Source organism: Rhodanobacter ginsengiterrae (genome assembly GCF_050026815.1).
Taxonomy (GTDB): Bacteria; Pseudomonadota; Gammaproteobacteria; order Xanthomonadales; family Rhodanobacteraceae; genus Rhodanobacter; species Rhodanobacter ginsengiterrae.
Genome location: NZ_JALBWO010000044.1, coordinates 56,581 through 113,403, shown reverse-complemented (window position 1 = coordinate 113,403; position 56,823 = coordinate 56,581). Strand labels below are relative to the sequence as shown.

Annotated in this window: 51 protein-coding genes (2 of these 51 cut by a window edge); 32 read left to right on the top strand and 19 right to left on the bottom strand. The window is 65.5% G+C overall.

What is annotated here, in order from left to right:
• Positions 1-302: the 5' portion of an adenylate kinase gene (locus tag ACQGNJ_RS03805; protein ID WP_426687902.1), read on the bottom strand. Its footprint begins 283 nt before the window's first position; 302 of the gene's 585 nt are visible here — the first part of the coding sequence; its start codon is at positions 300-302; its stop codon lies beyond the left edge, outside the window.
• 193 nt (positions 303-495) lie between these two features.
• Between ACQGNJ_RS03805 and ACQGNJ_RS03800 the strand changes: the two genes are divergently transcribed.
• From ACQGNJ_RS03800 to ACQGNJ_RS03765, 8 genes are all read left to right on the top strand, one after another.
• Positions 496-1,773 (top strand): 6-phosphofructokinase, encoded by a 1,278-nt coding sequence (locus ACQGNJ_RS03800; RefSeq protein WP_426687901.1) that lies wholly within the window; start codon positions 496-498, stop codon positions 1,771-1,773.
• Between the two features lie 155 nt (positions 1,774-1,928).
• On the top strand, positions 1,929-2,342 hold the full coding sequence (locus tag ACQGNJ_RS03795; RefSeq protein WP_426687900.1) for an RcnB family protein: 414 nt from the start codon (positions 1,929-1,931) through the stop codon (positions 2,340-2,342).
• A 163-nt stretch (positions 2,343-2,505) separates the two neighbouring features.
• Positions 2,506-4,557, top strand: a complete 2,052-nt coding sequence (locus tag ACQGNJ_RS03790) for a sodium-translocating pyrophosphatase (RefSeq protein ID WP_426687899.1) — start codon at positions 2,506-2,508, stop codon at positions 4,555-4,557.
• A 213-nt stretch (positions 4,558-4,770) separates the two neighbouring features.
• Positions 4,771-5,313 (top strand): LemA family protein, encoded by a 543-nt coding sequence (locus ACQGNJ_RS03785; RefSeq protein WP_426687898.1) that lies wholly within the window; start codon positions 4,771-4,773, stop codon positions 5,311-5,313.
• Between the two features lie 29 nt (positions 5,314-5,342).
• Positions 5,343-5,534 (top strand): hypothetical protein, encoded by a 192-nt coding sequence (locus ACQGNJ_RS03780; protein WP_426687897.1) that lies wholly within the window; start codon positions 5,343-5,345, stop codon positions 5,532-5,534.
• A gap of 44 nt (positions 5,535-5,578) precedes the next feature.
• The gene (locus ACQGNJ_RS03775) at positions 5,579-7,672 is read left to right on the top strand and encodes a prolyl oligopeptidase family serine peptidase (RefSeq protein WP_426687923.1); all 2,094 of its coding nucleotides are present in this window, start codon (positions 5,579-5,581) and stop codon (positions 7,670-7,672) included.
• Between the two features lie 895 nt (positions 7,673-8,567).
• A complete protein-coding gene (locus ACQGNJ_RS03770; RefSeq protein WP_426687896.1) occupies positions 8,568-9,278 on the top strand; it encodes a helix-turn-helix domain-containing protein in 711 nt (236 codons plus the stop codon).
• A 179-nt stretch (positions 9,279-9,457) separates the two neighbouring features.
• Positions 9,458-12,565, top strand: coding sequence for a TonB-dependent receptor (locus tag ACQGNJ_RS03765; protein WP_426687895.1), 3,108 nt, complete (start codon positions 9,458-9,460; stop codon positions 12,563-12,565).
• Between the two features lie 110 nt (positions 12,566-12,675).
• Here ACQGNJ_RS03765 and ACQGNJ_RS03760 read toward each other — a convergent pair whose 3' ends face one another.
• Together ACQGNJ_RS03760 and ACQGNJ_RS03755 are read right to left on the bottom strand one after the other, a co-directional pair.
• On the bottom strand, positions 12,676-13,512 hold the full coding sequence (locus ACQGNJ_RS03760; protein ID WP_426687894.1) for a hypothetical protein: 837 nt from the start codon (positions 13,510-13,512) through the stop codon (positions 12,676-12,678).
• 292 nt (positions 13,513-13,804) lie between these two features.
• Positions 13,805-14,668 (bottom strand): DoxX family membrane protein, encoded by an 864-nt coding sequence (locus ACQGNJ_RS03755; RefSeq protein WP_426687893.1) that lies wholly within the window; start codon positions 14,666-14,668, stop codon positions 13,805-13,807.
• Positions 14,669-14,821: 153 nt separating this feature from the next.
• Here ACQGNJ_RS03755 and pdxR point away from each other — a divergent pair, with 153 nt between their 5' ends.
• The 3 genes from pdxR to ppa all read left to right on the top strand — a co-directional run bounded on the left by pdxR (position 14,822) and on the right by ppa (position 17,823).
• Complete coding sequence (gene pdxR / locus ACQGNJ_RS03750; RefSeq protein WP_426687892.1) at positions 14,822-16,294, top strand: MocR-like pyridoxine biosynthesis transcription factor PdxR; 1,473 nt, start codon at positions 14,822-14,824, stop codon at positions 16,292-16,294.
• Between the two features lie 41 nt (positions 16,295-16,335).
• On the top strand, positions 16,336-17,190 hold the full coding sequence (locus ACQGNJ_RS03745) for a 2OG-Fe(II) oxygenase (protein WP_426687891.1): 855 nt from the start codon (positions 16,336-16,338) through the stop codon (positions 17,188-17,190).
• 96 nt (positions 17,191-17,286) lie between these two features.
• Positions 17,287-17,823, top strand: a complete 537-nt coding sequence (gene ppa / locus ACQGNJ_RS03740; RefSeq protein ID WP_426687890.1) for an inorganic diphosphatase — start codon at positions 17,287-17,289, stop codon at positions 17,821-17,823.
• 73 nt (positions 17,824-17,896) lie between these two features.
• Here ppa and ACQGNJ_RS03735 read toward each other — a convergent pair whose 3' ends face one another.
• Both ACQGNJ_RS03735 and ACQGNJ_RS03730 read right to left on the bottom strand, forming a co-directional pair.
• Complete coding sequence (locus tag ACQGNJ_RS03735; protein ID WP_426687889.1) at positions 17,897-18,919, bottom strand: DUF2333 family protein; 1,023 nt, start codon at positions 18,917-18,919, stop codon at positions 17,897-17,899.
• A gap of 37 nt (positions 18,920-18,956) precedes the next feature.
• Positions 18,957-19,865, bottom strand: coding sequence for a LysR family transcriptional regulator (locus ACQGNJ_RS03730; RefSeq protein ID WP_426687888.1), 909 nt, complete (start codon positions 19,863-19,865; stop codon positions 18,957-18,959).
• Positions 19,866-19,964: 99 nt separating this feature from the next.
• Here ACQGNJ_RS03730 and ACQGNJ_RS03725 point away from each other — a divergent pair, with 99 nt between their 5' ends.
• Positions 19,965-21,185, top strand: coding sequence for an MFS transporter (locus ACQGNJ_RS03725; RefSeq protein WP_426687887.1), 1,221 nt, complete (start codon positions 19,965-19,967; stop codon positions 21,183-21,185).
• A gap of 63 nt (positions 21,186-21,248) precedes the next feature.
• The gene (locus ACQGNJ_RS03720; RefSeq protein WP_426687886.1) at positions 21,249-22,265 is read left to right on the top strand and encodes a zinc-binding alcohol dehydrogenase family protein; all 1,017 of its coding nucleotides are present in this window, start codon (positions 21,249-21,251) and stop codon (positions 22,263-22,265) included.
• A 54-nt stretch (positions 22,266-22,319) separates the two neighbouring features.
• Here the strand turns inward: ACQGNJ_RS03720 and ACQGNJ_RS03715 are convergent, their stop codons facing one another.
• Together ACQGNJ_RS03715 and ACQGNJ_RS03710 are read right to left on the bottom strand one after the other, a co-directional pair.
• Complete coding sequence (locus ACQGNJ_RS03715; RefSeq protein ID WP_426687885.1) at positions 22,320-22,940, bottom strand: ferritin-like domain-containing protein; 621 nt, start codon at positions 22,938-22,940, stop codon at positions 22,320-22,322.
• A gap of 76 nt (positions 22,941-23,016) precedes the next feature.
• Positions 23,017-23,697 (bottom strand): TetR/AcrR family transcriptional regulator, encoded by a 681-nt coding sequence (locus ACQGNJ_RS03710; protein WP_426687884.1) that lies wholly within the window; start codon positions 23,695-23,697, stop codon positions 23,017-23,019.
• Positions 23,698-23,960: 263 nt separating this feature from the next.
• Between ACQGNJ_RS03710 and ACQGNJ_RS03705 the strand changes: the two genes are divergently transcribed.
• Both ACQGNJ_RS03705 and ACQGNJ_RS03700 read left to right on the top strand, forming a co-directional pair.
• Complete coding sequence (locus ACQGNJ_RS03705; RefSeq protein ID WP_426687883.1) at positions 23,961-24,620, top strand: protein-L-isoaspartate O-methyltransferase family protein; 660 nt, start codon at positions 23,961-23,963, stop codon at positions 24,618-24,620.
• Between the two features lie 34 nt (positions 24,621-24,654).
• Positions 24,655-25,956 carry a TolC family outer membrane protein gene (locus tag ACQGNJ_RS03700; RefSeq protein ID WP_426687882.1) on the top strand — a complete coding sequence of 434 codons (1,302 nt, stop codon included), beginning with the start codon at positions 24,655-24,657 and terminating at the stop codon, positions 25,954-25,956.
• Between the two features lie 69 nt (positions 25,957-26,025).
• Here the strand turns inward: ACQGNJ_RS03700 and waaA are convergent, their stop codons facing one another.
• Positions 26,026-27,291: a lipid IV(A) 3-deoxy-D-manno-octulosonic acid transferase gene (gene waaA / locus ACQGNJ_RS03695; protein WP_426687881.1), complete on the bottom strand. Its 1,266-nt coding sequence runs from the start codon at positions 27,289-27,291 to the stop codon at positions 26,026-26,028.
• A 136-nt stretch (positions 27,292-27,427) separates the two neighbouring features.
• Between waaA and lpxL the strand changes: the two genes are divergently transcribed.
• Complete coding sequence (gene lpxL / locus ACQGNJ_RS03690) at positions 27,428-28,345, top strand: LpxL/LpxP family Kdo(2)-lipid IV(A) lauroyl/palmitoleoyl acyltransferase (protein WP_426687880.1); 918 nt, start codon at positions 27,428-27,430, stop codon at positions 28,343-28,345.
• Between the two features lie 66 nt (positions 28,346-28,411).
• Entirely contained in the window at positions 28,412-29,323 is a 912-nt protein-coding gene (locus ACQGNJ_RS03685; RefSeq protein ID WP_426687879.1) for a VirK/YbjX family protein, read from the top strand.
• Between the two features lie 16 nt (positions 29,324-29,339).
• On the opposite strand, the gene ACQGNJ_RS03680 is transcribed toward ACQGNJ_RS03685, so the two are convergent.
• The 4 genes from ACQGNJ_RS03680 to ACQGNJ_RS03665 all read right to left on the bottom strand — a co-directional run bounded on the left by ACQGNJ_RS03680 (position 29,340) and on the right by ACQGNJ_RS03665 (position 32,938).
• On the bottom strand, positions 29,340-30,119 hold the full coding sequence (locus tag ACQGNJ_RS03680; RefSeq protein ID WP_426687922.1) for a glycosyltransferase family 2 protein: 780 nt from the start codon (positions 30,117-30,119) through the stop codon (positions 29,340-29,342).
• Complete coding sequence (locus ACQGNJ_RS03675; protein WP_426687878.1) at positions 30,109-31,440, bottom strand: O-antigen ligase family protein; 1,332 nt, start codon at positions 31,438-31,440, stop codon at positions 30,109-30,111. Before ACQGNJ_RS03675 ends, ACQGNJ_RS03680 begins: the two co-directional genes overlap by 11 nt.
• An 82-nt stretch (positions 31,441-31,522) precedes the next feature.
• Positions 31,523-32,650 (bottom strand): glycosyltransferase, encoded by a 1,128-nt coding sequence (locus ACQGNJ_RS03670; protein ID WP_426687877.1) that lies wholly within the window; start codon positions 32,648-32,650, stop codon positions 31,523-31,525.
• Between the two features lie 78 nt (positions 32,651-32,728).
• Positions 32,729-32,938: a zinc-finger domain-containing protein gene (locus tag ACQGNJ_RS03665; RefSeq protein ID WP_426687876.1), complete on the bottom strand. Its 210-nt coding sequence runs from the start codon at positions 32,936-32,938 to the stop codon at positions 32,729-32,731.
• Between the two features lie 198 nt (positions 32,939-33,136).
• Here ACQGNJ_RS03665 and ACQGNJ_RS03660 point away from each other — a divergent pair, with 198 nt between their 5' ends.
• Complete coding sequence (locus ACQGNJ_RS03660; protein WP_426687875.1) at positions 33,137-34,402, top strand: Yip1 family protein; 1,266 nt, start codon at positions 33,137-33,139, stop codon at positions 34,400-34,402.
• 65 nt (positions 34,403-34,467) lie between these two features.
• Here ACQGNJ_RS03660 and ACQGNJ_RS03655 read toward each other — a convergent pair whose 3' ends face one another.
• On the bottom strand, positions 34,468-35,052 hold the full coding sequence (locus ACQGNJ_RS03655; protein ID WP_426687874.1) for a YceI family protein: 585 nt from the start codon (positions 35,050-35,052) through the stop codon (positions 34,468-34,470).
• A gap of 64 nt (positions 35,053-35,116) precedes the next feature.
• Positions 35,117-35,710: a malonic semialdehyde reductase gene (locus tag ACQGNJ_RS03650; protein WP_426687873.1), complete on the bottom strand. Its 594-nt coding sequence runs from the start codon at positions 35,708-35,710 to the stop codon at positions 35,117-35,119.
• 136 nt (positions 35,711-35,846) lie between these two features.
• On the opposite strand from ACQGNJ_RS03650, the gene ACQGNJ_RS03645 reads away from it, so the two are divergent.
• Positions 35,847-36,836, top strand: a complete 990-nt coding sequence (locus ACQGNJ_RS03645; protein ID WP_426687872.1) for a mitochondrial fission ELM1 family protein — start codon at positions 35,847-35,849, stop codon at positions 36,834-36,836.
• Positions 36,837-36,883: 47 nt separating this feature from the next.
• Here ACQGNJ_RS03645 and glnE read toward each other — a convergent pair whose 3' ends face one another.
• Positions 36,884-39,724, bottom strand: coding sequence for a bifunctional [glutamate--ammonia ligase]-adenylyl-L-tyrosine phosphorylase/[glutamate--ammonia-ligase] adenylyltransferase (gene glnE, locus ACQGNJ_RS03640; RefSeq protein ID WP_426687871.1), 2,841 nt, complete (start codon positions 39,722-39,724; stop codon positions 36,884-36,886).
• 169 nt (positions 39,725-39,893) lie between these two features.
• Here glnE and ACQGNJ_RS03635 point away from each other — a divergent pair, with 169 nt between their 5' ends.
• Complete coding sequence (locus ACQGNJ_RS03635; RefSeq protein WP_426687870.1) at positions 39,894-41,789, top strand: LTA synthase family protein; 1,896 nt, start codon at positions 39,894-39,896, stop codon at positions 41,787-41,789.
• 175 nt (positions 41,790-41,964) lie between these two features.
• Here the strand turns inward: ACQGNJ_RS03635 and groL are convergent, their stop codons facing one another.
• The gene (gene groL / locus ACQGNJ_RS03630) at positions 41,965-43,620 is read right to left on the bottom strand and encodes a chaperonin GroEL (RefSeq protein ID WP_426687869.1); all 1,656 of its coding nucleotides are present in this window, start codon (positions 43,618-43,620) and stop codon (positions 41,965-41,967) included.
• A 131-nt stretch (positions 43,621-43,751) separates the two neighbouring features.
• Complete coding sequence (locus tag ACQGNJ_RS03625) at positions 43,752-44,045, bottom strand: co-chaperone GroES (protein WP_281013506.1); 294 nt, start codon at positions 44,043-44,045, stop codon at positions 43,752-43,754.
• Between the two features lie 234 nt (positions 44,046-44,279).
• On the opposite strand from ACQGNJ_RS03625, the gene cutA reads away from it, so the two are divergent.
• The 11 genes from cutA (at position 44,280) to ACQGNJ_RS03570 (ending at position 55,003) form a co-directional block, all read left to right on the top strand.
• Positions 44,280-44,615, top strand: a complete 336-nt coding sequence (gene cutA, locus ACQGNJ_RS03620) for a divalent-cation tolerance protein CutA (RefSeq protein ID WP_426687868.1) — start codon at positions 44,280-44,282, stop codon at positions 44,613-44,615.
• Positions 44,616-44,721: 106 nt separating this feature from the next.
• Positions 44,722-46,917 carry a protein-disulfide reductase DsbD family protein gene (locus ACQGNJ_RS03615; protein ID WP_426687867.1) on the top strand — a complete coding sequence of 732 codons (2,196 nt, stop codon included), beginning with the start codon at positions 44,722-44,724 and terminating at the stop codon, positions 46,915-46,917.
• Complete coding sequence (locus tag ACQGNJ_RS03610; RefSeq protein WP_426687866.1) at positions 46,917-47,456, top strand: TlpA family protein disulfide reductase; 540 nt, start codon at positions 46,917-46,919, stop codon at positions 47,454-47,456. Before ACQGNJ_RS03615 ends, ACQGNJ_RS03610 begins: the two co-directional genes overlap by 1 nt.
• A gap of 157 nt (positions 47,457-47,613) precedes the next feature.
• The gene (gene aroQ / locus ACQGNJ_RS03605; protein WP_426687865.1) at positions 47,614-48,066 is read left to right on the top strand and encodes a type II 3-dehydroquinate dehydratase; all 453 of its coding nucleotides are present in this window, start codon (positions 47,614-47,616) and stop codon (positions 48,064-48,066) included.
• A gap of 68 nt (positions 48,067-48,134) precedes the next feature.
• On the top strand, positions 48,135-48,593 hold the full coding sequence (gene accB / locus ACQGNJ_RS03600; protein ID WP_426687864.1) for an acetyl-CoA carboxylase biotin carboxyl carrier protein: 459 nt from the start codon (positions 48,135-48,137) through the stop codon (positions 48,591-48,593).
• 122 nt (positions 48,594-48,715) lie between these two features.
• Positions 48,716-50,083: an acetyl-CoA carboxylase biotin carboxylase subunit gene (gene accC / locus ACQGNJ_RS03595; RefSeq protein WP_426687863.1), complete on the top strand. Its 1,368-nt coding sequence runs from the start codon at positions 48,716-48,718 to the stop codon at positions 50,081-50,083.
• A 155-nt stretch (positions 50,084-50,238) separates the two neighbouring features.
• Positions 50,239-51,138, top strand: a complete 900-nt coding sequence (prmA, locus tag ACQGNJ_RS03590) for a 50S ribosomal protein L11 methyltransferase (protein WP_426687862.1) — start codon at positions 50,239-50,241, stop codon at positions 51,136-51,138.
• A gap of 70 nt (positions 51,139-51,208) precedes the next feature.
• Positions 51,209-52,072 (top strand): zinc-ribbon and DUF3426 domain-containing protein, encoded by an 864-nt coding sequence (locus ACQGNJ_RS03585; protein WP_426687861.1) that lies wholly within the window; start codon positions 51,209-51,211, stop codon positions 52,070-52,072.
• Between the two features lie 158 nt (positions 52,073-52,230).
• Positions 52,231-52,554, top strand: a complete 324-nt coding sequence (locus ACQGNJ_RS03580; protein ID WP_426687860.1) for a helix-turn-helix domain-containing protein — start codon at positions 52,231-52,233, stop codon at positions 52,552-52,554.
• 72 nt (positions 52,555-52,626) lie between these two features.
• The gene (gene purH, locus ACQGNJ_RS03575; RefSeq protein ID WP_426687859.1) at positions 52,627-54,237 is read left to right on the top strand and encodes a bifunctional phosphoribosylaminoimidazolecarboxamide formyltransferase/IMP cyclohydrolase; all 1,611 of its coding nucleotides are present in this window, start codon (positions 52,627-52,629) and stop codon (positions 54,235-54,237) included.
• Positions 54,238-54,292: 55 nt separating this feature from the next.
• Entirely contained in the window at positions 54,293-55,003 is a 711-nt protein-coding gene (locus ACQGNJ_RS03570; RefSeq protein WP_426687858.1) for a glutathione S-transferase, read from the top strand.
• A gap of 7 nt (positions 55,004-55,010) precedes the next feature.
• Here ACQGNJ_RS03570 and ACQGNJ_RS03565 read toward each other — a convergent pair whose 3' ends face one another.
• Positions 55,011-55,442 carry an EamA family transporter gene (locus ACQGNJ_RS03565; RefSeq protein WP_426687857.1) on the bottom strand — a complete coding sequence of 144 codons (432 nt, stop codon included), beginning with the start codon at positions 55,440-55,442 and terminating at the stop codon, positions 55,011-55,013.
• A 74-nt stretch (positions 55,443-55,516) separates the two neighbouring features.
• On the bottom strand, positions 55,517-56,062 hold the full coding sequence (locus ACQGNJ_RS03560; RefSeq protein ID WP_426687856.1) for a DUF2782 domain-containing protein: 546 nt from the start codon (positions 56,060-56,062) through the stop codon (positions 55,517-55,519).
• A 92-nt stretch (positions 56,063-56,154) separates the two neighbouring features.
• On the opposite strand from ACQGNJ_RS03560, the gene polA reads away from it, so the two are divergent.
• On the top strand, positions 56,155-56,823 hold the 5' portion of the coding sequence (gene polA, locus ACQGNJ_RS03555) for a DNA polymerase I (protein ID WP_426687855.1). It continues 2,082 nt past the right edge of the window; only the first 669 of its 2,751 coding nucleotides appear in the window; its start codon is at positions 56,155-56,157; the stop codon falls past the right edge of the window.

The window sequence follows — 56,823 nt, the reverse complement described above, 5'->3', positions numbered from 1 at the left end:
GCCAGCAGGTGATCGAGCGCATCGGCCTGGGCCAGGTTGCGCGGGTAACCGTCGAGAATGAAACCGGCCTTCGCGTCGGCCTGGGCCAGCCGCTCTTCCAGCATGCCAAGCAGGATGTCGTCGGAAACCAGCTGGCCGGCGTCCATCACCGCCTTGGCCTTGAGCCCCATCGCGGTGCCCGCGGCCACCGCGGCGCGCAACATGTCGCCGGTCGAGATATGCGGTACGCCCAGCGCCGTCTTCAGTCGGGCTGCCTGCGTACCTTTGCCCGAACCGGGCGCACCAAGTAGGACGAGTCGCATAATGCTCCACAAGTTCGACGCACTGCCGCACACTGCCGCAGTCCGTCCGATATCCCGGATAGTGTGCGCCAAATTAGCCGCTGCACCCCATGCCGTCAAACGGCGGCAACCCGCTTGTGCGCACAAGTCACTGTCGCTCAAAACATTTGTCATCGACCATCCGCACCGCTCCACTGCCCGTATCGAGGAACCCATGAGCCCGAGTCGCCGTTCATCCGTCCCCACCGGCAATCTCCTGTACGCCCAGTCCGGCGGCGTCACCGCGGTGATCAACGCCACTGCCGCCGGCGTGATCGAAGCGGCCCGGCGCAAGGGCGTGCAGGTCTACGCCGCGCGCAACGGCATTCTCGGCGCGCTGCGCGAGGAGTTGATCGACACCTCGAAGGAAACCACCGCGGCGATCGCGGCGCTGCGCCACACGCCGGGCGGCGCGTTTGGCTCGTGCCGCTACAAGCTGAAGTCGCTGGAAGACAACCGCGCCGAATACGAGCGGTTGATCGAGGTGTTCCGCGCCCATGACATCCGCTGGTTCCTCTACAACGGTGGCAACGACTCCGCCGATACCGCGCTCAAGTTGTCGCAGATCGGCAAGACGCTCGGCTACGACATCCGCTGCATCGGCGTGCCGAAGACCGTCGACAACGATCTGGCGGTCACCGACTGCTGCCCCGGCTTCGGCTCGGTGGCGAAATACACCGCCATTTCCACGCTGGAGGCCAGCCTGGACGTGGCCTCGATGGCCGAGACCTCGACCAAGGTGTTCATTCTTGAGGTGATGGGTCGTCATGCCGGCTGGATCGCCGCCGCCGCCGGGCTGGCCGGCGAGGGCGCCGATGCGCCACCGCACATCATCCTGTTCCCGGAGAACACCTTCGACGAAGCGGCTTTCCTGGCGAAAGTGAAGGCCACGGTCGAGCGGGTCGGCTGGTGCACCGTGGTCGCCTCCGAAGGCGTGCGCAACACCGCCGGCCAATTCCTCGCCGAAGCGGGCACCCGCGATGCCTTCGGCCACGCGCAACTGGGTGGCGTGGCGCCGGTACTGGCCGCGCTGGTGAAGGAGCAGCTTGGCTACAAATACCATTGGGCGCTGCCGGACTACCTGCAGCGCTCGGCGCGCCATGCCGCGTCGAAAGTCGATGCCGAGCAGGCCTACGCCGTGGGCAAGGCCGCGGTGGAGTACGCACTGGCCGGGATGAACGCGGTGATGCCGGTGATCGTGCGCAGCGCCGACGCGCCTTATCGCTGGAAGATCGAAGCGGCTCCGCTGGCGAAGATCGCCAACCGCGAAAAGAAGATGCCGAAGCATTTCATCACTCGCGATGGCTTCGGCATCACCGCCGCGGCGCGGCGCTATCTGGCCCCGCTGATCCGTGGCGAGGCACAGCTGCCCTATGGCAAGGACGGGCTGCCGCGTTACGTGACATTGAAGAACGCTCTGGTGCCGAAGAAGCTGGCCACGTTCCAGCGCTGAATCCGCAGGACGATGACGGCTGTTGCGATGCTGAGCAGCAGCTGAAATCGCTCCCGCGGGATCGGGTTGCGTTCAGCCGCAACTTCCTACGATGCCCCTGCCCCGGTCGAAAGCCGCATTGTCGCGGCCACATGCCGAGGGAAGGAGCCCCGCAGATGAAAATCTTCGCCCGCCTGCTTGTCGCGGTTGCCCTGATCACCACCGGCAGTTTCGCCGTGGCCGGCCCAGCTCCCGGGGACCATGACCGGGGCCATGACCGTCATCATGAAAATCGGCGCCATGACGAGTGGCGCCAGGACCATCGTCGCCACGACAGCCGCCGCGACTACCGTCGCCACGATGACTGGCGCCATGTCCGCAGTCATGGCTACGCCGGCCCACGCTACTACGGCCACCCGCATCGCTGGGAGCGCGGCCATCGCTATTACGGCCCCACCTATGTCGTGCGCAACTACGACTACTACCGGCTGCGCCATCCGCCGCGCGGCTATCACTGGGTGCGCGCCAACAACGACTACCTGCTGGTCGCCGTCGCCACCGGCATCATCCTGGATATCGCGCTGCGTTAGCTCCGCGACGGGTTGAACGAAGCAAGGGCCACGTACCGCACGTGGCCCTTTTCTTTTCGGGGATGGCGCTGCGCCGCACAACAGCCTGCGCCGGATCGTCTGCCTATACTCCCCACTGACCGCCCGTTCCGGACGGCCACTTACAACCCATGGGGAGGCTCCGATGCTGCAGCAGTATGGCTGGTGGATCGTCGTTGCGTGTGCGGTGGTGGCGGTTTTGTATGGTGCGCTTTCGGCGCGCTGGATCCTGGCGCAATCGCCGGGCAACCAACGGATGCAGGAAATCGCCGCGGCGATCCAGGAAGGCGCCCGCGCCTATCTCAATCGCCAGTACACCACCATCGGCCTGGTCGGCGCGGTGCTGCTGCTGTTGATCGGTTTCTTTCTCAGCTGGCCGACCGCGATCGGATTCCTGCTCGGCGCGCTGCTGTCCGGCGCCGCCGGTTATATCGGCATGAACGTCTCGGTACAGGCGAACGTGCGCACCGCCGAGGCGGCCCGTGGCGGCCTCGGCAAGGCGATGGATGTCGCCTTCCGCGGCGGCGCGATCACCGGCATGCTGGTGGTCGGGCTGGCCCTGCTCGGCGTGGCCGGCTACTGGCTGCTGCTCAACCGCATGGGCATCACCGGTGAACCGGCGTTGCACGCGCTGGTCGGCTTCGCCTTCGGCAGCTCGCTGATCTCGATCTTCGCGCGCCTGGGCGGCGGCATCTTCACCAAGGGCGCCGACGTGGGCGCCGACCTGGTCGGCAAGGTCGAGGCCGGTATTCCCGAGGACGACCCGCGCAACCCGGCGGTAATCGCCGACAACGTGGGCGACAACGTGGGCGACTGCGCCGGCATGGCGGCCGACCTGTTCGAAACCTACGCAGTGACGGTGATCGCCACCATGCTGCTGGGCAGCCTGATGGTCAGCGAAGTGGGCGCCAATGCCGTGCTGTATCCACTGCTGCTGGGCGGGGTGTCGATCATCGCCTCGATCATCGGCACGCTGTTCGTCAAGGTCAAACAGGGCGGCTCGATCATGGGCGCGCTGTACAAGGGCGTGATCGTCTCGGCGATCCTCGCCGCCGCCGCGTTCTATCCGATCACCATGCAGTTGATGCCGGACTTCAGCCACGGCGCGACGAGCCTGTGGGGCTGCACCCTGATCGGTCTTGGCCTGACCGGTGCCATCGTGTGGATCACCGAGTACTACACCGGCACGCAATACAAGCCGGTGCAGCACATCGCGGCGGCTTCCACCACCGGCCACGGCACCAACATCATCGCCGGCCTCGGCGTGTCGATGAAGTCCACCGCCTGGCCGGTGCTCGCGGTATGCGCGGCGATCTGGAGTGCGTTTGCCCTGGGCGGCCTGTACGGCATCGCGATCGCGGCGACCGCGATGCTGTCGATGGCCGGCATGATCGTCGCGCTGGATGCCTACGGTCCGATCACCGACAACGCCGGCGGCATCGCCGAGATGGCCGATCTGCCGCCGGAAGTGCGCGGCGTCACCGACCCGCTCGATGCGGTCGGCAACACCACCAAGGCGGTGACCAAGGGTTACGCGATCGGCTCGGCGGCGCTGGCGGCGCTGGTGCTGTTCGCCGACTACACGCACAACCTCAGCCAGCACTTCGGCGGCTCCGTGGTGAGCTTCGACCTGTCGAACCACTACGTGATCATCGGCCTGCTGATCGGCGGCCTGATTCCGTACTTGTTCGGCGCGATGGCGATGGAGGCGGTAGGACGTGCCGCCGGCGCGGTGGTGGTCGAGGTGCGCCGCCAGTTCCGCGACATCCCGGGCATCATGGCCGGCACCGCCAAGCCGGAATACTCGCGCGCGGTGGACATGCTGACCAAGTCGGCGATCCGCGAAATGATCGTGCCGTCGCTGCTGCCGGTGCTGGTGCCGGTGCTGGTGATCTTCGGCTTCAAGTGGCTGGGCGGTCCCGAGGCGGGCGCGCAGGCACTGGGCGGCGTGTTGATCGGCACCATCGTCACCGGCCTGTTCGTGGCGATCTCGATGACCACCGGCGGTGGCGCGTGGGACAACGCGAAGAAGTACATCGAGGACGGCCATCACGGCGGCAAGGGTTCGGAAGCACACAAGGCCGCCGTCACCGGCGACACCGTGGGCGACCCGTACAAGGACACCGCCGGCCCGGCGGTGAACCCCCTGATCAAGATCATCAACATCGTCGCCCTGCTGCTGATTCCGCTGCTGTAACGGCGCGGTACGACACGGCTTCCGGCAGGGGACCGCGTCGAAGTTGACCGCTCACCATGGGCGGCGGCCCGGACCATCCGGACCGCCGCCTCTTTTTTTGCTCCGCCATCCGAACAGTGACAAGATGCGCCGGTACAGGGGAACCACCATCACGCCGAGAGTTCTCGCCCGCAGCGCTTGCGTTGCGCCTGCGCCGCCAGGGGTTTGCATACGATGATCGCCACTCTTGCCCTGCTGGCGCTGGCCATCAACGTCGGCTGGATGTTCAACCGGCTGGTGCGCGACCGCAACCAGGTGCACACCGCGTGGAGCGACGTGGACGTCCAGCTGCAGCGTCGCCACGACCTGGTACCCGTGCTGGCCGAATCCGTGCGCGGGTATGCCACCCACGAAGGCGATCTGCTGGCCCGGCTCGCCGCCGAGCGGAGCGCCGCCCGGACCAGTCATGGCGCGGCCTCGCGCGGCGCGGCTGAAACCGTGCTGGGCCAGGATGTGACTCGCCTGATTGCGCTGGGCGAGGCCTATCCCGAGCTCAAGGCGAGCAGCAACTTCCTGCAGCTGTCGCGCGAACTGGTCGATGTCGAAGACGCGATCCAGCACGCGCGGCGCTTCTACAACGGCTCGGTACGCCAGTTCAACACGCACCTGCAACGCTTTCCCGACCTGCTGGTCGCCCGCGCGCCGAAGTTCCAGACGGCCAAATTCTTTGCCGCCGACGACGATGCGCGGCCGCTGGTGGCGGTGGTGCTGAACTGACTCGTTGGCCTGCTGACCGGGAGCTATCCGTGCGCCTGTTCCACGCCTGCTGCCTGCTGACCCTGCTCGCCGCCTCGGTCACACCCGGTTCCCGTTCCGGCTCGGGCGAAGGTTCCAGCGGCGGGATGGTGGCGGTAGCTGGTAATTTCATCCGCGCCAGCTGTGCGACAGTCCTCGCATCACGCAACGACAAGTTCAACGACATGGGAGCGACACCATGAAATCACTCTGGTTGATGCTGGCGCTAGGCGTCACACTGACGGGCATGAATGACGCCATCGCCCAGCAAGACAAGCAAGCCGCCGGCTCGGCCGCGGACTCCAGCAGCAGCGACGATCCGTTCCTGTGGCTCGAGGACATCCACGGCGCCCGCGCGCTGGATTGGGTCAGGCAGCAGAACGCGGCGAGTGCGCGCCAGTTCGTCGACAACGACGAGTTCGCGCGCACCCGCGACGGCATTCTCGAGGTGCTCGATTCCGACGCGCGCATCCCCTACGTCAGCCGGATGGGCAACCACCTGTACAACTTCTGGCGCGACAAGACCCACCCGCGCGGTATCTGGCGGCGCACCACGCTGGCCGAATACCGCAAGGCCGCACCGGCGTGGGAAGTGCTGCTGGACATCGACGCGCTGAACAAGGCCGAGAACAAGCGCTGGGTGTTCAAGGGCGTGCAATGCATGAAACCCGCGTTCGAGCGCTGCCTGGTGTCGTTGTCACCGGACGGTGGCGACGCCATCGCGGTGCGCGAATTCGACATTCCGCACAAGCGCTTCGTGAAGAACGGATTCGAGCTGCCGGTGGCCAAGACGCAAATCGGCTGGATCGACCAGGACACGGTTTACGTCGGCACCGATTTCGGACCCGGCTCGATGACCGAATCGAGCTATCCGCGGATCGTCAAGCAATGGCATCGCGGCACACCGTTGGCCAAGGCCACCACCGTGTACGAAGGCAAGCCCACCGATCTTGCTGTCAGCGCGTACCACGACCGCACGCCGGGCTACGAGCGCGACTTCGTGTCCATCGCCAGGGACTTCTTCCACAGCGAAATGTACCAGCGCATCGGCGGCAGCCTGGCCCGCGTCGAAGTACCCGATGACGCCGAAGCCAGCGCCCATCTGGAATGGCTGCTGGTACGCACGCGCTCGCCATGGACGGTGGACGGCACGACCTACCCCGCCGGCGCGTTGCTGGCCACGCAGTTCGATCGCTTCATGGCCGGCAAGCGCGCATTCACCGTGTTGTTCCAGCCGGACGCGCACACCTCGCTCGACTCTTACGCGTGGACGCGGCATCACTTGATCCTCAACCTGCTGGACGACGTCAAGAGCCGGCTGGACGTGCTGACGCCGCCGTTGATGGCAACCCCCGACGGCGACTGGAAGCGCGAGGCGATGCCCGGCGCACCGGCAATGAGTTCGATCAGCGTGGTCGACACCGACCCCGATCACAGCGACGAATACTGGCTCGACGTCACCGGTTTCCTTGCCCCGTCATCGCTGCAACGCGGTGTGCTCGACAGCGCGCCGGCCGAGACGATCAAGCAGGCACCGGCGTTCTTCGATGCGGACAAGTTCAGCGTCAGCCAGCATTTCGTGCAGTCGAAGGATGGCACCCGTGTGCCCTACTTCGAGATCGCGCCGAAGGGTCTCGAGCTCGATGGTTCCAACCGCACCCTGCTGTATGGCTACGGCGGCTTCGAGATCTCGCTGCAACCGCAATACAGCGGCAGCGTCGGCCGCGCCTGGCTGGAACGCGGCGGCGTCTACGTGATCGCCAACATCCGCGGCGGCGGCGAATACGGCCCGCAATGGCACCAGGCCGCACTGAAGGCCAACCGCCCGCGCGCCTACGAGGACTTCGCCGCGGTGGCCGAAGACCTGATCAAGCGCAAGGTGACCTCGCCGAAGCATCTCGGTGCCGAAGGCGGCAGCAACGGCGGCCTGCTGATGGGCAACATGCTGACGATGTATCCGCAACTGTTCGGCGCGATCGCCTGCGAGGTGCCGCTGCTGGACATGAAGCGCTACATCCACCTGTCGGCGGGCGCCTCGTGGATGGCCGAGTACGGCAACCCCGATGGCGCCGACTGGAACTTCATCAAGACCTTCTCGCCGTACCAGAACGTGAAGAAGGACGGCCGTTACCCGCCGGTGCTGTTCTACACCGCCACCAGCGACGACCGCGTGGGTCCCGTGCAGGCACGCAAGATGGCCGCGAAGATGCAGGCGCAAGGCCACCCGAACGTGTGGTTCTACGAGAACCTCGAAGGTGGCCACGGTGCCGGCGCAGACAACCAGCAATCCGCGCACATGCATGCGATGGCGTACGACTTCCTGTGGGATCAGTTGAAGTAGGCGGACGCTGCCTGTCGTTCGTGTGTTGCGCTGCCTCGCCCGTGCGGCGGACAGCGCGCGCATCTCCTTCAGCCTTCGGGCGCTGACTTTTCAGTTCCAGCGCCGCCGACCCATGCCTTGGAACGCAGGCGATACCCGCTGGGATCAGTGCCCAAGTGATCCTGCGCATCCGCAGGATCCTGCGCGATTCATCGCGCACTTCAAGCCACCCGATCTGCACGGCCATCGGCACCCTCTGGACCTGCTGTCACAGACATTCCACTGCAGCCATCGCTCATTCGTGCCTGTGCCGGGACAACGACGAATTGATCCTGCCAGTTGGCCTTCTGGCGAACCAGCACGTGCCCGTGTTTCGCAGTAGACAGCCCGGGTTTCGCAACGATTTTCGAATCCGTGTTTCCAACCTTCCGGCATCACTCGCAAGGGGTGGCGCCGGCGAGCACAGGTGTCGTGGGCAGCGATCGAATCATCCGACCCTACCCGAAGCTCGCCGGACAGCAGGCTGACGCGGATTCGGGTCGATGACCCCGGAAATCATCCAGCCAGCCATCCAGCCATCCGGACAATCGTCGGCAAGGCGACAACGGGCACGCGACCAGGATTTGCCATGGCCGACGCACCTGGAGGCGGCTCAAGATCGAGTCCGACTGACGGCAGCCTTCTCGCGCGGTGCCGACGATCCACAATCTTCGCCGGAATACCCCACGGGATTTGGCTCTATCGGATTCGAGGGAATTGGTCATTGATCGGGTTAATGCGGACGCCTACTTTCACCCGGGATTTCTCTAACGAAACCTTGACGAATCGCCGCATTTCCCGGTCTCGCCTGAACACATCACTCACTTCCCCAGACCTCCGGCGAGGCTGCCCTTCCCTGCTCATGGAGTAGTCGTGCATGTCGACGATGGCGCCCCGCATCGAGACGCTGCAACCGTTACGTTTCGAACGTGACCGCCATGCCCCGGGTTTCCCCCCGGAGCGCCTGCCGGTTGACAAAGCCTTTCTCGAGCAGCCACCTGCCCAAGCAGTGCTGACGTCCACGCTGCGCCAGCCGCGCGCGGATGCCGAGGCTGGCCCCGACGACGCACGCGATCTGGCCATGCGCATGCGCTTGCTGATTGCACGCGAAGGCGGGGTCTCGGCGCTGGCCCGGCGTTGCGGCTGCTCCGAGGGCTCGGTGCGCAGCTGGCGCGACGGTCACAGCGATCCCTCCCGCGCACGCTGCGTCGCGCTGGCGCGCGGACTGAATGTCTCCTTGCCATGGCTGATAGCCGGCGAAGGGTCGATGCATCCGCAGAACAATGAGCACCGCGACGGCACTTTCAACCAGCCCACGCCATCGCCCCCCACAACCATGATCGCGCCCGTCGCGACGTCCAGCCCCGCCGGCATCGACGCCCAGCGCCTCGCTGCCACCCTGAAACTGCTTCAGTCCTACATATGCCTGGTGGGCGGCTCGTTGAATGTAGAGCAACGCGCGGAAATCGTGGCCGAGCTCTACGACCTGCTCTGCGACGCGAGCGAACCGCAGGTCGTCGATCGCCTCATAAACCTCCACGGCAAGCTCGGCGCCCAGCTGCGCAGCGGGCGCACGAGCTTGATCTGACGCGTGCCCGCCATTCCGCAATTCGATCCGGCGTGAGCAGATCTGTTGCGCATCCCGGCTCGAAACCACCTGAAACCCGGTCACACCGAAAGCCGCATTCGGTTCGCCGTTCGTCGCATTGATCGAGTTTCGTCACTCGGCCTCCGGGCCTTCAACAGCAATGGGGAGATTCATTTCACATGAGCAGTCACCAGAAAAAACGCAGTCCCTTGTGGCGGCACACCGCGCTCGTCCTGGCGCTCAACATGAGCCTGGGCGGTGTCGCCGTTGCACAGTCCACTTCGGGCTCCATCTTTGGCCAGGCACCGGCGGCCGCCGGCGAAACCGTCGTCGCCACTAACTCGTCGGGATTGACGCGCGAAGTCGCCGTCGACAGCTCGGGGCGCTATCAGATCAGCAACTTGCCGGTCGGGATCTACACGGTCTCGCTCAAGCGAGATGGTGCCGTCATCGATTTGCGCCAGAATGTCGCTCTGTCGCCAGGTGCTGGCGCCGCGGTGGCGTTCACCGCTCCTTCCGCGGCACCCGGAACAACCTCACTGGGCGCCGTGACGGTGCAGGCCAATGCACTGCCATCAATCGATGTCTCCAGTGTCAACTCCAGCACGGTCATCACGTCAGCTGACCTGCGCAGGTTGCCGATTGGCCGCAACGCCGAATCCATTGCGCTGCTCGCCCCGGGTACCGTCGGCGGCAGTCAATTCTTCGCCAAAGGCAATGCGGTCTCCTTCGGCGGCTCGAGCGTGTCCGAGAATGCGTACTACGTGAACGGCTACAACACCGGTGAGCCATACAAGAATATCGGTGGTTTCCAGCTGCCCTATGGCGCGATCGACCAGCAGGAGACGCTGACCGGTGGTTACAACGCAAAGTACGGTCGCTCCGACGGAGGCGTGCTCAACCAGATCGGAAAACGTGGCACCAACCAATGGCATTTCGGCGCCCAGGTGTCCTGGCAGCCGCGGTTCCTCGAGGGAACGCCGGTCAACAATCATTACGGCCACCCGGCGATTCCGGCGCCGATCGCCAACCCCGATAGTCTCGACGGCCTGACTCACTATCAGATCGAGGACGCGCGCAAGCCGGGGACGTTGAACCAGTACCGCAACGGCAACAAGGAGTGGCAGACCATCTACTCGGCCTATCTCGGCGGCCCGCTGATCAAGGACAGGTTGTTCATGTTCCTGGGAGCAGAGACCACCAGAACTCATGCCACCAATGTCGAGTTCGCGGCCAATCAACAAGTCCAGTACAACCGGGACAAGGACTCGAAGGTCTATGCCAAGCTGGACTGGAACATCACGGACACCAACATTCTCGAGCTGACGGCGCTGGACAACCATTCCGCCACTGGCGCGGGTTCCACCTATGCGTTCGACACCGACACACTGAAGTCCGGCGCCTTCGTCACGAACAACGACGTGACAAAGGACAACGCCCGGTTCTACATCGGCCACTTCACCAGCTACATCACCGATGCAGCTACGTTGAGCATCGAATACGGCAAGGCCAACTTCCACGACCCGGTCGTTTACGCCAACAAAAGCACGCTGCCATTCATTTCCCGTGCGGACAACCAGAACCCGGCCTTTCTGCCGCCCGGGACCGGGTCAAACGGCATCGTCAACGATCAGACCAACATCAACTGGACCTCGCCGCAGGCATCCAACGCCACCCACGGCCTGCGCGTCGACTTCGACTACAAGCTGGGTGATCATGACCTCGCCGTCGGCATCGACAACATGAGCTACAAGGCCAGCCATCAGGGCCCCGACCAGACCAATCCATTCAATCCGTCGATCAATTACTACTGGCGCTACTATCCGGGCAATATCGTGCGCAAGCGCAATATCGGGTGGGCCACCAGCATGACGATGACCCAGAAAGCCTTCTACCTGCAGGACGACTGGCAGGTTACGCCCAACCTGTTGCTGGATATCGGCATCCGCAACGACCACTTCACCAACTACAACGACCTGGGCAAGGCTTTCGTCGACGAGAAGAACCAGTGGGAGCCGCGCATCGGTGCAAGCTGGGACGTCATGGGTGACTCGTCGTTCAAGGTCTACGGCAACATGGGCCGCTACTACCTCGCGCTGCCGGACAACGCCGCGGAGCGCGCGGCGAATCGCTCCACCTATGAAGTCACGACGTACAACTACACCGGCATCGATCCGAACGGCATACCGACTGGCCTGACGCAGGTCGGCGGTGTCACCTCGCCAGATGGCGAGTTCGGTCTGCCGAAGGACCCGCAGCAGGTCACGGCGCGCAACCTGAAACCGGAGTACGTGGACGAATTCATCGTTGGCTTCGACAAGAAGCTCAATGACGAGTGGATCTATGGTGCCAAGGCGACCTGGCGGGACCTCAAGACCGCCATTGACGACGAATGCTCGCCGGGCCAGATCGCCGCGAAGATGACCAGCATGGGCCTGAATGCCGCCGACTACTCGAATTCGCTTTACGGGGCGTCTTACTGTCGCCTCATCAATCCGGGCCTGACCAATACCATGCTGGTCACCAGGAATGATGGCAGCGGCAACGTCATCGTGCCGATGAGCACGAAGGACTGGGGCTTCAACCAGGGCGTCAAGCGCAAGATCGGCGCGCTGAACCTGTACATGGAGCACCCGTTCGACGGCACCTGGATGGGTCGTGTCGATTACACCTTCAGCAGGGGCTTCGGCAACACCGAAGGCCAGGTGCGCTCCGACTTCGGCCAGGGCGATGTTTCCAAGACCGAGGACTGGGATTCATGGCAGCTCATGGATGGCCAGAACGGCGAGCTGAGCAACATTCGCAAACACCAGATCCGCTTCCGCGGCGCCTACCAGATCACGCCGGAATGGCTGGTGTCGGGTACGCTTCTGGCGCAGTCCGGTACCCCGAACGAATGCCTCGGCTATTACGGCACGGCCGGCGTCGGTGATCCGACCGGGTACAACAATGGCGGCAGCGGCAACTACCACTGGTGTCATGGCATGCGCCTGCCACCTGGTTCCGTCGGCCACACGCCGTGGACCGAGCAGGTCAATCTCGGCGTTCACTACATGCCGGCGTTCGCCGACCACCGGCTGGGTCTCCACCTGGACGTCATCAATGCGCTGGACCAGCAGAGGGCGGTGCAGACGCAGCCGGCCGGCGAAGCTGCCTTCAACAACTACCTGGCTCCGGACGGCACGACCCCGGCTCCGGCGCTGATCTCGATCAACAACAGCTATGGCCAGGGAATCTTCTGGCAGCCACCGCGCACCGTGCGTCTGTCGGTGACCTACGACTACTGATGGCCGACACGGCTGAAACCAGCCCGACCAGCCACCGGCCTTTTGGCGGGTGGCTGGTCGCCTAAAGGCAAATGAATTCGCCAACGTCAGCCTCCTTCATCATGGCGGGATCAACGATCTGTCGAAGGGCAGCATCCCGGGTCTGCGGCATCGCTCTCCGCTCGAGGCGGCGCCACGTGCCACAGGACAATGGCCGAGGCCACGGTGAGCAACGTGAACATCCAAAGCCGACCTGTTGAGAGGTCGGCGGGTGCGGGTGCTATCGCCGCGACGCTGTAGGCGATGTTCGCTGCGGTGTGGAAGAGCATGTTGGACAGTATGCTTCGGCCACCATGGTGATAGGCCCAGGCGAACAGAAAGCGCATTGCGACCGTGACAACGAAGAAGATGTGGAACGGCGTATACCCTTGTATGGCGCCCCTGGTCACGATGAAGAAAAGCGGCAGATGCCATAACGCCCAGATCGAACCCAGGATTGCGGTGGAAGCCCGGAGTGGCAGAACGGCAACGGCATCCAGCCTGTCGGACAGCAGGGCCCATCCATACTCCTCTGCCAGGGTGCCGCCCAGTACGAACTGGAACAGATAGCTGAGCGGAAAGCCCGCCAGGGTCATGGTGAACTGCGGTGCCTGACCGGCGAACCGCGCATGCAGCAACTCGACAATGATCGCCAGTATCGGCATCAGGAAGAACGCAACCAGAAAGACACTCCACCCCATCCGCGGGTCGAGGGCGCGAGCGAAGAAGTCGACCATCCGCCGCAAGCCGCCATCATGAAAGGTCGTCGCGGCTGCACCCACCAATGGGCCGAATGAGCCGATGAAAAGCATCGGCAACAAGGGAAGCGAGATGAATTTCCTGGTGATGAGCCAGGCGACCAGCCAGAACGCCCATGCGAAACCAAAGGCAATGGCCAGGTAGAGGGTGATAGAACGTGATTTCCGCATGGGCCTGTGACCTCCCTCCCGATTCGAAGACGCTGGTTTCCGCGCTCAAGTGCATCGCCGGAGCGCAGTCACGCATGGGCAAATGGCGGCACCTGGTGAAGCCCCACGGAGCACAATCTCGCTCACGGGGGATTTGTCCTGTCGATTGCGATCACCGGACAAGCAGGCCGGGCCACTCCGAATGCGGGAGTGACAACGGTGGCGCGATCGCGGTGCGGCCGTGTTGACGAGACGACAGCGCACCCCATCCGGCGCGGTTCGCCGGCGCCGATGCGCAGTTCCACCACCCGCATCAGGCAGGGGCGACTTCGCCTTGCGGGTGATCGTCCCGACTTCCGCCCATCGCAGCGAAGTATCCGGCCATCAGCCATGCGCCTCCGGTCAGGGCAATGGCAATGCACAGGCTAGTCCACTCCGACTGGCTATGGGGACTCGCCAGCACGCGCGGAATGTGCACGATGAGCACCCAGCTCCCGAACATGATGCCCAGCATCACGGCGGCCAGGCGCGCCTGTATCCCGCTCAACAGGGCCACCCCGGCGGCGATGTGCGCACAACCGGTGAAATACACCCAGAACACCGGCGAGCCGGGAATCCAGCCTGGAATGATGCTGGCGACGTATTCCCGGTAGATGAAATGCAACGCACCAAACGCCGGCAGGGAAATGCCGAAGCCATAGCGCCCAATGTCTGCCAATCGGTCGAGTCGGGCGGTCCATGGCATGCAGGTGGCCGAGCTCACCGACAGTGACTGCACCAGGATCCATGCCCCGCTGCACAAGGCCAGGCACTCCAGGGCCGGGGTCCACTTGCTTCCGCTGTGGAGGTGCACGACCACGATGGGCACCTGCAGGATCAACCAGAGGGTCAGCAGGCCACCCAGGGCGATCGCCCACCGACGAGGTCGGAGCCGATCGACAAGGACACACGCTCCGCACACCACCAGCAACAAGGCGATGACAAAAGTCCACCACTTGTGCGCAGGCAGACCGTCAGGCAACGGCTCCAGTCCGAGGACGGGAGCGGAGAACGCGAAGCTGAGCACGCCAAAGCCCAGCATGCCGATGCTGAAAAGACCACGACCAAGACGTCTGGCACTTCCCATCGGGCCTCCTGATCGGATGGAGTAAACAGTTGGTTGCATCGGTTTCTTCATGCGTGTTCGGGCGAAGTTGGCAAGCCTGAACTGGCTGGCACAGGAGTTCGGGCGCGCCTGGGCATGTCGCCGACCCGGGCAGACTAGGTGGTATGACATCCTTCATCCATAGCCAATTTCAGCCAATTCGCAGGAGCCAATCGGAGGCTCGACATGTTTCTGGAACTGGATGGTCATGGCCCGCATTACGCACAGCTCGCACGCGCCATGAAGGCGGCGATCCTCGACGGCCGCATGGCTGCCGGTTCGCGTCTGCCGCCCACGCGTGTCCTGGCCCAGGAGCTTGAACTTTCGCGGACGACCGTACTGGCCGCCTATGAACAGCTGCGCGCGGAAGGCTTCATCGACGCCCGTGTAGGTTCGGGAAGTTACGTCACCACGCTGCAGCCAGGCGCCGCCTTGCAGGCACCGGTGCAGATGGTCAGTGCACCTTCACGCTACGCGGAGCGCGCCCGTCAGGTACAGGATCGCAGGATGGCCGTGCTGCACCGCGGATTGCGTTATCACATGAATTACGGCGAGCCCGCCATCAACCCCATGCTCAGCAATGCCTGGGCCCGCGAACTGGCCTGGGCGGCGACCTATGTGCCGGCGAGCGGCGCGACGGCCCAGGGTCTCCCTGCGCTGCGCCAGCAGGTGTGCGACTACCTTGCCCGCCGACGCGGCGTGCAGGCACTCCCCGAGAATGTCGTCATCGTCAGCGGAGCCCAGCAGGCATTTTCGCTGGCCGCCCGTGTGCTGCTGAATGAGGGCGACAGCGTGGTGTTGGAGGAGCCGCACTATTTCGGCGCCTATCAGGCAATGGTCGCGCATGGTGCTTGCATTTGTGGCGTGCGCACCGATGAATACGGACTGATCTGCAGCGAATTGCCTGCCACCGCACCTTCGCTGATCTGCGTGACACCATCGCACCAGTTCCCGACCGGTGCCGTGCTGTCGCTGGCACGCCGTCTTGAACTTCTGCGCTATGCCGACGCGCACCAATGCTGGATTCTCGAAGACGATTACGACGGCGAGTTTCGCTATGACGCCCAGCCGCTGGCTGCCTTGCGCGCACTCGATCAGGCCGATCGGGTGATCTACGTCGGGACTTTCTCCAAAGTCCTGTTCGGTACCCTGCGGCTGGCCTACATGGTCCTCCCCGTCGCGCTGCGGAACGATTTCATCGCGGCCAAGTTCCTCCATGATTTCTCCTGCCCCGGCTTCGAACAGGCGGCTCTGGCCCACTACATGGAACATGGCGGATTCGAGCGGCACCTGCGCGTGGTTCGCAAGGAGCTCAAGACCCGCCGGGAGGAACTCATCCGCGGCTTGCACCAACATGTCGGCGAGCGCGTGGAGATCGTCGATTCACCGGCCGGCATGCATGTGGTCGTGTGGTTCCGCGATTACGACAGGGCCCAGGCGGAGGCACTGCTGGAACTCGCCTGCTCGCGCGGTCTGGGCATGTATTCGATGGCGCCGCACTACCTGAACCCACCATCGCGGCAAGGTCTGCTGCTTGGCTATTGCGGCCTGTCGACCAGCGAGCTGCGCGACGCCATGAGGCTGTTTGGCGCCTGCATGGACGAGATCGACGCGCGAATGATTTCGGGAAACACCCGCGGTACCGATGCCCATGCGTGAAGTAAGCTTTCCATCTGGTCAACCAGGAATCCGCACCACCCATGCACCCACGCACCACGATCACCCCCGAACTGCGCGACTGGATTCTCACCACGACGCGGGACGGCCACAGTGTGGCTGAAGTGTTGCGGCTGATGAAGGACAACGGCTATGACCCGCGACAGAGCCGCGGCATCGTCGCCGAGGTGCTCAAGCTGTCGCTGGCGGCGCTGAATGCACAGGCGACGGGCGCTTCGCCGCGCGGCTTGCGCACCAGGCACCCGGAAGCGCCGGAAGTCGATGTCGAAGGACATGTCGTCGGCGTTTCGCTCAGTGTCGAGACGCCGGCGCTGCGCGTACTGGAGAACATCCTCGACGCACAGGAATGCGATGAACTGATTGCGCTGGCGCAGCCCCGGCTGAAGCGCGCGTTGACGGTGGCCGGCGATGGCAGCAACCAGGTCGACCAGCGGCGCACCAGCGAAGGAATGTTCTTCGCGCTGAACGAGCTGCCGCTGGTCGGCCGGATCGAACAGCGGCTGGCCGCGCTGCTGGATATTCCCGCCAGCCACGGCGAAGGACTGCAGATCCTGCATTACCTGCCCGGCCAGGAATACGAGCCGCACTTCGACTGGTTCGATCCGCAACAACCCGGCTTCGACGCGATCACCGCGGTGGGTGGCCAGCGCATCGCCAGCGTGGTGATGTATCTGAACACGCCGCTGCAAGGCGGCGGCACCGCCTTCCCGGAACTGGGCCTCACCGTCACCGCCCGTCGCGGCGCCGCCGTGTACTTCGCCTACGAAGGCGGCGATCAGAGCTCGCTGCATGCCGGCCTGCCGGTGCAGCGCGGCGAGAAATGGATTGCCACCAAGTGGCTGCGCGAACGCCCGTACGGATATCCGCGTCCGGCCTGACCGAACCCATCCACGCCGGCCCGCGTTGCTGCGACGCAGCAGTTTTGGCGTATCCTTGCAGATCCTGTTTCCCCTCAACCTTCTCAAGGACAGTCCATGGGTCTGCATCTCGTCCCCGCCGGCCGCGACGTGCCGCACGAAATCAACGTCATCATCGAAATCCCCAAGGATGCCGAACCGATCAAGTACGAAGTGGAAAAGGAGAGCGGCGCGATCTTCGTCGACCGCATCCTGTCCACCCCGATGCGCTACCCGTGCAACTACGGCTACGTGCCGGGCACGCTGGGCGGCGACGGCGATCCGCTGGACGCGCTGGTGATCCTGCCGCTGTCGCTGATTCCCGGTTCCGTGATTCGCTGCATCCCGGTCGGCATGCTGAAGATGTCCGACGAGGCCGGCAGCGACGAGAAGCTGATCGTGCTGCCCGCGCCGAAGATCTTCCCGGGCTACGCGCACATCACCGACATGAAGGGCGTCTCGCCGCACTGGCTGGAGCGCATCGGCCACTTCTTCGAACACTACAAGGATCTGGAGAAGGGCAAGTGGGTGAAGATCGATGGCTGGGTCGGCGCCGACGAAGCCAAGGCCGAGATCGTGGCCGGCATCGAACGCTACAAGGCCAGCCAGGCCTGATCATCTGATGCAGCAACGGCTGCGTCACCGCAGGGTGACGCGCCGTTTTCGCATGGGTCCGCGGCGTGGCAACTCAGCCGCGCTTGAGCAGTTCGCGCAGGTCGATCAGCGCCGCGTTGGCGCGTGACACGTAGTTCGCCATCACCAGCGAATGGTTGGCGAAGAAACCGAACGGCGAACCGTTCAGCACCATCGGGCTGTGCAATGGACGCTGCGCTTCTTCCAGTTCACGGATCACCTGATCCAGGCTGACGTCGGCGTGCTTGCTGCGCAGGATCGGGCCGAAATCCTGGCGGATCGCCTTCAACTGCTCGAGCAGGGTCCAGGTGTAGCCGCGCGCCTCGTAGAAGTTGTCGTCGATCTTGTTCCAGGGCGTCTTCACCAACCGCTCGCCCGACGGGCCATGCATGCCGCCGGATGCCAGCGGTGTGTCGGAAGCGGAGGCATCGCCTATCCGGAGCTGTCCCACGCTGGCCGATAGCCGCTGCGACAGCGAACCCAGCCGCGACGAAACCAGCTGCAGATAATCCGCCAGATTGTCGGCGCGCGCATAGAAGTGGGCATTGCTGTCGTCGGCGTCGCCAAGCCGACCCAGATAGCCGTCCAGATGGCTGATCGCCTTGCGGTACTGGCTTTCCGAACTGGGCAGCAGCCAGCGGTCGTTGGGGCTGTTCAACAGCGGATCGGCCTCGGCCAGATCCTTGTCTTCGGTCGACTGCGTCTGCGAACGGCTGAAGTCGTTGCGCAACGCGCGCACCAGGTCGCGCGAGGCAGTCAGTGAGCCGAATTCCCAGTTGGGCAGGTTGTCCATGAACACGCCCGGCGGCAGCTTGTCGTTGCTGAGATAGCCGCCGCGCTTGTCCAGCAGGGTCTGCACCGAGGTGATCAGGGTCACCGTGGTCGTTGCACCGGTGCTGACCGGACGCTTCAGCCCCTGCATCTGCGCCTGGGTCACCGCCATCGGATCGAACAGCGGCGGTTCGGCATCCCACCACCACATCAGGGCTGCCACGCCAAGCATCAGCAGCGCGACCAGCGCGAGGATCGCGCGACGGATGCCGCGGCGTGGAGAGGTGCCCATGTTTTCTGATTGCATCGCGCAACTCCTGCGGGGATGGCGCAAGCTTACCTGCTCATCGCTCCCACGGCGGTTGGCCGCCGAGCCGCTCGGCCAGGAAGTCGACGAAGGCGCGCACCCGCGGCGGCACCAGGCGGCGTTGCGGCATTACCGCGTGGATGCCGGTGGTGGCGATCGAATAGTCGGGAAGCACCCGTTGCAATCGCCCCGTGCGCAGCTCTTCGTGCACGTGCCAGACCGAGTGCTGCGCGATGCCCAGCCCGGCCACCACCGCGTCGCGCAGCAGTTCGCCCAGATTGCTCTCGAAGCGGCCATGCACCCGCTGGGCGATCTCCTTGCCTTGCGGGTCGCGAAAGCGCCACACGTCCTGGCGCCCCTGGCTGCCGACCAGCAGCAGGCAATCGTGTGCGGCCAGATCCGCCGGCGTGCGCGGGTGACCATGCCGTTCGAGGTAAGCCGGCGCGGCGCACAGCACGCGATGGTTGAGCGCCAGCTGGCGCGCCACCAGCTCCGAATCGCCCAGCGCGCCGATGCGGATGCCCAGGTCGAAACCGGAGCCGACCAGGTCCAGTTGCTCGTCGGTGAGGTTCACGCTGAGCTTGATCCGCGGATGCCGGGCAAGGAACTCGGGCAACAGCGGCGAGATGTACTGGCGCCCGAACGAAGCGGACATGGTGACCCGCAAGGTCCCGCTGAGTTCAGTGGCGGCCCGGCGCAGGCCGTCAGTCAGCGCCTCCAGATCCTCCACCAGTGCGCGACCCTGCGCGGCCAGCGCCGCGCCTTCGGGCGTGGCATGCAACTGGCGGGTGGTCCGGTGCAACAGCCGCACGCCCAGTTCGCGTTCCAGTCGTTTCAGGCGCTGGCTGGCCACCGCCACGGAGAGGTCCAGGCTGCGCGCGGCGGCGCTGATCGAGCCCAGGTCGAGCACCCGCAGGAACAGGCTGAGGTCACCGATGCGGTCCATGATTGTCAATCATCGGTTGAGAATGATTAGCCATCTTGGTGGTTTGTGCGGAAAACGCAAATCCCTACTCTGTGCGCACCCCTCTTCAGGCTTGTCGCCATGCATTCCCCCTCCGCCCGGCCACGTACCCCGCTGGCGCTGTACGCCCTGACCGCCGGCGCCTTCGGCATCGGCACCACCGAATTCGTGATCATGGGCCTGCTGCTGCAGGTTTCCGCCGACCTGCATGTGAGCATCGCCGCCGCCGGACTGCTGATTTCCGGCTACGCGCTCGGCGTGTTCGTCGGCGCGCCGCTGCTCACCGCAGCGACCAGCCGGCTGCCGCACAAGTCCGCCCTGATCGCGCTGATGGTCCTGTTCACGCTTGGCAATCTGGCCAGCGCGCTGGCGCCAAGCTACGCCGTGCTGATGGTCGCGCGGGTAATCACCTCACTGGCCCATGGCACGTTCTTCGGCGTCGGCGCGGTAGTGGCGACCGGGCTGGTAGCCGAGGATCGCAAGGCCTCGGCGATCTCGATCATGTTCACCGGGCTGACCGTGGCCACCTTGCTCGGCGTGCCGGCCGGGGCCTGGCTGGGCCTGCATCATGGCTGGCGTGCGACATTCTGGGCGGTCGCCGCGATCGGCGTGTTCGCCACCGTGATCATTGCCACGCTGGTGCCGGCCGACCGCGGCAACCAGCTGCCGATGAAATTTGCCGAGGAATTGAAGGGCATCGCCCATCCGCAGGTGTTGCTCGGCCTGCTGATCACCGTGCTCGGCTTTGCCGGCGTGTTCGCATTGTTCACCTACATCCAGCCGCTGCTGACCCGGCTGACCGGCTTCGCCGACAGCGCGGTGTCGCCGATCCTGCTGGTGTTCGGCAGCGGCATGGTGATCGGCAACCTGCTCGGCGGGCGACTGGCGGACAAGCGACTGGTGGCGACGCTGCTGGGCACGCTGGCCGCGCTGGCGATCGTGCTGGGCACGATGACCTTCGCGTTGCACAGCAAGCCGGCGATGATCGCCTTCAGCTTCGTGTTCGGCATCGTCGGATTCGCCACCGTGGCGCCGCTGCAATTGCGCGTGCTGCAGAAAGCCACCGGTGGTCAGGTCCTGGCGTCGAGCTTCAACATCGCCGCGTTCAACCTCGGCAACGCGATCGGCGCGTGGCTGGGCGGCGTGGTGATCAGTCACGGTCCCGGCCTGGGCGCAGTGACCTGGGTAGCCGCCCTGTTGCCCGTGCTGGGCCTGGGCGTGGCGCTGTGGAGCGTGCGGCTGGAGCGCATTGGCTCACGTCGCTCCACGCCGCTCAACGCCGGCGTCGAAACAGCTTGCTGACGCGCCGAAGCGCAGACTTCAGGTGCGCTCCTCGAAACCCTCACCAGCGACATCGGAGATCCCATGAAAGCGATCGGCCTCACCCGTTACCTGCCCATCATCGATCCGCAATCACTGATCGATATCGAACTGCCACGCCCCGCCGCGGGAGAACACGATTTGCTGGTGCGCGTGGAAGCCGTGTCGGTTAACCCGGTCGACACCAAGATGCGTTCGCCGAAGCCGCAAGTGGAGAACCCGCCCAGGGTGCTGGGTTATGACGCGGCCGGCACGGTGGAGTCCGTCGGCGCGGCGGTGAGTGGTTTCCAGCCAGGCGACCGCGTGTACTACGCCGGTGACATCACCCGCTCCGGCAGCAATGCCGAATACCACGTGGTGGATGCCCGCCTGGTCGGCCACGCGCCGCGCTCGCTCGCGCTGGCCGACGCCGCGGCGCTGCCACTCACCGTGCTCACCGCCTGGGAGCTGCTGTTCCAGCGCATGCCATTCGACAGCGAGCACGGCGGTGAAGGGAAGTCACTGCTGATCATCGGCGGCGCCGGTGGCGTGGGCTCCATCGCGATCCAGCTGGCGCGCCGCGCCGGATTTGCCGTGATCGCCAGCGCGTCCCGCGCCGAGACCGCCGACTGGTGCCGCACACTTGGCGCACAGCACGTGATCAACCACCGCGAGGCGCTGGCGCCGCAGTTGCAGGCGCTGGGTTTCGAGCAGGTGGACGCGGTGCTCAATCTGGCCGATACCGATCGCTACTGGGACGCGATCGGCCAGTTGCTGGCACCGCAAGGTCATGTCGGGCTGATCGTGGAGCCCGCGGGCACGCTGAAGATCGGCGACCCGTACAAGGCCAAGTGCATCGGCATCCACTGGGAAATGATGTTTGCGCGTGCCCGCTACAAGACGGCCGACCAGGCCGAACAGGGGCGCATCCTGGATCGCCTGGCCAGCCTGATCGACGCCGGCGAATTGCGCGGTACACGTACCGCGACGCTGTCGCCGATCAACGCGGCGAACCTGCGCGAAGCGCATCGCCAGCTGGAATCGGGCAGCTCGATCGGCAAGCTGGTGCTCGCCGGTTGGTGAAACAAAACAGGGTGGCCTCGACCACCCTGTTGCTTGTTCGACGGCGAACCCTGATCAGCGGCGCTTCGCTCCGCCCTTGCCCGATCCGGACTTCTTGTTCGATGCCGGCTTGGCCGGTTCGCCTTTCTTGCCGAAATCTTCCATCAGCGTCTTCATGTCCTCGGCGTGCTCTTCCTCCACCGCCAGGATGCCTTCCAGCATGCGCTTGGTAGTGGTGTCCTGGTCGCCGACGTAGTTGATGATCTCGCGATAGCTGTCGATGGCGATGCGCTCGGCAACGAGGTTCTCCTCGATCATCCCGGCCAGGTCGTCCGGCACCACGAACTCGGCGTGACTGCGACTGGACAGGCCATCCGGCGAGAAATTGGGCGTGCCGTCGAGCTGGGTGATCCGTTCGGCGATCAGGTCCGCGTGACCCTGCTCCTCGTTGGCGTGTTCGAGGAACTCGGCGGCCACGCTCTTGGCATTGATGCCGGAAGCGAGATAGTGGTGCGCCTTGTAGCGCAGTACGCAGACAAGCTCGGTGGCCAATGCCTCGTTGAGCAACTTCAGTACCGTCTCCCGATCCAGCGTGTAGCTGTCAGTGACCGCGCCACGTTGCATGTGCTCGCGCGCACGCTGCCGGATGGTCTTGATGTCGGAAAGAAACGGCTTGGACTTCGACTGAGTGCCCATGGGTGACCCCTTGCGTGACGTTGGCTGCGATCACGCCAGTCTAGTCACCCGATGTGGCGATGGCGTCAAGGCCGGCTCAGTCCGCGACACCTTCAGACGGCACCGGCACACGGGGAAGATAGGCGCGCAGGAACATCTGCACGCCGGCGCGAGCCGTAGCCTCGATTTCCGCGGCGTGGGAATCCGGACATTCGGCGCAGCCGAACATCTGCCGCATCATCAGATTGCCCTTGATCAGGCTGAGGAATTGCGTGCTGGCGCGCGGCACGTCATCGATATCCAGCTGGCCGGCGTCAACCGCCTGCTGCAGCAGGCGTTGCATCAGGCCGTGGGTGCGCGTCGCGCCCTCTTCCCAGATCAGCTTGCCGTAGCGCGGATTGCCCTGGCGGCAGTCGCTGAGGATGGCGCGGAAGGTGCCGACGGTTTCCGCATTGCAGTCGAGATGGGCATGGATCAAGGCCACCCGCAGCAGGGTTTCACGGATGTCGTCGTGCGGAGCGAAGGTATAGGTGTCTTCCGGCAGCAGATCCTCGATGCGCGAGCGGATCACTTCGCGGAACAGGTTGTCCTTGTCGCCAAAGTGGCTGTACACGGTCAATTTGGACACGCCAGCGTCGGCGGCGATCGCGTCCATGCTGGTGCCCGCGAAGGCATTGCGGATGAACAGCGCCTTCGCTGCCACGAGAATGGCGGCCCGCTTCTCCATGTCCTTGGGACGACCGGGACCTTGGACCTTGATTTGCGCGCTACTGCTCATGCCTCCACCTTCACAAACGGGATTTATCGCTTTATTATACGCCCCGGTTCAATTATTTTCCAGAATGGGTACCGGCGCTGACTTCGCGGCTGGGCGCAGCCCGGCACCGCAGGTGACTGGCGTCAACCACTCCCGATGACTTCCGGCACTTAGTAGGCCGCCGCGCAACCGGCAGGCTGTCGCTGTCGGAGCGCGTCATTGTGGGAGCGTGCGCTAGCGCTTATCCTTTTTGACCTTTTTCGATCCGCACGGGACACGAGCAGATGGCGATGAATATCGAGCAGGCGCGACTCAACATGGTGGAGAACCAGGTGCGCCCGTGGGAAGTGCTGGACGCCCGCGTGCTGGACGTGATCGCTCGCGTGCATCGCGAGGATTACGTCGCCGCCGAACATCGCCAGCTTGCCTTCGCCGACCTGTGCCTGCCGCTGGGCCACGGCGAGGTGATGATGAAGCCGGTGGTGGAAGGTCGCGTGCTGCAGGCGCTGGAGCTGCTACCCGCTGATCACGTGCTGGAAATCGGCACCGGCTCGGGCTTCCTCACCGCCTGCCTGGCCGGCTTGTCGGCGCAGGTCACCAGTGTCGACATCCATGCCGACTTTTCCACGGCCGCCGCCCGGCGACTGCAGGCCGCCGGCGTGTCCAACGCCAGTCTGCTCACCGGCGAGGCGGTCAACGAGTGGCAACCGGAAGGTCTGTTCGATGCCCTGGTGGTGACCGGTGCCGTGCATGTCATCCCGCCACGCTGGCTGGCCTGGCTCAAGCCGGGCGCGCGCGCGCTGGTGGTGCGTGGCGAATCGCCGGTGCAGCATGCCACGCTGCTGACCCATGAAGGCGCCGGACGCTATCGCGAAGAGACCCTGTTCGAGACCGATCTTCCCTACTTGAGTCATGCCGAGCCGCCACCGCGGTTCGTGTTCTGATTTCATCCACGAATCGATATTCACGAGGCAACTCATGCGTTTGAAGCTGCTCACTCTTGCACTGGCCCTGGCCGCCGTCTCGCTGCCCAGCCACGGTGAGGATCTGCTGGATGCTTACCGCCAGGCGCGCAGCAACGACCCGGTGCTGTCGCAGGCCGATGCCAGCAGGCTGGCAACCGGCGAAGGCGTGAGCCAGGCTCGCGCCCTGCTGCTGCCACAGATCAGCGCCAGCATGAGCCTGAACCAGACCAATGGTGGCAACCAGGTCGGGCACAGCCGCACGCGCTCGATCAACGGAACGCTGAGCCAGAGCGTGCTGGACTTCAGCAAGTACGCGAACCTCAAGGCTGCCCACTCCGCCGCGAATGTACAGGACGAGCTGTACGCATCCGCCGGGCAGAATCTTTACGTGCGTGTGGTCTCTGCCTACTTCGGTGTGCTGACCAGCGAAGATGGGCTGACCTACGCCAAGGCCAACGAAGATGCCTTCCGCCAGCAGTTCGAGCAATCCGACCAGCGCTTCAAGGTCGGCCTCTCGGCGATCACCGACGTGTACCAGGCCAAGGCCTATTACGAGGCGGCCAAGTCGCAGACGATCGCCGCGCAGAACCAGCTCAACGACGCCCGCGAGGCGCTTGCCCAGATCACCGGCACGCCCACCGGCGAGCTGAAGAAGCTGCGCGACGACCTGCCGATGGAGCCGCCGTCCCCGGCCGACCAGGACGCCTGGGTCAAACAGGCGCTGGAGACCAATCCCGACCTGCTGGCGCAAAAGAGCAACGTGGAAACCGCGCAGCACAACATCAGCGCCGCGCGTGCCGCCCACCTGCCGACGATCAGCGCCGGGATCAGCTATGGCAAGGGTGCGGGCTGGTCCGATGGCAACGCCGCAGCGCGCTACCGCGATCCGGCCTCGACCACGATCGGGCTGACGCTCAATGTGCCGATCTTCTCCGGTGGCGCCATGCAGTCACGCGTGCGCCAGTCGATCTACCAGCGCGACGGCGCCGTCGATGCGCTGGAAGCGCAGCGCCGCCAGATCGTGCGTGACACGCTCAACTACTATCGCTCGGTGATCGCCGGCATCGCCCAGGTCGAGTCGGCCAAGGCATCGGTGGACTCCGGACGCAAGGCTCTGGAGGCCACGCGCGCCGGTTTCGAGGTCGGTACCCAGACGATGACCAACGTGCTGCTGGCGATCCAGACGCTGACGTCGTCGGAGAGTAGCTATTCGCAGGCGCGACACCAGTTCATCCTGAACAAGCTGCTGCTCAAGCAGACCGCCGGCACGGCGGACGTGAAGGATATCGAGCAGATCAACGCCCTGTTGCAATAAGTCGCGGCGCTGCACGCTGCAAAACGGCCGGGCATGTCCCGGCCGTTTCGTTTCCGACGGGCTGACGCATCACTCCTGCAACATGCCATCGATCAGCTGCATGACACGCTGCACCGCTCCGCGTTCGCGCTCGAACACACCTTCCGCGTCCTGACCCATGCGCTCGCGGGTCGTCGCATCGAGCAACAAGCGGAGCACCTCCGGACCCAGTTGCGCTGCGCCGGCCACGCGCAAGGCGCCACCGTGTTCGATCAGGCTGCGGGTGATCTCGTCAAAGTTGAATGTATGCGGTCCAACCAGCACCGGCACCGACAAGGCCGCCGGTTCCAGCACGTTGTGTCCACCGATCGGCACCAGGCTGCCACCGACGAAGGCCACATCGGAGCCGGCGAAGAACGGCATCAGCTGACCCATCGCGTCGATGACGAAAACCTGATGCGAGGACGAGGGTACGCCTTGCTGACTGCGCGTGGCCACCGAGAAGCCCAGGCTGCGCACCGAATGCTCGACCAGCCGGAAGCGCTCCGGGTGGCGCGGCGCCAGCAACAGCAGCGCATCAGGCAGCCGCTTGAGCACCTGCAGGTGCGCCTCAAGCGCGAACTGCTCCTCGCCTTCATGCGTGCTCGCCGCCATCCAGACCGGGCGACGCGGGCCCCATTGTTCGCGCATGTTGGCACCGGCCGCGACCGCGCCATCGGGTATCGGCATGTCGAACTTCATGTTGCCTGTTACCAGCACCTGCTGCGGATCGGCGCCCAGCAGGCGATAGCGCGCCGCATCGGTGCGGGACTGCGCGGCGATCAGGGCTACGCAGCGCAGCGCCGACCGCAACAGTCCGCGCAGCGGCCGATAGCCACGCAGCGAGCGTTCGGACAAGCGTGCATTGACGATCATCAGCGGAATGCCGCGCCGGCGACAGGCGAAGTAGAGATTCGGCCAGATCTCCGTTTCGACGATGAGCGCCAGACGTGGCCGGATCTTCTTCAGGAACCGGCCCACCGCGAACGGCAGGTCGTACGGCAGATAGACATGGAACACGCTGTCGCCGAACAACTGGTGCACGCGGGCGGTGCCGGTGGGCGTCACCGTGGTGACCACCAGCTGCGCTTTCGGATAGTCGCGCCGCAGCGCCTTGATCAGCGGCTCGGCCGCGTTCACCTCACCCACCGAAACTGCATGCACCCACAGGCTGCCGCTGAATCCCGGTGTCGCGAAGAAACCGAAGCGCTCCGGCCAGCGCTGGTGGTACGGTCGCGAACGCACCCCGCGCGCCAGCAGTCGCAGCACCAGCAACGGCGTGACCAGGAACATCGCAAGTGTGTAGAGATAGCGCAACGGCACGACTCGTGGTGTTGACGCGGCAGTATACGAGAGCAGCGGCCAGCCCACCTGCCGGAACCTGCGGCATTCGGCCAGGCACGTCCCGGCAGCCCGCGGTGCGCGATCCACTACAATGTCCACGATGCCCGGCATGCCCCGTCCCACCTTCCATCGCTCGCTGCTCGCACCACGTCACTGGCCGGCGTGGCTTGGCGTGGCCACCATCTGGCTGATCGCGCGACTGCCACAGCGCTTGCTGATGTGGCTGGGTCGATGCCTCGGCGCACTGGTGTTGCGGATTCCCTCCGCGCGCAAGCACATCGCCGCGGCCAACATCGCGTTGTGTTTCCCCGAACTCGACGCCAAGGCACAGGCAGGCCTGGTCGATGCGAACCTGCGCGACATCGGACTGATGCTGGTCGAGTTCGCGCTTGGCTGGATGGGCAGCGACCGTCGCATCGCCGCGATCCCCACCCGCATCGAGGGACTGCAGCATCTCGAGGCAGCGCGGGCGCAAGGCAAGGGCGTGTTGCTGGTCGGCGGCCACTTCTCGCACCTGGAGTTGTGCGCGCGACTGGTCTCTCAGCGCATCAGCATCGCCGGCATGTATCGCCGGATGGATTCGGCCGTTTTCGAGTGGGCGGTGCTGCGCGCACGACTGGATTACGCTGACGCGATGTTCGACAAGGACGACATCCGCGGCACGGTGAGATATCTGCGCAACGGCGGCACGCTCTGGTACGCGCCGGACCAGGACATGCGCAGCAAGGACACGGTGTTCGTGCCGTTCTTTGGCGTACCGGCCGCCACCATCACCGCCACCCACCACCTGGCGCGAATGTCCGGGGCGATGGTGATGCCGTTCTTCCATCGCCGCCTGCCCGGCAATCGGGGTTACGCACTGCGCCTGGGTGCTCCGCTGGAGGGCTTTCCCGGTCCCGATGCCGCAGCCGATACCGCACGCATCAATGCCTGCATCGAACAGATGGTGCGCGAGGCGCCCGAGCAGTACTTGTGGGCGCACAAGCGCTTCAAGACCCGGCCACCAGGCACGCAGGCGATCTACTGACTTGCTGAAAGCTTCGCAAAAGACCGGCCGGCGAAAATATGCCGACCCACCCTCCTCCGCGATGACATGTCAGTTCAACTTTTCTATCGCTCCTTGCGCGATCGCCGCAATGGACGTGGCACTGCCTTGCAGCAGACCGGCGCCACCATCAAGTACGTGTTGCGCAGCGCGCGCAGTGCCGGGCTGCATGCGGCATGGCTGGACTTGGTCTACGGCAGTCCCCAGTTGTGCGCAATGTTGGCGGCCGACCCACGGCTGCTTGAGCGCGCGCAACACCACTACATCAACCGGCAACTTGGACAGGCCCGACGTTATGCGATCCTTGCCGATCACTATCGCAGCGTCATGGCGGTCTTGCCGCCGGACATGTGCGAGGCAATCCATCTGCGCGGCCGCCACCCGGTCGGAACGTTGCGACTGAAAGACCGCAGCACGCTGGCGATCGAGTTGCGCCGACCCACCGGTCGCGGCCGCGAGGGCGAATTGTGCCTGTGTCTGGCCGATGCGCAGGGCGAACTGCTCTCCTCGATGATTTTCAGCATCGCCGATGCGGGCCGTACCCTCCTGCTCGGGTGCGTGCAGGGAGCGGCGGCCGGGCTGGGCCGCGAAGCAGTGCGCGAACTGACCAAGCAGAGTTACGGCCTGCGTCCAAAGAACCTGTTGCTGTCGTTGCTGCGCGCATTCGCCTGCCGCCATGGCATCGCGCACATCCGGGGGGTGACCAATGCGGCGCATCCTTTCGCCGGAAAGGCCGGCAAGATCAAGGCCGACTACGACAGCTTCTGGCTGGAATGCGAAGGCGTCCTTGATGGCGAAGGGTTTTACGAACTGCCGGTAAGCGACCCGGTCCGCGACGAAGCCCTGGTGATGAGCAAACACCGCAGTGCCTTCCGACAGCGCGAGGCGCTGCGCCGTGAAGCTTGCGCGATGTTGCTGGCCTCACTCGATCAACGCGGCGAACTGGCACTGGCGGGCTGAATCAACCGCGCTCGATTCATTGCTGGCCACGCGGCTCGCTGGACTCTCGTCGAGACCGACGCTGTTCATACAGCTTGGCGTACTTCAGGAACGCGTAGAACGCATGGATGCGCGCAGCGATGAAGCCGGCCCAGCCGGAGCGCCAATGTCCGCGCAGCAGGTAGTAACGCAGGAAGGCGACCGTCGGATAGGCCACCACGCGCAGGCGCAACCAGCTCACCCGGCGCGCGGCAAGGTCGACCAGTTGCAGGCTGGAATAGCGGTCCGCCTTGGCCACGCGCCCGGCGATATCGGGTTCGCCGTGATGGTCGATGACCACATCGAGTACGCCGACCGTGCCATCCACCTGCACCTCTTCGTGCACTTCATGCCCGCTCATGCGCGCATGTTGGCGATCGAACAGCCGCACGTAATGATTGAGTCGTGCGCGAGGCGATTGCCAGCGCCAGAACTGCCACTCGCGCCGCCACAACTGGTAACCGGCGTGTGCCGGCGCCAGCAGTACCTGTTGCAACGGTGCGACCGCCGCCTCGTCCAGCGACTCGTCCGAATCGAGCAGCAACACCCAGCGATGGCTGGCCAGATCGATCGCCGCCTGCTTCTGCGCGCTGTAGCCGGCAAACGGCTGGGCATGGATACGCGCGCCGTAATGGGCGGCGATCGCCAGGCTGGCGTCGCTGGAGCCGGAGTCCAGCACCACGATCTCGTCCGCCCAACTCACCCCGCGCAGGCAGGCATCCAGGGTGGCGGCGCTGTTGAACGTGGTCACCACCACCGACAACGGTTCACGCCCCATCATGGCCCTCCCGGAGGAGCGCTTCCCTGGGGAGTTCTCCACGGATGCCGGGCTCTTCGTGGTCGGCAGGGATGCCGGCCACAGACAGACTCGCGCACCACAGGCCGAGCAACCAGGCAAACAGCAGGCCCCACCATGCCGAATAGAAGGCCAGATGGGTGTTCAAGGGAAACAGCATCACGCCCAACGCCAGGGTGACCGGGAACGCGCGCGCGCGCGCCGCCGCACCCACCCGTCGCGACGCGCGCCACGCCAGCGCGACCGCGGCGAGCCACAGCAGCAGGCCCAGCGCACCGGTCTCGGTGAGTATTTCCAGCACCAGCTGGTGCGCGTGACAGGCACCCTCGCCGACACCACAGGCCTCGGCGGAGACCACGAAGTGATCATTGGCCGATGCGTATTGGGGATACGCGTAACGAAAGCCGCGCACGCCCACGCCGTTGATCGGGTGAGCGGCGAACATGCCGACGCTGGCATGCCAGATGTCGATCCGACCGCTGAGCGCGGTGTCCAGCGACTGGTCGGTGCCCTGCAGGGCCAGCAGGCTTCGGTCGATGCGGTCGTGAAAACGTGTCGAGGTCTTCCAGGCCAGGCCACCGGCCAGCGCCAGCAGCAAGGCGGCGGCCACGCACAAGCCGGCAAAGCGCAACGGCGAGCGCGCCTCACGCCAGGCAAAGCCCAAGGCCACCAGCGCGTAGCACAACCATGCGGCGCGCGAGCCGGCCAGCAACACCGGCCCCAGGATCAGGCAGAAGGCCAGCAGCAAGCCCGGCAGCCCCCAGCGCCGCCGCGCCGCCCACAGCGCAAACGGCGACAACACCGCCAGGGTCGGCCCCAACTTGAGGTTGTCCGCGCCGAAGATGCCCGAGACGCGCTCGGCTTCGGCCGGACCGCCCAGGCTCCAGCCGGTAAAGGCCTGCACCCAGGCATCGGCACACCACAGCGCCAGCACCCAGGCGATCGCCACATACAGAGCGTGCAGCTTGCGCTCGCGGCGGATTGCAAAACACGCATAAAGACCCAGTGGGGCATAACGCAGCAAGGCCGCCACCGTGCTCCAGCTCTTGCCTGGCCGGATCGCGTCGATCGCCGAAAAAAGCGCCGCACCGACGTACGCCGCCAGCAACCAGAGCAGCAACCGCGCGCCCGCGTGCTGTTGCAAGGCCTGTGGGTCGCGGGCAAACAGCATGACCACGCCGAGCAGGCACAACAGAGTGCCCAGCTCGGCGCTGCGTCCGAAGGGCAGCAGCGCGATCACCAGCCAGAACGGCAACAGCGGCGAGCGCAATGCAGCCTTGAGTGAGGTGCCGAAGGAATTCATGCGTGGACCGGGTGACGACGATCCCGCATTGTAGGCGAGCGCGAGGGCACGCCGATGGCCTCAACCGCAGGCCGACACAGCCTCAGCCCGAAACGACTTCGTCGTACAGGGCGAGCGTGGCGTGCTGCATGTCGCTGAGGCGATAGCTCTGCAGTGGCGAGATCGGCGGAGCCACGCGCAGCAACTCGGCAGCGCGCTCGACCAGTCGCTCGCGATCGCCCAGTGGCACCCGACCGGCCGGATACAGCTCGGCCAGCAATTCGCCGACGCCGCCGTGGGCGTAGCCAAGCACCGGACGGCACAGCGACAACGCCTCGACCACGGTGCGGCCAAACGACTCCGGCCTGTTCGACAACTGCAGCACCAGCGCCGAGATCGCGTAGACATCGCGCACGTCGTCGCGCGGCGGGCTCAGCACCACTTGCGAGGTTACCCCGCGCAAGCGGATCAATTCCCGCAGTTCGGCCACGTAGGCCTCGCGGCCCGGCTCGATCACGCCCAGCAGCAGCAGGCGCGCCTCGATCCCGCGACGCTTCAGATCGGCCAGCAATTCGATCGCATCGTGGTGCCCCTTCAGTCGCGTGCCGCGACCGGGCAGGGTCAGCAGCGGCGCACCGGTCAGCGCGGGAAATTCGGCAAAGAACGCCTTCTGCCAGGCGTCGTCCGGCCGATGTCCATAGGGAAATGCCAGCGGGTCGATGCCGCGCGGAATCACCTTGACCTTGCCCGGCTCCAGCCAGCGGTAATGGCTGAGCACGAAGTCGCGCATGGTCTGCGAAACCGCCACCACCCGCTCGCCGCGCAGCAGGATCGCGCTGTAGCGCCCGGGCGAGTTGAGGCCGTGCACGGTGGTGACGAAGTGCGGCCGCGGCGTCATGCCCTTCATGGCCCACCAGCCCATCCACGCCGGCAGCCGCGAGCGCGCATGCACGATGTCCGGCTTGATCTCGCGCAGCAATCGCCGCAGGGTGCCCAGATGGCCCAGCGTGGACAATGACTTGCGCCCGATATCGAGGCTGATGTGCTCGCTGCCTTCCGCCTGCAGCCGCTCCACCAGCCGACCGCCGGCCGAGATCACCACCGAACGATGGCCGGCCTGGACCAGCGCGCGCCCGATCTCCAACGCCGACCGCTCGGCGCCACCGGAATGCAGCGCGGGGATCAGTTGGACCACAGTCAGCAGCTTGGCGGGAACGGCAATGCTGGACATGAGCTCGGGGCTGGCGGCTTTCATTCCATAAAGGCAAGCAAGAACAATGCCGCCGAGGGCTGCAACGAGCTCGAAAGATCAGTCGCGCAGGACGTAACAGGCGCCACAGTAAGCACAGACTGACTCGCCGCCATCGTCGACGATCGGCAGGTAGACCTTGGGATGCGAATTCCACAGCTCCATGCCGGGCATGGGGCAGGACAGCGGCAGGTCCGCGCGCGTCACTTCATAACGATTTTCGGCATTTGCCGGCACCATCGGTGCCGCCGCGGAGCGGGGGGGTGACATCAGCGAACTCCAGACTGGACATCAGGCCGCAAATGGTAGCAGGCTGCAGCCTTCTGTCGGGGGACAGCCAAGGGTACCCAAAGAGGCCGCGCACAGCTTCCAGCCGTGAGGCTGCGGCGGTGAATGTCGTGAAGCCAAGCAAACCCGTCCACGCCCGCGCCTGGTGCCGGGCCCATCGCAAAAGCCTGGGAGCTGATCATGGATTCAGGAAAGATCGTTGAACGCGTCAAGTCCATCCTGACCTCACCGAGCACCGAATGGCCGGTGGTCGCCGCCGAACCGGCCACGGTGAACAGCCTCTACACCAGCTACATCCTGCTCATCGCCGCCTTGCCGGCAATCGCCACCTTCATCAAGGGCACCCTGATCGGCACCAGCGTGTTCGGCATCACCGTGCGCGACTCGATGGGTGGCGGCCTCACCCGCATGGTGCTGGGCTACCTGCTGTCGCTGGTGGTGGTGTACCTGGTGGCGCTGGTCATCAACGCCCTGGCCCCCAGCTTTGGCGGCCAGAAGGACATGGTGCAGGCACTCAAGACCGTCGCCTACTCATGGACCGCCAGCTGGATCGCCGGCATCGCGGTGATCGTGCCCTGGCTGGGCTGGCTGATCGCGCTCGCCGGCGCGGTGTACGCGATCTACCTGCTCTATCTCGGATTGCCGCAGACGATGAAATGTCCGCCGGAAAAATCCGCCGGCTACACCGCGGTGAGCGTGATCATCGCGATCGTGCTGAGCTGGGTGGTCGGCGCGATCGTCATCGGCGTGGTCGGCACCGCGGCGATGTCCGGCGCGGCGATGGGTGGCATGCATGTGACCAACGGCAACGGCGACAGCGTGACCATCGATGGCAACAGCGCGCTGGGCCAGCTGGCCGCCATGGGCAAGCGTGCCGAGCAGGCCGGCAAGGAAATGGACGCGGCGCAGAAGTCCGGCGACAGCGCCGCGCAATCCGCCGCGATGGGCAAGATGATGGGCGCCATGGCCGGCACCGATGGCACCGTCGAAGCCCTCGCGCCGGAGCAGATCAAGGCGTTCCTGCCGGACAGCCTGGGCAACCTCAAGCGCAGCAGCCTGTCGGCCGAACGCAACAAGGCCATGGGCATGCAGATCTCGCAGGCCAGCGCCGACTATTCGGCCGACAACGGCCAGCACATCAGCCTCGAGGTTTCCGACACCGGCGGCGCCAAGGGCCTGATGTCGCTGGCCACTGCGATGGCACCGGAAGAAGAGAAGCAGACCGACCACGGCTACGAGAAAACCTACAGCGCCGGCGGCAACCTGGTCCACGAGGCATGGGACACGCAATCGAAGTACGGCGAATACAGCGTGGTGGTCGGCAAGCGCTTCACGGTGAAAGCCAATGGCAATGTCGACAGCATCGACCAGCTGAAACAGGCCGTTGGCAGCATCGACCTGGGCAAGCTGGAATCGATGAAGGATGCGGGTGTGAAGTCGAACTGATCAGCCTCGCGCAGACACGAAAAAACCGCGCCGTCACCGGCGCGGTTTTTTCGTGAGGCAGAAACCTACTTCTGTTTCGGCACCGAACCCTCGGTGGTGATGCGGATGGCGATCTCGTCGCTCACGTTCGGCACATAGGCGCCCACGCCGAAATCCGAACGCTTGATGCTGGCAGTGGCGTCGAAACCGATCGACTGTGCCTTGCTCATCGGATGCGGACCGACCTTGTTCAGCGTCGCGTCCAGCACCACAGGCCGGGTCACGCCGTGCACCGTGAGGTTGCCGGTCACCTTGAACTTGTTGCCACCCAGCGGCTGCACCGCCGTGCTCTTGAAGGTCGCCACGGGGTATTGATCGGCATTGAGGAAGTCGGGCTTCTTCAGGTGCTCGTCCAGTGCCGGCACATGGGTGTCGAGCCTGGCCAGCGGCAGGGTCACTTCGACGCTGGAGTTGGCCGGATGCTGCTCGTCGAACACCACGGTGCCCTCGCCCAGGCCGAGGTCGGCGGTGGGATTGGAAAATCCGAAGTGGTTCCAGCTGAACAACACCATGGTGTGGTCGGGGTCGAGCTTGTAGGTGACCGGGGCGGCCTGGGCCGAGATGGCGGCGCCGAGCAGGCCGGCGAACGCGAGATACTTCAATGCATGCATGGGATTGCTCCTTCTGGGAATGGGGCGTGCTGGGAATGCGGCGTGGCGAGTACGGGCCGGGGAATCAGGCGATCGTGCAGGCTTCATCGAACGTGAGGCGGGGACTGCGTGGAAAAAGGTTACGGCTGGCATCGCCGTAGCCGATGCTGATCAGGAAGTTGGACTTGATCGCGGTACCGGCAAAGAATGCCGCATCCACGCCGGTATTGTCGAAGCCGGACATCGGGCCGCAATCGAGCCCCACCGCTCGGGCGGCCAGCAGCAGGTAGGCGCCCTGCAAGGTGGCATTGCGGAAAGCGGTGGTGTCGATCGACGGCTGGTTGCCGACAAACCAGCTGCGTGCATCGGCATGCGGGAACAGCTTCGGCAGTTGCTCGTAGAACTCGTGATCGGTGGCGATGATCGCCGTGACCGGCGCTTCCATGGTCTTGGCACGATTGCCCTCGGACAGGAACGGTTCGAGCTTCGCCTTGGCCGCCTTCGACTTCACGAACACCACGCGCATCGGCGAGGAGTTCGCGCTGGTCGGACCGAACTTGGCCAGGGCATAGATCTGCTGCAACTGCTCGTCGTCCACGTCCTTCGGCAGCCAGGCATTGAAGGTGCGGGCCTCGCGGAACAACTGGTCAAGGCTGGCCTCGGAAAGCAACTCGCTCATCGGTATCCTCTGTTCTGAAAGACGCGCCTGCAGTGACGCTATCCTGCCAGTGTATAGGCGGTGGCGCGCGAACAGTCCCTCCGGCGGAAGAACGTAGAGTGCTCATTCGAGAAACAGTGACGGAACACCCGCGCCGATGCTGAGGCTCAACGGCGAATGCTGGGTGATCACCGACACGGCTGCCGGCAATCAGCGCCAGGCGTTGGCGCTGGCCGAGTACCTGCACATGCCGCTGCGCCACCTGGTACTGCAACCGCGGGCACCGTGGTCGTGGCTGTCACCGCGACTGACACTCGGCGATTCGCTCGCCCTGCCCACCAGTCAGCGCCACCTGTTTGCACCGCCTTGGCCAGCCGTGGCGATCGGCTGCGGGCGCGCCGCGGCGCTGTTCACCCGCATGCTGCGCAGCCTTTCCGATGGTCACTGCTACACCGTGCAGATCCTCGACCCGCGCATTGATCCCGCACACTGGGACACGCTGATCGCGCCGCGACACGATGGCGTGGCGGCTCCCGGCGTGCTGCAGCCACTGGGCTCGCTGAACGCGGTCGACGATGACTGGCTGGCAGACGGGCGGGAATCCTGTCCCGGCCTTGGCGAGTTGCCGCAACCGCGGGTCGGCGTGCTGCTGGGTGGCCCGCGCAAGGGCATCCGGCTGGATGACATGTACGCCCGGCAGTTGCTCGCGCACCTGCTCGAACACCAGCGCCAGGAAGGTGGCAGCCTGCTGGTGCTGGCCTCGCGGCGCACGCCGCCGGCCTTGGTCGAGATCTTCCGCACTGCGCTGCGCGGGTTGCCCGGACTGGTCTGGAGCGGGCCCGACGACGGCAGCAATCCCTATCCCGGCGTACTGGGCTGGGCCGACCAACTGGTCGTCACGCCCGACTCGGTGAACATGCTCAGCGAAGCCTGCGCCGTCGGCTGTCCGGTGCAAACCTTGATCAACGCACCGCTGCCAGCGAAGATCGAGCGGTTCCATCGCGCGCTGCGCGACGCCGGGCGGCTGCACGATCTGGATGCACCCTTGCCCACCGAACCGATACCGCCGCTACGCGAAACCGCCAGCCTCGCCAGCGAACTGCGTACGCGGATCGCAGCGCGGCAATCCGGCCAGTCGATGGATTGAGCGGTCGCCAGCACCGCCATCCATTCGTCGCCAGCTCATCCCGCGAATCAGAAGGAAAACCCGAGCGCGTCGGTGACCTCCCGCACGCTGCCGGACAACTCGGCCAGCTGCGCATCACGAGGCGCGATGCGCGAACGCAGGTCGAGTGTGCAGGCCAGCGCGCGCTGCAGCAGATCGGCATGCGCCACCGCCAGGATCGCGGCCTGGTTGCTGTCCAGCAGGCCGGCAGCGCGGCAGGCCTCGATCAGGCCGGCATTGGCGGTGACGCCGAGCAGCGCCGGTTGTTGCGCCGCGTGGGCCAGCACCAGTCCCTGCAACGCGAATTCGATGTCGAGCAGGCCGCCGTGGCCTTGCTTCAGGTCGAACAGTTGTTCATCGGAACGGTCGCGCTCGGCCCGCCAGCGCTGGCGCATGCTGCCAACATCGGCCAGCACGGTGGCCGGCTCGCGTGGCACCCCGAGAATGTCGCGCCGGACCGCCGCGAGCTCGGCGTTGAGCGCGGCATCACCGGCCACGGGTCGCGCGCGCAACAGCGCCTGGTGTTCCCACGTCCACGCGCGGCTTTGCTGGTAGGCCACGAACGCATCCAGGCTGCCCACCAGCAAACCCTTGGAGCCGTCCGGACGCAGCCGGGTGTCGACCTCGTACAGGCGTCCGCCGCGGGTAAGCACGGTCAGCCAGTTCATCGCGCGCTGGGCGAGGCGCTGGTACCAGCGCGAACCTTCGATCGGCCGCGCGCCGTCGCTCATCGCCTGCGCGCGACGTCCGTCGTAGACAAAGACCAGGTCCAGATCCGAGGCGAAGCCCAGTTCCTCGCCGCCGAGGCTGCCGTAGCCGAGCACCGAAAAGCCCGAGCCTTCGCCGGGCAGCCGGCCATGCTGGGCCACCAGTTCGCGCTCGGCCAGCGCCAGCACGGCACCGACCACCGACTCGGCCAGCGCGGCCAACCGCCGCGCGGTGGCGACCGCGTCGGCGCGCCCGTCGTTGAACGCCAGGCCCAGCCGGAACGCGGTCGAAGCCTTGAACTCGTTGATCCGCTCCAGTTCCGCCTCGGCCTCGCGCTCCTCCAGCGTGGTCAACACGCGGGCAATCTCGGCGGTGATGTCGGCGCGCTTGAACGGCAGTTGATCGATGCGTGGATCGAGCACATCGTCCAGCAGCAACGGCTGCGCGATCACCCGTTCGGCGAGGAACGCGCTGTCGGCGAACAGTCGCACCAGTCGGCGCCGCGCCGCCGGCTGCTCCTCCAGCAAGGCCAGGTAGGACGACCGCCGCGCCACCGCCTGCATCAGCCGGATCAGGCGCAGAAGGCTGGGCACCGGTGCCTTGCTGGCACGGGCCGCCTCGAACAGCTGCGGCATCAGGTGATCCAGCCGCTCACGCGACCGCGGCGACATCGCGCGCACCGCAGCGGCTTGCGGCAATTTCAGCAACGCATCGCCAAGTTCAGCGCCGGGCACGAAGCCGGAGGCTTCGAGCAATCCCGCGTCCAGCGATTCATCGCAGGCGTGCTGCCACAGCAGCTGATCGGCCACCGGCACGCTGGCGGCACGACCGCCCTGTGGCATCAGCACGGCGGCGAATTCCTCGCTGACGATCGCGCGCTGGGTCGCCAGTGCGGCCTGCAGACTTTCCCAGTCCGGGTAGTCCAGGCTCAGAGCAAGACGCTCGCGGCTGAGTTCGTCGGCGGGAATGTCATGGGTCTGCGCGTCGCGCAGCATCTGTACCCGGTTTTCCACCCGGCGCAGCAACCCATAGGCAAGCCGCAACGCCTGCGCCCGCGCCGCGGGAATATGGCCGCGCGCCTCGCACGCGGTCAGCGCGGGCAGCAGGCCACGCACGCGCAACGAAGGTTCGCGGCCGGCGCGGATCAGCTGGGTCAGCTGCACGATGAATTCGATTTCGCGAATGCCGCCGGGGCCGAGCTTCAGGTTGTCGGCCAGATCCTTGCGCGCCACTTCCGCGTCGATCAACGCCTTCATCTCGCGCAGGCCGGCGAACGCGGTGTAGTCGAGATACTTGCGGTAGACGAACGGCCGCAGCAACTCCTGCAATTGCCGGCCCGCCACACGATCACCGGCGACCGGACGCGCCTTGATCCAGGCATAACGCTCCCAGTCGCGTCCCTCACTCTGGTAATACTGCTCCATCGCCGCGAACGACAACGCCAGCCGACCGGCATTGCCGAACGGGCGCAGGCGCATGTCGACCCGTGCGCAGATGCCGTCCATGGTCGGCTCGTTGAGCAGGCGCACCAGCTGGCGCCCCAGCCGCACGAAGTATTCGCTGTTGTCCAGCGGACGGGCGCCATCGGTCTGGCCGCCCTGCGGATAGGCGAAGACCAGGTCGATGTCGGAGGAGAAATTCAGCTCCGAGCCGCCCAGCTTGCCGAAGCCGATCACCAGCAGGCGTTGCGGCGTGCCCCCGGGATCGCGGCTGTGCCCGTAGCGCTCGGCCAGCATCCGTTCGGACCAGTCCAACGCGCGCTCCAGCAATACTTCGTACAGCACGCTGGTCGCCGACAGGGTCTCCGGCAGATCGTCCAGCCCGTTGGCGTCGCGGAAGACCAGCCGCAACGCCTCGGCGTGGCGGAAGCGACGCAGCGCAGCCATGCACGCGGCCTCGTCCGGCGGCAGTTTCAGTGCGTCGATGCGGGCACTGGCGTCGCTGCCCGAACGCAGCCGCTCCAGTCCGGCCGGCGCCAGCAACTGCGGCTGCCGGCACCAGGTGTCGAAGGCGAAATCGCTGGCCAGCAGGGTGCGACGGATGCGCTCGGCCACGCCGGCGTCGTCGTGCAGGGGCACGCCGGCAGCACGGCAGCGGATGGCGAGCTCGCCATAGCGGTCATCGATCAGTGCGCGCAGGGCGGGGCTGGCTGGATGCGTCATCCCGGCATTGTGCCGCAAGGCAGGCAAGCATCGGCACCGGTGCGACGCGTGAGTGCGGCTTGAACAAGGTGTGCGCAAGCTGGACACTCGCCGGCCACGCCTACTCCTCGTTCATCTGGGCGCCATTACATTGGCGCGTCCAGACCATGACAGCAATCGCAGGACTGCCATGCCGCCACTTGTTTCCCGACCCGTTTCCCGCCGCCGCATCCTCGCGTCCCGCATGGTGCTGCTGGCGCTGCTGGCGCTGGCCTTCGTGCTGCTGACCGGCTGGGTGGACGGCGGCGTCGGGGTGACCCCGCTGCGCATCTTCGACCAGGCGCGCTTCCCGCTGGCCAACGCCTGGCCCGGGCTGCTGCTGGCGACCGTGCTGCTGGCGATCAGCCGTCGCGCCGTGCTGTCATTTGCGCTGGCCTTTTTGTTGCAGGGTCTGCTTTACGCGGTAAACGTGCTCAAGGTGGCCAATCTCGGTACGCCACTGTTGCCGGACGACTTCCGCATCGTCGGCCAGTTGCACAAGGGTGGCATGCACCTGCTGTCCGGCTATCTGCCGCACAGCCCGTGGCCGTACCTCGGCCTGCTGGCCGCAGTGGCGCTGATCGTGGTGGCATGGCGGCTGGAGCCGCCGCTGTTTGAGCGCCACCCGCGACTGCCCCGCCTGCTCGGCGGCAGCGTGGCGGCGCTGGCGCTGATCACCATGCTGGCCGGGTTGTCCACGTGGACGAAAATCTACAACGCCAGGACCTTGTGGCTGGAACCGTGGTCGGCGATCTCCACCACCACCCACTCCGGCCTGATCAGTTCGCTGATGATGTTCCACCTGCAATACGGCAAGGGTGCGCACAAGCCCGACCGGGCCGCAGCGACACAACTGATCAAGCAGTCGGCGCCGGCCCTGCTGCAGTCCATACAGTCGTCGCCAGCGGCCGCCGACCTGCCCGACATCGTGGTGGTGCAGAGCGAATCGTTCTTCGATCCAACCATCATGCGCGGCTACGAGCACAGCAACTTCGCACCCAACCTGCGCCGGCTGGCCGCGCAGGGCATCACCGGCAAGCTGCACGTACCGACCTTCGGCGGCGGCACCATCCGCACCGAGTTCGAATTCCTCACCGGCCTGTCGCTGCGCTACTTCGACAACCTGCAGTTCCCCTACCTGCAGATGAGCCACCAGGCCCTGCCCGGCCTGGTCCGCACGCTGAACCGGCATGGTTACTCCACGCTGGCGCTGCACGGCAACGACCCGGCGTTCTGGAACCGCACCACGGCGTTCAAGGCGATCGGCTTCGACCACTTCGTTTCGCAATCCTCGTTCCCGCGCGCGGCGGCCAACGACGGCAAGTACATGGCCGACAGCGCGATGACCGACGAAATCATGACCCAGCTGAAGGAGCAGGGGCCGCCGCAATTCATCTTCGCGATCAGCATCGAGGCGCATGGCCCGTACGACGTCGAGCCCGCCCATGTCGCCGAGCGTGACGCGATCCCGGTGCCGGACGGCATCAGCGGCCGCGACAAGCTGGAACTGCAGACTTATCTGTATCACCTGCAACACGCCGACGCCGAGCTCGGCCGGCTGGTGAAGCTGCTGGCACGACGCCAGCGCCCCAGCGTGGTGGTGTTCTACGGCGACCACCTGCCGGCCTTGAGCAACAGTTATCAAACCGCCGGCTTCGTCGACGGCGGCGACATGCTGAGCCAGCCCGGTGTGTGGTTGCTGGTGGATCCGAAGCAGCCGGCCAAGCCCAGCCAGGTCGACACCGCGTCATGGCTGCTGCCGGGCAAACTGCTGGCGCACATCGGCATCCACGATGATCCCTACTTCGCGCTGACCGAACTGGTCGGCCCGCAACTGGCCGCGCTCACCGAAGCGCCCGGCGCACCGCCGCTGCCCGAGGGCGATCAGCAGCAGCAGTTGGACAAATCCATGGCCAGCATCGATCAGCTGCGCATCGGCGGCCAACTGGACACGCTGTGGCCCGCGCCGCTCGCGGCAGCGGCTGCGCGCGACGATGAGCCGTCAGCCCCAGCGGCCCAGGCGGTCAGCGGGACCACGGCCAACTAGGTCGCGCGATCCTCTGTCGGATTCTGACGGAGCGGACGTCTGGACGGCCATACCGGATAAAGAAAAACCCCGCCGAAGCGGGGTTTTCCTGTTGCAGGAGCTGTTGCCGGACAGTGCGACCATGGGTCGCCGCTTTTGATTGCCGCCATCGGGGCTGATGGCGGCAATCAGCTGCTTAGAAGTCCATGCCGCCCATGCCACCCATGCCGCCGCCCATGCCGCCACCGCCGCCATGGCTGTGGCCCTCGTCCTTCTTCGGCAGCTCGGCGACGATCGCCTCGGTGGTGATCGCCAGGCCGGCAACCGACGCGGCGTGCTGCAGGGCCGAACGGGTCACCTTGGTCGGATCCAGGATGCCCATCTCGACCATGTCGCCGTATTCGCCGGTGGCCGCGTTGTAACCGAAGTTGCCCTTGCCTTCCTTGACGCGCTGGACCACCACCGACGCCTCTTCACCGGCGTTGGTGACGATTGCGCGCAGCGGGGATTCCAGCGCACGGCGGGTGATCGCGATGCCCAGGTCCTGGTCGGTGTTGTCGCCCTTCAGGCCTTCGACCGCCTTCAGTGCGCGGATCAGCGCAACGCCACCGCCCGGGACCACGCCTTCTTCGACGGCTGCGCGCGTGGCGTGCAGGGCGTCTTCGACGCGAGCCTTCTTTTCCTTCATTTCGATCTCGGTGCCGGCACCGACCTTGATCACCGCCACGCCGCCGGCCAGCTTGGCCACGCGCTCCTGCAGCTTCTCGCGGTCATAGTCGGACGAGGTCTCTTCGATCTGTGCCTTGATCTGGCCGATGCGCGACTGGATCTTCTCCGCTTCGCCGGCACCGTCGATGATCGTGGTGTTTTCCTTGGTGATGACGATGCGCTTGGCGCGACCCAGATCGGCGATCGTGGTCTTCTCCAGCGACAGGCCCACTTCCTCGGACACGACCTGGCCGTTGGTCAGCACCGCGATGTCTTCCAGGATCGCCTTGCGACGGTCACCGAAGCCCGGCGCCTTGACGGCGGCGACCTTGACGATGCCGCGGATGGTGTTGACCACCAGGGTGGCCAGCGCCTCGCCCTCGACTTCCTCGGCCACGATCAGCAACGGCTTGCCGGCCTTGGCGACGGCTTCCAGCACCGGCAGCAGCTCGCGTACGTTCGACACTTTCTTGTCGTGGATCAGGATGTACGGGTCGTCCAGCTCGACCTGCTGGCTCTGCTGGTTGTTGATGAAGTACGGCGACAGGTAGCCGCGATCGAACTGCATGCCCTCGACCACGTCGAGCTCGTTGTCCAGGCCCGAGCCTTCTTCAACGGTGATCACGCCTTCCTTGCCGACTTTCTTCATCGCGGTGGCGATGATGTCGCCGATGTTGGTGTCGGAATTGGCCGAGATCGTACCGACCTGGGCGATTTCCTTGTCGTTCGCGGTTGGGTTGGAGAGCTTCTTCAGCTCGCCGACGGCGGCCGAGACGGCCTTGTCGATACCGCGCTTCAGATCCATCGGGTTGATCCCGGCGGCAACCGCCTTGAGACCTTCCTGGATGAACGCCTGGGCCAACACGGTGGCGGTGGTGGTGCCGTCACCGGCGACGTCGGAGGTCTTGGAAGCGGCTTCCTTGACGATCTGCGCGCCGAGGTTCTCGTAGCGGTCGGCCAGCTCGATCTCCTTCGCGACGGACACGCCGTCCTTGGTGATCGTCGGCGCGCCGAAGCTCTTCTCGAGCACGACGTTGCGGCCCTTCGGACCCAGAGTGACCTTGACCGCATTGGCCAGGGTGTTGACGCCTTTCAGCATGCGGGCGCGGGCGTCTTCGCCGAAACGGACTTCTTTAGCTGCCATATCAGTAAACCTTTAGAAAAGAGTGGAGAGGAGTGAGAAATGAGAGAGCAGTGCAGAGGCGTGAGCTGGAGTGATCGCGACGAGCGCGCTCTACTCTCTTTTCTCACTCCTCTCCACTCTCTCCTGAGCTCTTAGCCTTCGATAACCGCCACGATGTCGTCTTCCTTCAGGAACACCAGATCCTCGCCATCGATCTTGATTTCCTGGCCGGCATACTTGCCGAACAGCACGGTGTCGCCAGCCTTCAGCGACATCGGGCGGATCTTGCCGTCGGCCATGATCAGGCCGGTGCCGGCAGCGACAACCTTGCCGCGGGTCGGCTTTTCGGTGGCGCTGTCGGGAATGACGATGCCGCCGGCGGAGACCCGCTCTTCTTCGAGACGCTTGACGATGACGCGGTCGTGCAGGGGACGCAGTGTGCTCATGGAGAACTCCTCAGCTTATTCAAGTGATTGATGGGCAAGGCTTTCAGGATCCGGACCGGCGACCCTGTTAGCACTCGATGGTAATGAGTGCCAATTTTACGTGGATAGCATCCCGCTGCAAGATGTTCGTGCACGGGTATGTCACAGCTAATTGGGCGGGCGCCCCCCTGTTTCAAGTGCGCGGAGGAAAATCAGCGACCGCCCGCAGCCGGCAAACCCGGGTAGGCTGCGGTGATGACCGCCTCCGATCCCGCCACCGTCCTGCTCTGTTACTGCAGCTGCCCCGATGCCGCCAGCGCGCGGACGCTGGCCGAAACCCTGGTCGGCGAGCGGCTGGCTGCCTGCGTCAACCATCTGCCGGGCATGCAGTCGACCTATCGCTGGCAGGGCGCGGTCACCAGCGACGCCGAGCATTTGCTGCTGATCAAGACCACCGCTGCCGGTCTGCCGGCACTCCGCGACCGCCTGCTTGAACTGCACCCGCACGACTTGCCCGAATTGATCGCCGTGCCGGTGACGCTCGGCCACGACGCGTATCTGCAGTGGGTGCGCGACAACGTGGGTAACTGAACCCGCGCGGCCGCGCGACACAATGAAGCAGCATCAAGGTTGCGCTGGAGATACTGGGCCATAATGACGATCTCCGTCCCCGCCCGCTTTCCCCACTGGAGTCGTGATGCGACCGATGTTCACCGGCCCAATGGCCGCTCGCCTGCTGGTCTGGCTGGGCCTCCTGCTGGGCGCGTGGCCAGCCCTGGCCCAGGACACCGCCGACCTGCTGCCGGTCACCGAGGCTTACCAGCTCAGCGCCGACGCCGGCACGCCGGGCGTGCTGAAACTGCACTGGACGATCGCACCGGACTACTACCTCTATCGCGGCCGCATGAAGTTCAAGGGCGGCGACGGCGTCACCCTGGGCGACGCACAATTGCCCGACGGCGAGAAGCACCACGACGAATACCTCGGCGACGTGGAGACCTATCACCATGGTGTCGAGGCCAGCATTCCGTACACCCTCACCGCTGGCACCCAACGCCTGCGGCTGAGCGTGCAATACCAGGGTTGCCACGAGGTCGACCCGAAGATCTGCTATCCGCCGCATACCGAAAAGCTGGACCTCGCGCTGCCGGACAGCGCGGCCGCCATCAACGCGGTAAACACCGGCACCGGCACCGCCCTGGGTGCAGCCCTGAGCCAATTCGGCAGCCACCAGCCCGGAGCCGACACCAGCGCGCCGCTGCCCGCCGAACAGGCGTTCCGGCTCGAAGCGCTGGCGCAGGGGCCGCAGCAGTTGCTGCTGCGCTGGACGATGCCCAAGGGCTACTACCTCTACCGCGACCAGACCACGCTGCAATTGAAGGATGCCGCCGGGCTCGCACTGAAACCCGCGTGGCCGGTGGGCACGCCGCATGAGGACGAGCACTACGGCAAGGTCACCGTGTATTTCGACCAGGTCGAGCTGCCGGTGACCGTGCAGGGCGACCTGGCCGGTCGCCGGCAACTCGATCTGCAGGCGAGTTTCCAGGGTTGCCAGCAAGGTGGACTGTGCTATCCGCTGATGACGCGCAGCCTGCACATCGACCTTGGCAGCGGCGCCCAATCCGCGGCAACCGCCGCCGTGTTACCCGAGCTGCCTCCGGCCGGCCTCGCCGGCGGCCCGCTGCAGGTCAGTCTGTGGCTGGCCTTGCTGCTGGCCCTGGGCGGCGGCCTGGTATTGAACCTGATGCCGTGCGTGCTGCCGGTGCTGTCGATCAAGGCGGTCAGCGTGCTGGAAAGTGGCGAAAGCCACACCGCGGCGCGACGGCACGCACTGTTCTACACCGCTGGCGTGCTGTGCACCTTCGCCACGCTCGGGCTGGGCATTCTTGCCCTGCGCGCGGCCGGTCATGCGCTGGGCTGGGGTTCGCAACTGCAACAGCCGCTGGTGGTTGGCGTGCTGGCCTGTCTGATGCTGGCGGTCGGCCTGTCAATGTCCGGCATGGTGCAGTTCGGTGCTTCGCTGGGCAATACCGGCGCCGGGCTGGCCACCCGTTCGGGGCCGGCCGGGGACTTCTTCACCGGCGTGCTGGCGGTCTTGGTGGCCAGCCCGTGCACCGCGCCGTTCATGGGCAGCGCGCTGGCTTATGCCTTTGCCGCACCGATGCTGTCCGCATTGCTGGTCTTCCTGATGCTCGGCATCGGCCTGGCGCTGCCCTTCCTGGCGATCGGTTTCGTGCCTGCGCTGGCACGCCTGCTGCCGCGACCCGGGCGCTGGATGGAAACGCTGAAGCAGGTGTTGGCGTTCCCGATGTACCTCACCGCCGTGTGGCTGGTCTGGGTGCTGGCCAACCAGCGTGGCGCGGACGCGGTCGGCCTGGTGCTGGTGGCGATGGTGTTGCTGGCGATGACACTGTGGTGGTTCGAGCGCAGCCGCTCGCGCGGCGCGCTCAGCCGGATCGCGGTGGTGACGCTGGCGCTGGTCACCTTGGTCCCGATCTACCTGCTTGCGCAGGTGCCGGCACCGACCCGCATGGCTGCCAGCAGCGAAGGCGTCACTGCCTACAGTCCGGAAAAACTGGCCGAACTGCGCAGCGCCGGCACGCCGGTCTTTGTCGACATGACGGCCGACTGGTGCGTCACCTGCAAGGCGAACGAACACACCGTGCTGGATACCGAAGCGTTCCGTGACCTGCTGCAACGTACCGGTGCGGTCTACATGAAAGGTGACTGGACCGACGTGAATCCCACCATCAGCGCCTTCCTGCAGCAATACCACTCGCCCGGCGTGCCGCTGTACGTGGTGTTCCCGAAGAACGGCGGCCCCGGCAAACAGCTGTCCACCGTGCTGACCCGCGCGATGGTCGAACGCGCACTCACGGAAGCGGCGCGCTGATGCTCAGTCGCAGCAACTGGCTGATTCTCTGTCTGGCCGTGTTGGCCGCCGCGCTGGGAGGCTACGCGCAACACCGGAGCCAATCCGCGCGGCAGCAACCCCTCCCGGCCACCGTGTCGCCGCTGATCGGTCAGCCGCTGCCGGCGCTCGAACTGCCGGACCTGGATGGCAAGCTGCACGCACTTGGCGAGTATCGCGGGCGGCGCGTGCTGCTCAATTTGTGGGCCAGCTGGTGCCGGCCCTGCCTTGAGGAAATGCCTGCGCTGGATCAGGCTCGGCACAAGTTCGGCGAACATGGTGCCATCGTGATCGGAATTGCCATGGACGAACCTGCTCACGTTCGAGCGTTTCTGACCGCACATGCGGTGAATTACCCGATCTTGATCGGCCGGACCCGACTGCCGAGCACCTCGCTGCAACTGGGAAATGTCCACCAGACGCTGCCTTATAGCCTGCTTGTCGGCGAAGATGGGCGCATTCTGGCGACCCACAGCGGATCGATGAGCACCGCCCAGTTGGAGCAATGGCTGGCACCGTAGCCAGCGGGCAGCCGACCAGCCTGACATACGCTCACGCACGGGAACGCAAGGCTTCTACGCCAAACATCGCCGATCTGCGGCGAACTGGACAAGTTTCTTCGCTGCGCGCACACTTCGCCGGGTTCCGGAACCTCCGGACGCGACCTGGAACATCCCGTTGGCCAAGATCCTGGTCCTGCATGGACCCAACCTCAATCTGCTGGGTGCCCGCGAGCCGGAAATCTACGGCAGCCAGACCTTGGCCGCCATCAATCAGCAGCTGGCCGATCGTGCACTGGCGGCAGGGCACGAGCTGGTGTGGTTCCAATCCAATGCCGAGCACGAGCTGATTGGCCGCGTGCATCAGGCCCGGGACGACGGCACCGCGATGATCCTGTGCAATGCCGGTGCGTTCACCCACACCAGCATTGCGCTGCGCGATGCATTTGCCGCGACGGGGATCCCTTTCATCGAGGTCCACCTGTCCAACGTCTTCGCCCGCGAGCCGTTCCGCCATCACTCCCACCTGTCCGACATTGCGCTCGGCGTGATCTGCGGTTTTGGCGCAGACAGCTACCGGCTGGCGCTGGATGCGACCTTGCAACGATTGCAGGCGACCACCACGGCTTGAGCGCCGGCGAACCGACATTCTTTTTTCCAGCCACCTGCGCGTGGCGTGACCGACCAAAGGCTGATCCGATGGATTTGCGCAAAATCAAGAAACTGATCGACTTGCTCGAGGAATCCAACCTCGCTGAACTGGAGATCAAGGAGGGCGAAGAAGTCGTCCGCCTGTCGCGCGTGCCGAAGAACACCGCGCCGGTCGCCGCCGTGGCCGCGGCGCCGGTGGCGCCAGTCGCCCCGGCAGCAGTGGCCGCTGCGCCAGCAGCGGTCGAAGTGCCGTCCGCTCCCGCCCTGCCCGCAGGCAACGTGGTGAAGGCGCCGATGGTCGGCACCTTTTATGCCTCGGCCACCCCGGGCACGCCGGCCTTCGTCAAGGTCGGCCAGCAGGTCAAGGCCGGCGAAACGCTGGGCATCATCGAGGCGATGAAGATGTTCAACCAGATCGAAGCCGAAGTCTCCGGCACCGTGCAGGCGATCCTGGTCGAGAACGGCCAGCCGGTGGAATTCGACGAACCCATGTTCGTGATTGCCTGAATGATCGAGCGGAAACAGGGGAATGGGGAACGGGGAACGGAAAAACAGGAGCTGCGATATCGCGCTTTTGATCTTTCCGTTCCCCGTTCCCCGTTCCCCGTTCCCGCTCCCTGGAGCCCTCCATGCTAGAAAAAGTCGTCATCGCCAACCGCGGCGAAATCGCGCTGCGGATATTGCGCGCCTGCCACAGTCTGGGCATCAAGACCGTGGCGGTGCATTCCACCGTGGATCGCAACCTGAAGCATGTCGGTCTGGCCGACGAGTCGGTCTGCATCGGCCCCGGCCCGTCGGTCGACAGCTATCTCAATATCCCGCGCATCATCGCGGCGGCAGAAATCACTGATGCCCAGGCGATCCATCCGGGCTACGGTTTCTTGTCCGAGCGTGCGGACTTCGCCGAACAGGTCGAGCAGTCCGGTTTCATCTTCATCGGCCCGACCGCCGAGGTGATCCGGCTGATGGGCGACAAGGTCGAGGCGATCCGCGCGATGAAGGCCGCCGGCGTGCCGTGCGTGCCGGGCTCCGGCGGCCCGCTGGGCGAGGACGTCGACGCCAATATCAAGATCGCCCGCGAGATCGGCTACCCGGTGATCATCAAGGCCGCTGGCGGTGGTGGCGGTCGTGGCATGCGCGTGGTGCGCACCGAGGCGCACCTGGGCAACTCCATCGTGATGACCAAGCAGGAGGCCAAGGCGGCTTTCGGCAACGATGTGGTGTACATGGAGAAATTCCTGGAGAATCCGCGCCACGTGGAAATCCAGGTGCTGGCCGATGGTCAGGGCAACGCGATCCACCTGGGCGAGCGCGACTGCTCGATGCAGCGTCGCCACCAGAAGGTGGTCGAGGAAGCTCCCGCGCCCGGCATCACGCCGGAGCTGCGCGCCCAGATCGGCAAGGTCTGCGTGGATGCCTGCATCCGTATCGGTTATCGCGGCGCCGGCACCTTCGAGTTCCTGTTCGAGAACGGCCGCTTCTACTTCATCGAGATGAACACCCGCATCCAGGTCGAGCACCCGGTGACCGAGTGGATCACCGGCGTCGACCTGGTACGCGAGCAACTGCTGATCGCCGGCGGCGAGAAGCTGTCGATCAGGCAGGAAGACATCGTGATCCGCGGCCACGCGATCGAATGCCGCATCAACGCCGAGGACCCGGAAAGCTTCATGCCCAGCCCCGGCACGGTGAAGCGCTTCGAGGCGCCGGGTGGACCCGGCGTGCGCGTCGACACCCACCTGTACGACGGCTACAGGATTCCACCGAACTACGATTCGATGATCGGCAAGCTGATCGTGCACGGTCCCGACCGCGCCACCGCGATCGCGCGCATGCAACTGGCGCTGGCCGAGACGGTGATCGAAGGGGTGAAGTGCAATATCCCGCTGCAACAGAAGATCATGGCCGACGTCGGCTTCCAGCATGGCGGCCAGAACATCCACTATCTCGAGAAGCGCATGGCCGAGCAGAAAGAGAAGGCCGCCACCGGCCAGTGAGCGGGGAGTGAGTTGAGAGCAGTGAGCAGTGAGAGAAAGCAGGCATGTCCGGCGCCTCATCGGAAGCCGGCGCTTCTCTCTCCACCCTTTGACGCACTCGCCCCGACTTCCGCTCTCCTCTCTCTCCTCACTCCTCTCAACTCACTCTTCGCCTTATGCCCTTCCTCGAACTTTCCCTGATCGTCCGCCTCGAACAGCAACCCGGCGCGGAAGAGGCGCTGGAAGACCTTGGTGCCTTGTCGGTCACCCTGCGCGATGCCGATGCGGAGACGCCGGACGAACAGGCGATCTTCGAGCCGGGCGTGGGTGAGTTGCCACTGTGGCCCACGATCACGCTGAACGCGTTGTTTGATGAAGACACCGACCGGCGTGGCCTGGGCGCCGCGCTGGGCGAACTGCTGCCGTGGCTGGAACCGGACCAGCTGAGCTTCCACGATGTCGCTGACCAGGATTGGGAGCGCGCCTGGATGGATCAGTTCAAGCCGATGCCGTTCGGCCGCCGACTGTGGATCTATCCGTGGAACATCGAGCCGCCCGCCGACGACGAGCTGGTGGTGGTGCGCCTCGATCCCGGACTCGCCTTCGGCAGCGGCACCCACCCGACCACGGCGCTGTGCCTGGAATGGCTGGACGGCCTCGACCTGGCCGGCAAGACGGTCACCGACTACGGCTGCGGCTCGGGCATCCTGGCGATTGCCGCGCTGAAGCTCGGCGCGACCAGCGCCGTCGGCGTCGACAACGATCCGCAGGCGCTCATCGCCTCGGCCGACAATGCCGAACGCAACGGCGTGGATGGCCGGCTCGCGCTGTTCCTGCCGCAAGACGTCGAGGCCGAAGCGGCCGACGTCTTCATCGCCAACATCCTGGCCGGGCCGCTGGGCGAGCTGGCGCCCACCTTCGCCGGCGCTGCAAAGGCGGGCGCGCCGTTCGCGATCTCCGGCATCCTCGCCGGCCAGCAGGATGAACTGCTGCAACGCTATGCCGAATGGTTCGAGGACTTGCAGGTGGACACACGTGAGGACTGGGTGCGCATCAGCGGCCGCCGTCGCGGCTGAACACGCGATATCCGCTGGACCGCGCAACCACCCTGCTAAGCTTGGTCGATACCGATTCAAAGCGGCCTGCATGTATACCCAATGCCCCGAATGCCTGTCCGTGTTTTCGCTGGATGCGCAGACACTAGCCAAGGCCCATGGCCATGTCGTGTGCGGCCATTGCGATGCCGGCTTCGACAGTCTCGCCACGATCGCCGAGCAACTGCCGCCCGAGCCCTTCGTCGAGTTGCCGCTCAACGAACCCGCCTTCGAACCGCCGCTGCTGGATCTGGTGGTGTACCGCCCGCGACCGAAGCCGCCAGCTGTCGCCAGCATGGGCGAGACGTCGGTCGCGGCCACGCCGCAGGCGCCGGTGGAAGACTTCTCGCAACTGGTCTTTGCGCCACGCTTTGCGCGTGAGCCCATGACCCGCGAGCCCAAGCGAGAGGATCGACGCGAGCGGCGTCGGCAACTGCCGTCGTCCGGCGAACGGCGCTGGCCGTGGGTGCTGGCATGCGCCCTGCTGACCCTGGCGCTTGCCGCCCAGTTGGGCTGGGCCAAGCGCGACGACTTGATCCGCGACCCGCTGACCGGTGGCTGGTTGCGCAGCAGTTGTGCCGTACTTGGCTGCCAGCTGCCGCTGGTTGCCGCACCACAGCGGTTGCGCCTGCTTGCCAGCAATGTGCAAGCCCACCCCAGTGTCGCCAAAGCCTTGATGATCAGCGCCAGCGTGCGCAACGATGCGAGCTTCGCCCAGCCCTACCCGGTACTGACCATCACCTTGTCCAACGCCCGGGGCCAGCGCATCGCGATGCGCCGGCTGCAGCCTGAGGAATATCTGGACGATGCCTCGATCCTGCATGCCGGCCTGGCGCCCGGCGGCACCGCCGTGCTGCTGCTGGAGGTGGAAGATCCGGGCGAGAACGCGGTGGCATTCGAGATCGGTTTCGAATGACGGCATCCGTGGTACTTAAAATTATCGCCCCGCACGGGTAGACTCGACCCCCCGCGCCTGCATGCTGCGACCGCATGCGACAGACGCCGCGTAACACCTGCACCATCCATAACCATTCGTGACGGCCCAAGCAGCCGTCGCTTCGTACGTGAGGGGAAATGTCCGTGAATGCCGCAAGACTGCCCGCTGCCGAGTCCGCCAAACCGGTCTCGTCGCAGAACGCGGGCTCGCCCGGCGCCAGCCATTCTGGCCAGAGCGCGCTGAGCGAATGCGTCACCCGCACGGTGCGCCGCTATCTCGCCGACATCGGCGACACCGAGTGTGCCGAAGGTCTGCACGCGCTCGTCTTGCGCGAGGTCGAGGTACCGCTGCTGCGCGAAGTGCTGGCATTCCATGACGGCAACCAGAGTCGCGCAGCGAGTGCGCTCGGCATCAATCGCGCCACCTTGCGCAAGAAGCTGGCCGTACACGGCCTGCTGTAAGCCGCACGCCCGAAAGCCGTGCGGCATTCGGGCGGCTATAATGACCGGCTTTCCCTCCCTGGAAACCCGCTCATGCCCGCTCCCCAGCTCGTCCCGGTCCGTCGCGCCCTGCTCAGCGTCTCCGACAAGACCGGCCTGATCGACCTGGGTCGACGGCTCGCCGCCAGGGGCATCGAATTGCTCTCCACCGGCGGCAGCGCGAAGGCGCTGCGCGAGGCCGGCATCACGGTTACCGACGTCAGCGACATCACCGGTTTCCCCGAAATCATGGACGGCCGCGTCAAGACCCTGCACCCGATCGTGCACGGTGGCCTGCTCGGTCGACGCGGCACCGACGAAGCAGTGATGGCTGAGTTGGGCATCGCACCGATCGACCTGCTGGTGCTGAACCTGTATCCGTTCGAAGCCACCGTGGCCAAGGCCGGTTGCACGCTGGAAGAGGCCATCGAGAACATCGACATCGGCGGCCCGGCGATGCTGCGTTCGGCGGCGAAGAACTGGAACGACGTCGGCGTACTGACCGCGCCCGACCAATACGAAGGCGCGCTGGCCGAGATCGAGCAGCACGGTGGCCTGAGCCGCCCCACCCGTTTCAAGCTGGCAGTGACCGCGTTCAACAAGGTGTCGAACTACGACGGCGCGATCAGCGATTACCTGTCCGGGCTGGAACTCAACGACACGCAGGACGCCATCGCCGGCCGCGCCGCGTTCCCGGGCCAGATCAACAGCCGCTTCGTGAAGCTGATGGACCTGCGCTACGGCGAGAACCCGCACCAGCAGGCTGCGTTCTACCGCGACCTCCATCCGGCACCCGGCACGCTGGCCTGCTTTCGCCAGCTGCAGGGCAAGGAACTCTCGTTCAACAACATCGCCGACGCCGACGCGGCGTGGGAATGCGTGCGCAGCTTCGCCAAGCCGGCCTGCGTGATCGTCAAGCACGCCAACCCGTGCGGTGTGGCGGTGAGCCTGGACGGCATCGGCAAGGCCTACGAGCTGGCCTTCCAGACCGATCCCACGTCGGCCTTCGGCGGCATCATCGCGTTCAACCGTGAAGTGGATGGCGCCACCGCGAAAGCCATCGTCGAACGCCAGTTCGTCGAGGTGGTGCTGGCACCTGCCTACGCCGACGACGCGCTGAAGGCGTTCGCGAAGAAGGGCAACGTGCGCGTGCTGGTGATCCCGCTGCCGGCGGACGGGAACCTGCTGGCTGCGCATCCCGGCATGAACTCCAAGCGGGTGGGCTCCGGCCTGCTGCTGCAGAGCGCCGACACCGGCATGATCAGCGCTGCCGACCTGAAAGTCGTCACGCGCAAGGCGCCGACCGAGGCGCAGATCCACGACCTGATCTTCGCCTGGAAGGTGGCCAAGTTCGTCAAGTCCAACGCCATCGTCTACGCGCACAACCGCCAGACCATCGGCATCGGCGCCGGCCAGATGAGCCGCGTTTACAGCGCGAAGATCGCCGGCATCAAGGCCGCCGACGAGAAGCTGGAAGTGCGTGGCTCGGTGATGGCCAGCGACGCGTTTTTCCCGTTCCGCGACGGCATCGACGCGGCCGCCGCCGCTGGCATCAGCGCGGTGATCCAGCCGGGCGGGTCGATGCGCGACAGCGAGGTGATCGCCGCCGCCGACGAACACGACATGGCGATGGTGTTCACCGGGATGCGCCACTTCCGGCATTGAGTCTCCGCGCGTGCAGGCGCACGCTGGGCACCCTCCCTGCACGCGGAAGGCTGCCATGCATTACCAGCTGTTCTACTGGAGCGGACTCCAGGGTCGCGGTGAATTCGTGCGGCTGGCGCTGGAGGATGCCGGCGCCGGCTACGACGATGTGGCCCGCGAGCAGGGCGACGAAGCCCTCATGCGGTATCTCGATGGCGTCCACGAGGGCCCGCTGCCGTTTGCCCCGCCTTTCCTCAAGGCGGGTCGACTGCTGATCGCGCAGACCGCGAACATCCTGCACTACCTCGGCCCGCCGCTGGCCCTGGTACCGGGCAGCGAAAGCCGGCGACTGTATGCGCAGCAATTGCAGCTGACCATCGCTGATCTCGTCGCCGAAGTGCACGACTCCCACCATCCGATCGCCAGCGGCTTGTACTACGAAGATCAGCGCGTCGAAGCGCTGCGTCGAACCACCGATCTTCGCGAGCAGCGGCTGCCGAAATTCCTCGACCATTTCGAGCAGGTGCTGGAGCGTGGCGGCGGCCATCACGCGCTGCACGAGCACTCGTACGTGGACCTGTCGCTGTTCCAGTTGATGAGTGGCCTGGAGTACGCGTTTCCCCGCGCGATGCGGCGGCTTGGCCACCGCCTGCCGCGGCTGCGCGCGCTGCAGCAGCGGGTGGCGCAACGACCACGCATCGCGGGCTATCTCGCCTCGCCGCGCCGCGTGCCGTTCAATCAGAACGGCATCTTTCGTCGCTACCCGGAGCTGGACGATCCGCAGTGACGGGCGCTCAGAACAGCGCGATCACCATCGCGCCGGACACGATCAGCACGCCACCGATCAGCAGCGGCCAGCTCGGGCGCTCACCGAGAAAAACCAGTCCCAGCACGATCGCCAACGCCACGCTGAGCTTGTCAACCGGCGCCACCTTGCTGACCGGGCCCAGTTGCAGGGCGCGGTAGTAGCACAGCCATGACAGGCCGGTGGCGATGCCCGACAGCACCAGGAACACCCAGCTGTGCAGCGGCAACCCGGTGGGCTTGGCCCATTCCTGGCGCAGACTGAGGATGCCGGCGGTAACCACCAGGATGACGAGGGTGCGGATGAAAGTGGCGAGGTTGGAGTTGATGCCGACCACGCCGAGCTTGCCGAACAGCGCGGTCAGCGCCGCGAACAGCGCCGAGCCCAGGGCAAACATCAACCAGCTTTCACGCAGTGGCATGGCACACCTCTTGCGGTCGCGGCATCCCGCGGCGTCGGCCCGTCATGCGCCGACGACGCTTCGCGAAGTTCGACTCAGTGTCCGGCGTCTTCCGTGGTCGGCGCGCTCGACTCGGCTGGCGGCCTGGCCTTGCCCCACTCCAGCACCTTGTACATCACCGGCCCCACCGGCTTCTGGCCGTGTTCGTCGACCAGGCGACCCTGGGGATCGACCATGTAGGTCTGGGCGATGCCGCTTTTCGGGGTGATCACCACCATGTAGACGCGGCCGTTGCGACGGTATTCCTGGATGTTGTTGTCGCCTTCCTGACGCACCCGCACTTCCGGCGTGATCTGATCGCGTGGACGCGGCGCGACGCCATCGTCATGCATGGCCGGCAGCGCCTGCGGCTTCAGGTCCAACGGCTTTTCGGTCGCGCTGGCGGCATGCGCGGCGTGCTTGCTGGCCGCGGGCTTGGCCGCCTTGGTCGCCGGCGGGCTCACCGCTTGCACGCCCGGATCGTTGATCCCGGGCGGTGGCGGCACGTTGGTCGAGGGGGCAGATTGTGCCAGCACGTTCGTCGCCAGCAGGCTCGAGGTGAACAGGATGCTGGCAGCAGCCAGCAAGGCAGCGGTTTTCATGGCGGCAACCTCGGTCGGGGATCGCAGCATAGCAGCGCGACCGCGGCGCTTCCGTGAAGCGCGACGTTTCGCCCTGCGTGCGAGAATGCAGCATGCCCAAACTCATCCTCATCGACGGCTCGTCCTACCTGTACCGGGCCTTCCACGCGCTGCCGCCGCTGACCAATGCCCACGGCGAGCCCACCGGCGCGCTGTTCGGCGTGGTCAACATGTTGCGTGCCACGCTGAAGGCGAAGCCGGAATACCTGGCCTTCGTCAGCGACGCCCCCGGCCCGACCTTCCGCGACGCGCTGTACGAGCAGTACAAGGCGAATCGCCCGCCGATGCCGGACGACCTGCGCGCCCAGGTCGAGCCGATGCTGGCGATCGTCGCTGCGCTGGGTTTCCCGATCCTGCGTGTGCCCGGCGTCGAGGCCGACGACGTGATCGGCACGCTGGCGGTGCAGGCGCGCGAAATGGGCATCGAAGTGGAGGTGTCCACCAGCGACAAGGACATGGCGCAACTGGTCGGCCCGCAAGTCACCCTGATCAACACCATGAGCAATACGGTGATGGACAGCGCCGGCGTGATGGAAAAATTCGGCGTGCGCCCGGAGCAGATCATCGATTTCCTCGCGCTCACCGGCGACACCGTCGACAACGTGCCGGGCGTGCCCAAGTGCGGCCCGAAGACCGCCGCCAAATGGCTGGCCGAATACCACACGCTGGATGGCGTGATCGCCAACGCCGACAAGATCGGCGGCAAGATCGGCGAGAGCCTG

Coding starts and splice junctions, on each gene's coding strand:
- ACQGNJ_RS03565 (WP_426687857.1), bottom strand. CDS start 55,442: ATGCCACTGCGTGAAAGCTGGTTGATGTTTGCCCTGGGCTCGGCGCTG.
- ACQGNJ_RS03800 (WP_426687901.1), top strand. CDS start 496: ATGAGCCCGAGTCGCCGTTCATCCGTCCCCACCGGCAATCTCCTGTAC.
- ACQGNJ_RS03675 (WP_426687878.1), bottom strand. CDS start 31,440: ATGAATTCCTTCGGCACCTCACTCAAGGCTGCATTGCGCTCGCCGCTG.
- accC (WP_426687863.1), top strand. CDS start 48,716: ATGCTAGAAAAAGTCGTCATCGCCAACCGCGGCGAAATCGCGCTGCGG.
- ACQGNJ_RS03755 (WP_426687893.1), bottom strand. CDS start 14,668: ATGAAGAAACCGATGCAACCAACTGTTTACTCCATCCGATCAGGAGGC.
- groL (WP_426687869.1), bottom strand. CDS start 43,620: ATGGCAGCTAAAGAAGTCCGTTTCGGCGAAGACGCCCGCGCCCGCATG.
- ACQGNJ_RS03720 (WP_426687886.1), top strand. CDS start 21,249: ATGAAAGCGATCGGCCTCACCCGTTACCTGCCCATCATCGATCCGCAA.
- ACQGNJ_RS03570 (WP_426687858.1), top strand. CDS start 54,293: ATGCATTACCAGCTGTTCTACTGGAGCGGACTCCAGGGTCGCGGTGAA.
- ACQGNJ_RS03785 (WP_426687898.1), top strand. CDS start 4,771: ATGATCGCCACTCTTGCCCTGCTGGCGCTGGCCATCAACGTCGGCTGG.
- ACQGNJ_RS03650 (WP_426687873.1), bottom strand. CDS start 35,710: ATGAGCGAGTTGCTTTCCGAGGCCAGCCTTGACCAGTTGTTCCGCGAG.
- ACQGNJ_RS03725 (WP_426687887.1), top strand. CDS start 19,965: ATGCATTCCCCCTCCGCCCGGCCACGTACCCCGCTGGCGCTGTACGCC.
- ACQGNJ_RS03615 (WP_426687867.1), top strand. CDS start 44,722: ATGCGACCGATGTTCACCGGCCCAATGGCCGCTCGCCTGCTGGTCTGG.
- glnE (WP_426687871.1), bottom strand. CDS start 39,724: ATGACGCATCCAGCCAGCCCCGCCCTGCGCGCACTGATCGATGACCGC.
- ACQGNJ_RS03635 (WP_426687870.1), top strand. CDS start 39,894: ATGCCGCCACTTGTTTCCCGACCCGTTTCCCGCCGCCGCATCCTCGCG.
- ACQGNJ_RS03710 (WP_426687884.1), bottom strand. CDS start 23,697: ATGAGCAGTAGCGCGCAAATCAAGGTCCAAGGTCCCGGTCGTCCCAAG.
- ACQGNJ_RS03765 (WP_426687895.1), top strand. CDS start 9,458: ATGAGCAGTCACCAGAAAAAACGCAGTCCCTTGTGGCGGCACACCGCG.
- ACQGNJ_RS03795 (WP_426687900.1), top strand. CDS start 1,929: ATGAAAATCTTCGCCCGCCTGCTTGTCGCGGTTGCCCTGATCACCACC.
- accB (WP_426687864.1), top strand. CDS start 48,135: ATGGATTTGCGCAAAATCAAGAAACTGATCGACTTGCTCGAGGAATCC.
- ACQGNJ_RS03680 (WP_426687922.1), bottom strand. CDS start 30,119: ATGGGGCGTGAACCGTTGTCGGTGGTGGTGACCACGTTCAACAGCGCC.
- pdxR (WP_426687892.1), top strand. CDS start 14,822: ATGTTTCTGGAACTGGATGGTCATGGCCCGCATTACGCACAGCTCGCA.
- ppa (WP_426687890.1), top strand. CDS start 17,287: ATGGGTCTGCATCTCGTCCCCGCCGGCCGCGACGTGCCGCACGAAATC.
- ACQGNJ_RS03730 (WP_426687888.1), bottom strand. CDS start 19,865: ATGGACCGCATCGGTGACCTCAGCCTGTTCCTGCGGGTGCTCGACCTG.
- ACQGNJ_RS03585 (WP_426687861.1), top strand. CDS start 51,209: ATGTATACCCAATGCCCCGAATGCCTGTCCGTGTTTTCGCTGGATGCG.
- ACQGNJ_RS03660 (WP_426687875.1), top strand. CDS start 33,137: ATGGATTCAGGAAAGATCGTTGAACGCGTCAAGTCCATCCTGACCTCA.
- ACQGNJ_RS03685 (WP_426687879.1), top strand. CDS start 28,412: ATGTCAGTTCAACTTTTCTATCGCTCCTTGCGCGATCGCCGCAATGGA.
- ACQGNJ_RS03715 (WP_426687885.1), bottom strand. CDS start 22,940: ATGGGCACTCAGTCGAAGTCCAAGCCGTTTCTTTCCGACATCAAGACC.
- ACQGNJ_RS03770 (WP_426687896.1), top strand. CDS start 8,568: ATGTCGACGATGGCGCCCCGCATCGAGACGCTGCAACCGTTACGTTTC.
- ACQGNJ_RS03745 (WP_426687891.1), top strand. CDS start 16,336: ATGCACCCACGCACCACGATCACCCCCGAACTGCGCGACTGGATTCTC.
- prmA (WP_426687862.1), top strand. CDS start 50,239: ATGCCCTTCCTCGAACTTTCCCTGATCGTCCGCCTCGAACAGCAACCC.
- ACQGNJ_RS03705 (WP_426687883.1), top strand. CDS start 23,961: ATGGCGATGAATATCGAGCAGGCGCGACTCAACATGGTGGAGAACCAG.
- ACQGNJ_RS03625 (WP_281013506.1), bottom strand. CDS start 44,045: ATGAGCACACTGCGTCCCCTGCACGACCGCGTCATCGTCAAGCGTCTC.
- lpxL (WP_426687880.1), top strand. CDS start 27,428: ATGCCCCGTCCCACCTTCCATCGCTCGCTGCTCGCACCACGTCACTGG.
- ACQGNJ_RS03560 (WP_426687856.1), bottom strand. CDS start 56,062: ATGAAAACCGCTGCCTTGCTGGCTGCTGCCAGCATCCTGTTCACCTCG.
- ACQGNJ_RS03645 (WP_426687872.1), top strand. CDS start 35,847: ATGCTGAGGCTCAACGGCGAATGCTGGGTGATCACCGACACGGCTGCC.
- cutA (WP_426687868.1), top strand. CDS start 44,280: ATGACCGCCTCCGATCCCGCCACCGTCCTGCTCTGTTACTGCAGCTGC.
- ACQGNJ_RS03670 (WP_426687877.1), bottom strand. CDS start 32,650: ATGTCCAGCATTGCCGTTCCCGCCAAGCTGCTGACTGTGGTCCAACTG.
- ACQGNJ_RS03700 (WP_426687882.1), top strand. CDS start 24,655: ATGCGTTTGAAGCTGCTCACTCTTGCACTGGCCCTGGCCGCCGTCTCG.
- ACQGNJ_RS03580 (WP_426687860.1), top strand. CDS start 52,231: ATGTCCGTGAATGCCGCAAGACTGCCCGCTGCCGAGTCCGCCAAACCG.
- ACQGNJ_RS03735 (WP_426687889.1), bottom strand. CDS start 18,919: ATGCAATCAGAAAACATGGGCACCTCTCCACGCCGCGGCATCCGTCGC.
- ACQGNJ_RS03790 (WP_426687899.1), top strand. CDS start 2,506: ATGCTGCAGCAGTATGGCTGGTGGATCGTCGTTGCGTGTGCGGTGGTG.
- ACQGNJ_RS03775 (WP_426687923.1), top strand. CDS start 5,579: ATGAATGACGCCATCGCCCAGCAAGACAAGCAAGCCGCCGGCTCGGCC.
- purH (WP_426687859.1), top strand. CDS start 52,627: ATGCCCGCTCCCCAGCTCGTCCCGGTCCGTCGCGCCCTGCTCAGCGTC.
- ACQGNJ_RS03655 (WP_426687874.1), bottom strand. CDS start 35,052: ATGCATGCATTGAAGTATCTCGCGTTCGCCGGCCTGCTCGGCGCCGCC.
- ACQGNJ_RS03610 (WP_426687866.1), top strand. CDS start 46,917: ATGCTCAGTCGCAGCAACTGGCTGATTCTCTGTCTGGCCGTGTTGGCC.
- ACQGNJ_RS03665 (WP_426687876.1), bottom strand. CDS start 32,938: ATGTCACCCCCCCGCTCCGCGGCGGCACCGATGGTGCCGGCAAATGCC.
- ACQGNJ_RS03760 (WP_426687894.1), bottom strand. CDS start 13,512: ATGCGGAAATCACGTTCTATCACCCTCTACCTGGCCATTGCCTTTGGT.